General features: G+C 52.8%; 42 protein-coding genes and 1 tRNA gene. 19 read left to right on the top strand and 24 right to left on the bottom strand.

Translation table 11 applies throughout. The annotated features are described in order from the left end of the window. Positions 1-140: 140 nt before the first annotated feature. Entirely contained in the window at positions 141-959 is an 819-nt protein-coding gene (locus ACFE8Q_RS21635; RefSeq protein ID WP_375447520.1) for an Fpg/Nei family DNA glycosylase, read from the bottom strand. A gap of 354 nt (positions 960-1,313) precedes the next feature. On the opposite strand from ACFE8Q_RS21635, the gene ACFE8Q_RS21630 reads away from it, so the two are divergent. The 9 genes from ACFE8Q_RS21630 to ACFE8Q_RS21590 all read left to right on the top strand — a co-directional run bounded on the left by ACFE8Q_RS21630 (position 1,314) and on the right by ACFE8Q_RS21590 (position 10,726). Then, entirely contained in the window at positions 1,314-2,696 is a 1,383-nt protein-coding gene (locus ACFE8Q_RS21630) for an anthranilate synthase component I family protein (RefSeq protein WP_375447530.1), read from the top strand. A 104-nt stretch (positions 2,697-2,800) separates the two neighbouring features. Continuing rightward, complete coding sequence (locus ACFE8Q_RS21625) at positions 2,801-3,367, top strand: anthranilate synthase component II (RefSeq protein WP_375447519.1); 567 nt, start codon at positions 2,801-2,803, stop codon at positions 3,365-3,367. 118 nt (positions 3,368-3,485) lie between these two features. Next, on the top strand, positions 3,486-4,472 hold the full coding sequence (gene trpD / locus ACFE8Q_RS21620; RefSeq protein WP_375447518.1) for an anthranilate phosphoribosyltransferase: 987 nt from the start codon (positions 3,486-3,488) through the stop codon (positions 4,470-4,472). Between the two features lie 4 nt (positions 4,473-4,476). Continuing rightward, on the top strand, positions 4,477-5,304 hold the full coding sequence (trpC, locus tag ACFE8Q_RS21615; RefSeq protein ID WP_375447517.1) for an indole-3-glycerol phosphate synthase TrpC: 828 nt from the start codon (positions 4,477-4,479) through the stop codon (positions 5,302-5,304). Next, positions 5,301-5,945, top strand: a complete 645-nt coding sequence (locus ACFE8Q_RS21610; RefSeq protein ID WP_375447516.1) for a phosphoribosylanthranilate isomerase — start codon at positions 5,301-5,303, stop codon at positions 5,943-5,945. Before trpC ends, ACFE8Q_RS21610 begins: the two co-directional genes overlap by 4 nt. Positions 5,946-6,008: 63 nt before the next feature. Further along, a complete protein-coding gene (gene trpB, locus ACFE8Q_RS21605; RefSeq protein WP_375447515.1) occupies positions 6,009-7,208 on the top strand; it encodes a tryptophan synthase subunit beta in 1,200 nt (399 codons plus the stop codon). A gap of 95 nt (positions 7,209-7,303) precedes the next feature. After that, positions 7,304-8,095 (top strand): tryptophan synthase subunit alpha, encoded by a 792-nt coding sequence (trpA, locus tag ACFE8Q_RS21600; RefSeq protein WP_375447514.1) that lies wholly within the window; start codon positions 7,304-7,306, stop codon positions 8,093-8,095. 105 nt (positions 8,096-8,200) lie between these two features. After that, positions 8,201-9,112 (top strand): glycerophosphodiester phosphodiesterase family protein, encoded by a 912-nt coding sequence (locus tag ACFE8Q_RS21595; protein ID WP_375447513.1) that lies wholly within the window; start codon positions 8,201-8,203, stop codon positions 9,110-9,112. 81 nt (positions 9,113-9,193) lie between these two features. Continuing rightward, positions 9,194-10,726: a GH3 auxin-responsive promoter family protein gene (locus ACFE8Q_RS21590; protein WP_375447512.1), complete on the top strand. Its 1,533-nt coding sequence runs from the start codon at positions 9,194-9,196 to the stop codon at positions 10,724-10,726. An 83-nt stretch (positions 10,727-10,809) separates the two neighbouring features. On the opposite strand, the gene ACFE8Q_RS21585 is transcribed toward ACFE8Q_RS21590, so the two are convergent. From ACFE8Q_RS21585 to ACFE8Q_RS21565, 5 genes are all read right to left on the bottom strand, one after another. Further along, positions 10,810-11,298, bottom strand: coding sequence for a flavin reductase family protein (locus ACFE8Q_RS21585; protein WP_375447511.1), 489 nt, complete (start codon positions 11,296-11,298; stop codon positions 10,810-10,812). Continuing rightward, entirely contained in the window at positions 11,273-12,661 is a 1,389-nt protein-coding gene (locus ACFE8Q_RS21580; protein ID WP_375447510.1) for a hypothetical protein, read from the bottom strand. The genes ACFE8Q_RS21585 and ACFE8Q_RS21580 overlap by 26 nt, the downstream gene beginning before the upstream one ends. Continuing rightward, positions 12,658-14,199: a cellulose synthase family protein gene (locus tag ACFE8Q_RS21575; RefSeq protein ID WP_375447509.1), complete on the bottom strand. Its 1,542-nt coding sequence runs from the start codon at positions 14,197-14,199 to the stop codon at positions 12,658-12,660. Before ACFE8Q_RS21575 ends, ACFE8Q_RS21580 begins: the two co-directional genes overlap by 4 nt. A gap of 67 nt (positions 14,200-14,266) precedes the next feature. Beyond that, positions 14,267-14,986 (bottom strand): glycosyltransferase family 2 protein, encoded by a 720-nt coding sequence (locus tag ACFE8Q_RS21570; protein WP_375447508.1) that lies wholly within the window; start codon positions 14,984-14,986, stop codon positions 14,267-14,269. A gap of 70 nt (positions 14,987-15,056) precedes the next feature. Continuing rightward, on the bottom strand, positions 15,057-16,130 hold the full coding sequence (locus ACFE8Q_RS21565; RefSeq protein WP_375447507.1) for a 2Fe-2S iron-sulfur cluster-binding protein: 1,074 nt from the start codon (positions 16,128-16,130) through the stop codon (positions 15,057-15,059). Positions 16,131-16,489: 359 nt separating this feature from the next. Between ACFE8Q_RS21565 and ACFE8Q_RS21560 the strand changes: the two genes are divergently transcribed. Further along, complete coding sequence (locus ACFE8Q_RS21560) at positions 16,490-21,148, top strand: putative Ig domain-containing protein (RefSeq protein WP_375447506.1); 4,659 nt, start codon at positions 16,490-16,492, stop codon at positions 21,146-21,148. 65 nt (positions 21,149-21,213) lie between these two features. On the opposite strand, the gene ACFE8Q_RS21555 is transcribed toward ACFE8Q_RS21560, so the two are convergent. Both ACFE8Q_RS21555 and ACFE8Q_RS21550 read right to left on the bottom strand, forming a co-directional pair. Next, positions 21,214-22,062 carry an N-acetylglucosamine kinase gene (locus tag ACFE8Q_RS21555; RefSeq protein WP_375447505.1) on the bottom strand — a complete coding sequence of 283 codons (849 nt, stop codon included), beginning with the start codon at positions 22,060-22,062 and terminating at the stop codon, positions 21,214-21,216. A 3-nt stretch (positions 22,063-22,065) separates the two neighbouring features. Next, on the bottom strand, positions 22,066-22,314 hold the full coding sequence (locus ACFE8Q_RS21550) for a cytochrome b5 domain-containing protein (protein ID WP_375447529.1): 249 nt from the start codon (positions 22,312-22,314) through the stop codon (positions 22,066-22,068). Positions 22,315-22,421: 107 nt separating this feature from the next. On the opposite strand from ACFE8Q_RS21550, the gene ACFE8Q_RS21545 reads away from it, so the two are divergent. Genes ACFE8Q_RS21545 through ACFE8Q_RS21535 form a run of 3 tightly spaced genes read left to right on the top strand, consistent with a single transcriptional unit; the run spans position 22,422 to position 25,022 of the window. Continuing rightward, entirely contained in the window at positions 22,422-22,874 is a 453-nt protein-coding gene (locus tag ACFE8Q_RS21545; protein ID WP_375447504.1) for a hypothetical protein, read from the top strand. A 60-nt stretch (positions 22,875-22,934) separates the two neighbouring features. Beyond that, positions 22,935-23,957, top strand: a complete 1,023-nt coding sequence (thiL, locus tag ACFE8Q_RS21540) for a thiamine-phosphate kinase (protein WP_375447503.1) — start codon at positions 22,935-22,937, stop codon at positions 23,955-23,957. A gap of 42 nt (positions 23,958-23,999) precedes the next feature. Next, a complete protein-coding gene (locus ACFE8Q_RS21535; RefSeq protein ID WP_375447502.1) occupies positions 24,000-25,022 on the top strand; it encodes a hypothetical protein in 1,023 nt (340 codons plus the stop codon). Positions 25,023-25,052: 30 nt separating this feature from the next. Here ACFE8Q_RS21535 and ACFE8Q_RS21530 read toward each other — a convergent pair whose 3' ends face one another. From ACFE8Q_RS21530 to ACFE8Q_RS21515, 4 genes are all read right to left on the bottom strand, one after another. Next, entirely contained in the window at positions 25,053-25,562 is a 510-nt protein-coding gene (locus ACFE8Q_RS21530) for a gamma carbonic anhydrase family protein (protein ID WP_375447501.1), read from the bottom strand. A gap of 125 nt (positions 25,563-25,687) precedes the next feature. Next, positions 25,688-27,217 (bottom strand): hypothetical protein, encoded by a 1,530-nt coding sequence (locus tag ACFE8Q_RS21525; protein ID WP_375447500.1) that lies wholly within the window; start codon positions 27,215-27,217, stop codon positions 25,688-25,690. 322 nt (positions 27,218-27,539) lie between these two features. Further along, a complete protein-coding gene (locus ACFE8Q_RS21520) occupies positions 27,540-27,872 on the bottom strand; it encodes a YegP family protein (RefSeq protein ID WP_375447499.1) in 333 nt (110 codons plus the stop codon). A 161-nt stretch (positions 27,873-28,033) separates the two neighbouring features. Beyond that, the gene (locus ACFE8Q_RS21515) at positions 28,034-28,339 is read right to left on the bottom strand and encodes a DUF1330 domain-containing protein (protein WP_375447498.1); all 306 of its coding nucleotides are present in this window, start codon (positions 28,337-28,339) and stop codon (positions 28,034-28,036) included. 405 nt (positions 28,340-28,744) lie between these two features. On the opposite strand from ACFE8Q_RS21515, the gene ACFE8Q_RS21510 reads away from it, so the two are divergent. Further along, on the top strand, positions 28,745-31,174 hold the full coding sequence (locus ACFE8Q_RS21510) for an RICIN domain-containing protein (RefSeq protein WP_375447497.1): 2,430 nt from the start codon (positions 28,745-28,747) through the stop codon (positions 31,172-31,174). A gap of 140 nt (positions 31,175-31,314) precedes the next feature. Here the strand turns inward: ACFE8Q_RS21510 and ACFE8Q_RS21505 are convergent, their stop codons facing one another. The 5 genes from ACFE8Q_RS21505 to ACFE8Q_RS21485 all read right to left on the bottom strand — a co-directional run bounded on the left by ACFE8Q_RS21505 (position 31,315) and on the right by ACFE8Q_RS21485 (position 34,504). Further along, positions 31,315-31,695, bottom strand: coding sequence for a DJ-1/PfpI family protein (locus ACFE8Q_RS21505; RefSeq protein WP_375447528.1), 381 nt, complete (start codon positions 31,693-31,695; stop codon positions 31,315-31,317). A 57-nt stretch (positions 31,696-31,752) separates the two neighbouring features. Continuing rightward, entirely contained in the window at positions 31,753-32,022 is a 270-nt protein-coding gene (locus ACFE8Q_RS21500) for a hypothetical protein (protein ID WP_375447496.1), read from the bottom strand. Between the two features lie 21 nt (positions 32,023-32,043). Next, positions 32,044-33,408 (bottom strand): ADP-ribose polymerase, encoded by a 1,365-nt coding sequence (locus tag ACFE8Q_RS21495; protein ID WP_375447495.1) that lies wholly within the window; start codon positions 33,406-33,408, stop codon positions 32,044-32,046. A gap of 161 nt (positions 33,409-33,569) precedes the next feature. Next, positions 33,570-34,034: a hypothetical protein gene (locus ACFE8Q_RS21490; RefSeq protein WP_375447494.1), complete on the bottom strand. Its 465-nt coding sequence runs from the start codon at positions 34,032-34,034 to the stop codon at positions 33,570-33,572. Positions 34,035-34,069: 35 nt separating this feature from the next. Continuing rightward, positions 34,070-34,504, bottom strand: coding sequence for a hypothetical protein (locus ACFE8Q_RS21485; protein WP_375447493.1), 435 nt, complete (start codon positions 34,502-34,504; stop codon positions 34,070-34,072). Between the two features lie 212 nt (positions 34,505-34,716). Here ACFE8Q_RS21485 and ACFE8Q_RS21480 point away from each other — a divergent pair, with 212 nt between their 5' ends. The 4 genes from ACFE8Q_RS21480 (at position 34,717) to ACFE8Q_RS21465 (ending at position 40,717) form a co-directional block, all read left to right on the top strand. Beyond that, the gene (locus ACFE8Q_RS21480; RefSeq protein WP_375447492.1) at positions 34,717-35,736 is read left to right on the top strand and encodes a helix-turn-helix transcriptional regulator; all 1,020 of its coding nucleotides are present in this window, start codon (positions 34,717-34,719) and stop codon (positions 35,734-35,736) included. Positions 35,737-35,917: 181 nt separating this feature from the next. After that, positions 35,918-37,327, top strand: coding sequence for an MBL fold metallo-hydrolase (locus ACFE8Q_RS21475; protein WP_375447491.1), 1,410 nt, complete (start codon positions 35,918-35,920; stop codon positions 37,325-37,327). A gap of 207 nt (positions 37,328-37,534) precedes the next feature. Further along, positions 37,535-37,618: transfer RNA gene (locus tag ACFE8Q_RS21470), tRNA-Leu, on the top strand. A gap of 240 nt (positions 37,619-37,858) precedes the next feature. Beyond that, positions 37,859-40,717, top strand: coding sequence for a M14 metallopeptidase family protein (locus ACFE8Q_RS21465; protein WP_375447490.1), 2,859 nt, complete (start codon positions 37,859-37,861; stop codon positions 40,715-40,717). 79 nt (positions 40,718-40,796) lie between these two features. Here the strand turns inward: ACFE8Q_RS21465 and ACFE8Q_RS21460 are convergent, their stop codons facing one another. Beyond that, positions 40,797-41,330, bottom strand: a complete 534-nt coding sequence (locus tag ACFE8Q_RS21460) for a DinB family protein (RefSeq protein ID WP_375447489.1) — start codon at positions 41,328-41,330, stop codon at positions 40,797-40,799. A gap of 333 nt (positions 41,331-41,663) precedes the next feature. Here ACFE8Q_RS21460 and ACFE8Q_RS21455 point away from each other — a divergent pair, with 333 nt between their 5' ends. Beyond that, positions 41,664-42,143 (top strand): DUF6252 family protein, encoded by a 480-nt coding sequence (locus tag ACFE8Q_RS21455; protein WP_375447488.1) that lies wholly within the window; start codon positions 41,664-41,666, stop codon positions 42,141-42,143. 110 nt (positions 42,144-42,253) lie between these two features. On the opposite strand, the gene ACFE8Q_RS21450 is transcribed toward ACFE8Q_RS21455, so the two are convergent. The 6 genes from ACFE8Q_RS21450 to ACFE8Q_RS21425 all read right to left on the bottom strand — a co-directional run bounded on the left by ACFE8Q_RS21450 (position 42,254) and on the right by ACFE8Q_RS21425 (position 50,850). Next, the gene (locus tag ACFE8Q_RS21450; protein WP_375447487.1) at positions 42,254-43,024 is read right to left on the bottom strand and encodes a peroxiredoxin family protein; all 771 of its coding nucleotides are present in this window, start codon (positions 43,022-43,024) and stop codon (positions 42,254-42,256) included. A gap of 127 nt (positions 43,025-43,151) precedes the next feature. Further along, a complete protein-coding gene (locus ACFE8Q_RS21445) occupies positions 43,152-43,754 on the bottom strand; it encodes a DedA family protein (RefSeq protein ID WP_375447486.1) in 603 nt (200 codons plus the stop codon). A gap of 117 nt (positions 43,755-43,871) precedes the next feature. Continuing rightward, complete coding sequence (locus tag ACFE8Q_RS21440) at positions 43,872-45,668, bottom strand: acyl-CoA dehydrogenase (protein WP_375447485.1); 1,797 nt, start codon at positions 45,666-45,668, stop codon at positions 43,872-43,874. Between the two features lie 99 nt (positions 45,669-45,767). Beyond that, entirely contained in the window at positions 45,768-46,196 is a 429-nt protein-coding gene (gene rpiB, locus ACFE8Q_RS21435) for a ribose 5-phosphate isomerase B (RefSeq protein ID WP_375447484.1), read from the bottom strand. 160 nt (positions 46,197-46,356) lie between these two features. Further along, complete coding sequence (locus ACFE8Q_RS21430; RefSeq protein ID WP_375447483.1) at positions 46,357-47,664, bottom strand: RagB/SusD family nutrient uptake outer membrane protein; 1,308 nt, start codon at positions 47,662-47,664, stop codon at positions 46,357-46,359. Positions 47,665-47,667: 3 nt separating this feature from the next. Next, positions 47,668-50,850 (bottom strand): SusC/RagA family TonB-linked outer membrane protein, encoded by a 3,183-nt coding sequence (locus tag ACFE8Q_RS21425; protein ID WP_375447482.1) that lies wholly within the window; start codon positions 50,848-50,850, stop codon positions 47,668-47,670. Positions 50,851-51,093: the final 243 nt, after the last annotated feature.

Raw genomic sequence — 51,093 nt, 5'->3', positions numbered from 1 at the left:
ACTGGTGTCACGACCGGGAGAGTAGGCGGTCGCCACCCCTAGACAACAGAGTCCCGCTTCGAAAGAGGCGGGACTTTTTGTATGATAGATACTCTAGCTGAATGCACTCTAAACCATCATTTATATACAGGTCAACATCTTCAAATGAGTACTTGCTCTTTAGGACAGAAATAAGTTGTTCGGCCGCCTACTTCGATTATTTGAATGGCCGTTCCGCAGCGAGGGCAGTACTTATGCGCTTCTAGATCTTCGTAAGGTGATGTATCCCATTGACGGGCGTGGATTAAGAACGAGTTTGGGAAATCTCGATAATTCGCTTCCTTACTAATCGCAGTTTTGAGCACGAGGTGGATTGCATCATGGATGGCTTCGATCTGCGTAACGCTTAAGTCAGCGCTACTACTGGATGGATGCACATTAGCCTGAAAAAGCACTTCATCCACAATCCAGTTACCTAGACCTGCCGTGGTAGCCTGATCAAGTAGAACAGGTTTGATTGGCGATCGCCGCTTCTTCAGCTTTTCAGACAACGTACCTATATCAATAGATAAAGCGTCAGGCGCAATCTTTTTCAGCTTTAGATACGCATCTACGTCCGCTACTAGACCAACTCGTTCAAATTTTCGTGGGCAAACGAAGCCCAGGCAGAAGCCATTCTTGAAGTAAAAAACAATTCGTGCATGCTTTGGTCGGTCAATCGAGCTGTGGTAGTAAACAAGATCGCCTGTCATACCAAAATGCATCCGAACAATTACAGCAGGATCATCAGTATAGATGAATAAGTTCTTTCCAACTCGCTTTGTCCCCAGAAAACGGCGGTTATAAAGGCTTTCCTGTAAGGTGCTGAAATCAGTGGTGAGGAGCTTACTATCTTCTACGGTAATTGAATCGATTGGTTGATCAAATGAAGTAGCTTCTAAATAGAGCCGCCGCATCTCGACTTCTGGTAATTCGGGCATAGTTGGGTGATAAATGTCAGCTATATAACTAATCTGTTACCATTTGTTCGTAAAAATTTACGCTTACCGTTTCAAAACCAGCACGAATTACTATTTTTGTCGTCAAGAGCGGCCTGCAACGCAATCCGCATACTGATAAAGAACATGAATCTGATTACGAACAAAGCATGGTGGTGGCACTTTTCCTGCGAAGGATGAGGGTTGCCCTGTTGTGTTCTGTATAACACTATATCAAAAGGCTCACCGTCATCCCGGTGAGCCTTTTTTATTATCTAACCTCCCTGTTAATGCCTTGATATTATGATCACTGCCACTCAATCTGTGCACTACTCAATTCATACTACGCATCGGCGCATGCTGGCGGACATTATTACGCCGGTGAGTAGCTATCTCCGTATTCGGGATAAATACCCCAATAGTATTCTGCTCGAAAGTGCTGATTACCACGGAAATGATAATAGCTTTTCGTATATCGCCTTCGACCCCGTTGCCCGTTTCACCTATGAAGACGGTATTATCAGCACGGTTTTACCTGGTCAGGACGAGGCCCGTAGAGAAGCAAATGCAGATGAGTTGATGCCAGCGCTACGAGCGTTTAAAGACCAGTTTGCGTCGTCTCCATCGGGATTTCCGTTCATCTCGAATGGTTTGTTTGGCTTCTTCGGTTTTCCGGCCGTTGAAGGATTTGAGGATATTCACCTGACAGCCCCTATTCCGGCTGAAAACCGTATTCCGTCAGCGGTTTTTCAGGTTTACAGGTATGTTGTAGCGATCAATCATTTTAAGGATGAACTGCACCTCTTTGAGCATCAGTACCTTCAGGATGAGGAGGAGCCAGCCGATAGTAGCATCGATGAGGTGGCTTCATTTCTGACAAGCCGTAATTACGCGCTGTATTCATTTACGACGACGGGAGGTGAAACGTCAAACTTTAGTGACGATGAATTTCGTGGGGTTATTCAGCATGGAATCGATCATTGTCGGCGGGGCGATGTGTTCCAGATCGTATTATCGCGGCGTTTCCAGACACCATTCAGAGGCGACGAATTCAATGTGTACCGAGCACTGCGGTCGTTGAATCCGTCGCCTTACCTGTTTTATTTCGACTACGGCAATTTCAAACTGTTTGGCTCATCACCCGAGTCGCAGATTGTGGTGAAGAAGGGAGAAGCTACCATTTATCCCATCGCAGGTACGTTCCGACGGACGGGTGATGACGCGAAAGATGCTGAGTTGGCTCAGAAACTGTACGACGACCCGAAAGAATCGGCCGAGCATGTGATGCTGGTCGATCTGGCCCGCAATGATCTTAGCCGGAACTGCGACGTGGTGAAGGTGGAAACCTTCAAAGAAGTGCAGTACTACTCGCACGTGATTCACCTGGTGTCGAAAGTGGTGGGCCAGTTGAATGAGGGGGCCGATCCGTTGCAGATTGTGGCTGAAACTTTTCCCGCAGGTACGTTGTCGGGTGCGCCAAAACACATGGCCATGAAGCTGATTGACCGTTACGAAAACCAGAGTCGTGGCTTCTATTCGGGGAGCATCGGCTACATGGGTTTCGACGGTGAATTCAACCATGCCATCATGATCCGTACGTTTATGAGCCAGAATAACTCACTGTATTATCAGGCGGGGGCTGGTATAGTAGCCAAATCGGTCGTTGACAGCGAACTACAGGAGGTACATAACAAACTGGGCGCGCTGCGGGCCGCTATTCAACAGGCAGAAGCAATTTAAACTAGTGGAAAAAGTCTACTGTTTACCGTTTTCTGTTGCTTCGCTAATCGGCCTATGTTGGCTAAACAGCGCAACTGAAAACGGTAAACAGAAAACTCATTTTTATGAAAATTCTCGTTTTAGATAATTACGACTCGTTTACCTATAACCTCGTCTACATTCTGCGCGAGTTGGGCCATCGTCCTGATGTGATTCGGAATGATAAGATCACGGTTGAAGAAACTGGTAAATACGACAAAATCCTGCTGTCGCCAGGGCCGGGTATTCCCGACGAAGCGGGTATTTTGAAGCCCCTTATTGCTGAATACAGCGCAACCAAATCCATTATGGGCGTGTGTCTGGGGCATCAGGCAATTGGTGAAGTGTTCGGTGCAACGCTCGAAAATCTGGGCGATGTGCTCCACGGTGTAGCTCATTCAGCGTACGTACTGGATCGGGACGAGGCACTTTTTAAGCAATTACCAGACGACATGACAGTTGGCCGGTATCATTCATGGTCGGTGGTTCGGGATTCATTACCCGAAGAGTTGCTGGTTACCGCCGAAGACGAAGATGGCCGGGTAATGGGCCTGCGTCACGCTCGCTACGATGTTCGCGGTGTGCAGTTTCATCCCGAATCGGTACTGACTGTCGGCGGCGTTCAAATGATGAAAAACTGGCTGGGTAATTAAAGAGTGAAAGAGGCAACGAGTAAGGCTACGCAGTGGAACGTACCTGGCCCTGCAGTACACTCGTCGTCTGGTCGCTTCCAATACTGTCACTCGTTCACTCATTATCTCTTTCACTACTATGAAAGCAATCCTGAATCACCTTTTCGAATATAAAACCCTGACTACGACGCAGGCTAAAGAAGTGCTGTTGGGCATTACCCAGGGTCAGTACAATCAGTCGCAGGTGGCGGCGTTTCTGACGGTTTACATGATGCGGAGTATTCGCGTTGAGGAACTGGAAGGCTTCCGCGATGCAATGCTCGAGCTTTGCTTACCCGTTGATCTGTCAGGCTTTGATGCGATGGATGTTTGTGGCACGGGCGGCGATGGAAAAGACACGTTCAACATCTCAACCTTGTCGGCCTTTGTTGTGGCGGGGGCGGGGCAACGGGTGGCCAAGCACGGCAACCACGGCGTGTCATCGCTGACGGGGTCAAGCACAGTGATGGAACGCCTAGGCTATAAATTCACCAACGACATTGGCGAGTTGCAGCGTAAAATCGAAACGGCGGGCATCTGTTTTCTACATGCGCCCCTGTTTCACCCGGCGATGAAAAACGTTGGCCCGATTCGGAAAGAATTGGGTGTGAAAACGTTCTTCAATGTGTTGGGTCCGATGGTTAATCCATCGCGGCCAGACAAGCAGTTGGTGGGGGTATACAGCCTTGAATTGGCCCGGCTTTATGCGTACCTTTATCAACAGACAGACAAGCAGTTTATGGTGCTCCATTCGCTGGATGGTTACGATGAAGTGTCGCTTACTGGACCCTTTAAAGCCATTACAAATAAAACTGAGCTCATGATAAACCCTGTCGATATTGGGTTCGACCGCCTGTCGGCTGAAGCGTTATCAGGTGGCAAAACAGCGGAAGAATCGGCCCGGATTTTTATGAATGTGCTGAACAACGAAGCAACCTCAGCCCAGACTCAGGCCGTACTGGCAAACGCTGCTATGGCGTTGTTGGCCGCCGGGAAAGCCACGACCAACGAAGAAGCCGTAGCGCTAGCCCGCGAGTCGTTGGTAAGCGGTCGGGCCAGGCAGTCGTTTGATATATTGATGAATTAGAGAAATGACTATTTTAGATACTATAGTTGCCCGTAAGTGGGAGGAAGTGTCCACGCGAAAAGCTGCTGTTTCAGACGAAGATCTACGGAATATGCCGCTCTTCGACCGCTCGGTGAATTCGGCACGGGCCGCCATTCTGGCCGCTGGGTCTACAGGCGTAATCTCGGAGTTCAAGCGCAAATCACCGTCGAAAGGTATTATCAACGACCGGGTTGATGTGGCCGCTACTACCCGTGGGTACGTTGCTGCTGGTGCCGCAGTGTTATCGGTACTGACAGACGAGCCATTTTTCGGTGGCACACCTGCCGATCTGCAGGCGGCCCGAGCGGCTAATCCGCACACACCTATTCTACGTAAAGATTTCGTAGTTGATGCGTATCAATTGCTGGAAGCAAAAGCGTGGGGGGCTGATCTGGTTTTGCTGATCGCTTCCTGCCTTACGCCCGATCAGGTACGTTCGTTGAGCGAGTTTGCACACGAACTCGGAATGGAGGTATTGCTGGAAGTACATGATGCTGAAGAACTGCAACGTTCATTATGCGACACCGTGGATCTGATAGGCGTGAATAATCGCAACCTGAAAACCTTTGTCACCGATATTGACACGTCGGTTCGTCTGGCCACGCTCATTCCTGATCGGTTCGTGAAGGTGACCGAGAGCGGATTGTACGATGCTGAAACGATGGTTCAGTTGCACGAAGTTGGCTATCAGGCCTTTCTGATTGGCGAGGCATTTATGAAAACTGACGATCCGGCTACGGCTTTGCGTCAATTAATGACCGATTACAGCGAACAACTTGTTACGTCTAAAAATACTCATCAAATCGTATGAAGATTAAAGTATGCGGCCTGCGCGACGCGGCCAATCTGGAGCAGGTGGCGGCTCTCAATCCGGATTTTGTCGGCTTTATCTTCTACGACCAATCGCCCCGGTTTGTGGGCGATGAACTGGATGCAGACGTGGTTAAAGCGTTGCCCCGGTCTATTCGGAAAGTGGGCGTGTTTGTGAACGCCAACCCGGAGTTTATTCTGCGATCGGTTAAGAAGTACGATTTACAGTATGTGCAACTGCACGGCAACGAAGCACCCGACTACTGCCGGAGCCTTCAGAACCGGGGTGTTAATATCATCAAGGCCTTCAGGGTCGATGGAACGTTCAACTTCTCGATGGTGAATAACTACAAAGCCTACGCCGATCTATTTCTGTTCGATGCCAAAGGCGATCAGCCCGGTGGTAATGGACATACCTTCGATTGGGCTGTGCTGAAAAATTACGACAACGAAAAACCATTCTTCATCAGTGGCGGAATTGGGCTCGATAACCTCGATCAGCTCGACCAACTGAAAGGCATGAAGCTATACGGCGTTGATGTAAACAGTCAGGTTGAAATATCACCGGGGGTGAAGGATGTTGCGAAAGTAAAGGAACTCATCGACCGGCTTCGACCGATTGAAGAGGAGGAGGAAGCGTAGATAGTAATATAATTGATAATCGACTGGCCACTTTATGGCTGATTTTGATAAAGTACTACGTTCATGCAAACGATAGTTGAGAACCAAGCCTCTTTTGAGGTAACAGAAAAAGGCTTTTACGGCCATTTTGGCGGTGCATTCATTCCCGAAATGCTGTATCCCAACGTAGAAGAACTACGCCAGAATTACTTACAGATCATAGCCGATCCGGCATTCCAGGCCGAATTCTGGCAGTTGCTGACCGATTATGTGGGCCGTCCTACGCCGCTGTTTCTGGCTAAGCGATTGTCTGAGCAGGTCGGCGCTACGATCTACCTGAAGCGGGAAGACCTGTGCCATACTGGCGCGCACAAGATTAACAACACTATCGGGCAGATTCTGGTAGCACAGCGGCTTGGTAAGAAGCGTATTGTAGCCGAAACCGGTGCCGGGCAACATGGTGTAGCTACAGCTACTGTTTGCGCTCTGATGGGCCTGGAATGCATCATTTATATGGGCTCTATCGACATCGAACGGCAGAAGCCAAATGTTGACCGGATGCGGATGCTTGGTGCTGAGGTACGTCCTGCCAAATCGGGTAGCCAGACGTTGAAAGATGCCACCAATGAAGCCATGCGGCACTGGATTAATAACCCGGTCGATACGCACTACATCATTGGCTCGGTAGTGGGTCCACACCCTTACCCGGATATGGTGGCGCGTTTTCAGTCGGTGATTTCGGAAGAGATTCGGAAACAGTTGCTGGAAAAAGAAGGCCGCGAAACACCCGATTACGTGGTAGCCTGCGTAGGTGGGGGGAGCAACGCGGCCGGCGCGTTCTTCCATTTCCTGGATGAACCTCAGGTACGTCTGATTGCCGCCGAAGCGGCTGGTCAGGGGGTAAATACAGGGCATTCGGCAGCCACAACTGCATTGGGTAAGCCCGGTGTGTTGCATGGCTCACGCACGATTCTGATGCAGACGGAAGATGGCCAGGTTACGGAACCATATTCTATCTCGGCTGGCCTCGACTATCCGGGTATTGGTCCGCTCCACGCCCACCTGTTCGATTCGGGCCGGGGTGATTTCTACAACGTTACCGACGATGATGCCGTGAAAGCCGGGTTCAATCTCAGCAAACTGGAAGGCATTATTCCAGCCCTCGAAACAGCCCACGCACTAGCTGTATTGAACGAACTGCCCCTTAAAAAAGACGATGTAGTTGTTGTTTGCCTGTCGGGCCGGGGTGATAAAGATTTGAGCACGTATACGAAGTACTTATAAAGGAGCTTCAGGGTTGAAATCTCAGGTGCTTCGCTTATCTACAGTGTGGTAAGTAAGCGAAGTACCTGAGCCTTCAACCCTGAAGCTAACTCTCCATGACTACAACCCTACAAAACCGCATCGCCGATCTGTTTTCGACCAAAAACGACCGGTTGCTCAATGTCTATTTCACGGCCGGTTTCCCCCAACTAAACGACACACGAACGGTACTACGTGGCTTACAACAGGCGGGCGTCGATCTTGTCGAGATTGGGATGCCGTACTCAGATCCGGTGGCCGACGGCGAGGTGATTCAGCAAAGCAACATGCAGGCACTCGACAATGGCATGACGTTGCGCATCCTGTTCGACCAGTTGGCCGGTTGCCGCGATGAACTGACGGTGCCCATTCTGCTGATGGGCTACATCAATCCGGTGTTGCAGTTCGGCGTCGAAGCGTTCTGCCAGAAATGCCAGGAAGTGGGCGTCGACGGCGTTATTCTGCCCGACCTGCCGTTTGATCTGTACGTCGCCGAATACAAAGACACGTTTGATCGATACGGCATCCTGAACATCTTCCTGATTACACCACAAACGACAGACGAACGCATTCGTTTCATCGACGAGGCATCGGAAGGGTTCATCTATATGGTGTCATCGGCGAGCATTACCGGGTCTGTATCGGGCATTAGCGATATCATGAAGGCCTACTTTGAACGGATTGCTGGCATGAATTTGCGAAATCCCCGCCTCATCGGCTTTGGCATCAATAATCGGGAAACATTCGATACGGCAAGCGAACACGCAAATGGTGCCATCATTGGCAGTGCGTTCGTGAAGCATCTGCAGAAGAACGGACCGGGCGCAGATGGTATCGAGGCGTTTGTGAAAGCGGTAAGACCTTTATAAGTTGCTTTAGGGCGGGGGCTACGCTCACCTAAGCCGGTAACTGTTTGTTAATACGAGCAGCTACCGGCTTTTTTTTACATTTGATTTCATTAACTCAATCAACGTATGCGTGCGGTATTGCTGCTACTGAGTATGCTTATAACCAGTTCACTCGCTGCCCAGCCGGAACGTACCCACAGCGGCGGCCATTACGATTTGCAGGGGCACCGTGGCTGCCGGGGGCTCATGCCCGAAAACACAATTCCTGCTTTTCTGAAAGCACTCGATCTGGGTGTAAATACCCTTGAGCTGGACGTCGTGATCAGCCAGGATAGGCAAGTGGTAATATCCCACGAGCCCTATTTCAACGCAGAATTTAGCATTAAACCAGATGGTGTGCCGGTGACGAAGGATGAGCAGAAAGACCTGATCCTGTACAAGATGCCGTACTCGGAAATTAAACGATACGATGTTGGTTCGAACGGGAATCCGCGCTTTCCGGAGCAACAGAAACAGAAGGTATATAAACCTCTGCTGAGCGAAATGATTACCGCCGTTGAGGCCTACCGAACAGAGAAGAATCTGCCCGTTTTTGCTTACAACATTGAACTGAAAAGTGAGGAAAAGGAGTACGATAAAAGCCAGCCACGCCCCGCAGAATTTTGTGCGCTGGTGAACGCTGTACTCACGAAGGCTAACGTACCTGCCGATCGGATCATTATTCAAAGCTTCGATTTTGCGATGTTGCAGGAATGGAATAAGCAGATACAGACCAAGAAAGCACTGCCCGTTCGGCTGGCTGCGCTGGTCGAAAATATCCGTGGCGTAGACCATAACCTAAAAAAACTGGGCTTTAAACCCGCTATTTATAGTCCCGCTTACCAGCTTATCGGCCGCGACAGTGTTGAAAAATTACACCAGCAGGGAATCAACGTTGTGCCCTGGACGGTGAATAATGTGGCTGATATGCGCAAACTGCTCGACCTCGGCGTTGATGGACTGATTACCGATTATCCCAACCGGGCGAAAGAACGCTAAACAAGGCGGCGGGCCCCGTGTTTGTACTTAGACCGACAAACGGTTAAGTTTATAGCCTAATCGTCTGATCGTACTGATTGTATGACCTTTCTGAATACGACGCTCAGTTGGCTGCTCAGTCGACGCCTGCCCCGCATCGAGGGGTTGAAGGCCCGGCCCGGAGACGCGCAACAAACCGTATTCCGATCATTGATCGGACGGGGGCGGCGTACCGAATGGGGCCGGAAACATAGGTATAGCGACATTCGTTCGGTTCAGGAGTTTCAGCAACAGGTGCCCGTTTCCAGCTACGAAGACCTGTTTCCGTACATCGAACGCATCATGAAAGGCGAACAGAATGTACTTTGGTCGTCGCCCATTCGCTGGTTTTCAAAGTCGTCCGGCACAACCAACGCCCGTAGCAAATTCATTCCCGTTTCGTCTGAAGCCCTTGATGATTGTCACATAAAAGGGGGTAAAGACATGATGGCGCTCTACATCGCCAACCGGCCCGACACCCGCGTCTTCGCAGGTAAAGGCTTGTCGATTGGGGGTAGCCTGCATGCCAATCCGTATGGTCGCGATAGCGCAACGGGCGATATTTCGGCGGTGGTGATGAAAAATCTGCCGGCCTGGGGTCAGGTGATCCGAACACCTTCGCTCGATGTAGCCCTGATGGACGAGTGGGAAGCCAAAATTGAGCGTATGGCACAAATTACCGCGCAGGAAAACGTAACCAGCATCCTGGGCGTACCTACCTGGACAATGGTGCTGATCCAGAAAGTGCTTGCTCAAACAGGAAAAGAGCATATTTTGGACGTATGGCCCAATTTCGAGGTATTCGTCCACGGAGCGGTTGCCTTCCAACCCTACCGCACTTTGTTCAGCGAACAGATTTTCGGGGGTAGTGGCGTTGGTTTTCAGGAAGTGTACAACGCGTCAGAAGGCTATTTTGCCATTCAGGATGACATGAGCCGTGCCAATGAGATGATGCTTATGCCTGACTATGGCATCTTCTATGAATTTGTGCCGATTGAAGAAGCCGATAAGCCATTTCCGAAAGCGTACACCATTGAAGAGGTAGAATTAAACCGGAACTACGCCCTGGTAATCTCGACCAACGCCGGTCTGTGGCGGTATCGGATTGGCGATACCGTTCGCTTCACGTCACTGTATCCGCACCGTATCCGGGTTAGCGGGCGCACCAAGCATTTCATCAATGCATTCGGCGAAGAAGTGATCGTAGAAAATGCCGAGATGGCCATTACGCAGGCCTGCCGGGCAACGGGTGCTATTATTGCCGATTATACGGCGGGTCCCGTATATATGCAACAGGGGCAGCAGGGTGGACACGAATGGGTGATCGAATTTGCCCGCGAGCCGAGTAGTCTTAGTGAATTTACCCAGGTTCTCGATGATACGCTTCGGCAAGTGAATTCAGACTACGACGCCAAACGCTATCATGATCTGGCCCTGGTTCGGCCCGTGATTCATGCAGTGCCCGCAGGTACGTTCTACGCCTGGATGCGGCAACGCGGCAAAGTAGGCGGGCAGCACAAAGTCCCTCGCTTAAGTAACTCCCGCGAATACGTCGATGATCTGTTGGGCGGCCGTTATGGAAGTGTGTATCAGTAGTTTTCAGTTTTAGGTTTCAAGTGGCTTTGCTCATCGAATAGAAGGTTAACTAGCGAAGCCATTTGAAACTTGAAACTGAAAACTCATCCCCTCACCAACTTCTTTGCTTTCAAATACTCATTCGTCAGCACGGTTTTGCCGGGGTTAAGCACTACCTGTTTGAGTACTTCGCAGATAAAAACGTCGTGATCGCCGCCGTCGATGCTGCCTGCTACACGGCACTGAACGTACCCGACAGCCTCGGTCAGATACGGGCAACCGCGGTCGTCATAGGCATGAGGTAACCGAACGAACTTATCTACATCGCGCCCCGATTGCCGACCCAGTTTGCGAATCAGACCGGTTTGGTCCTGAGCCAGTAGGTTTACATTTAGCAGACCACTCTCGCGCACCAGTTCGATGGTGTAATCTACTTTGTAGAGCGCCACCGCCAACCTGCTACCACCCAGGGCCGTTTGCATTACCCAGGTGGCAATATTGGCATTTTGTCGTTGCGTCGACGTACCTGGATTGGCAACCGAGGTGATCGAATGCACATCGTAATTTTTATACTTCAGCAGGCGTTTCGGCATGGGTGTGAGGATCAATCAGGTAACGGCGGGTATCGAGCAGAAAAGCGGTGAAAACGATTCCATATTCCACTGTCAATAACAACGAATCTTCGTGGACGGGTGCGGTGCGATAAGCAGCGTAGGAAAGCCAGACCAGACCAGACCACAACAGCACATACCGGACCGAGTAATCTGGCGAAAAAGCAAAAACGGCTAGCGCCAGCAATGACGTGATGTACCAGGGGTGAACGGTTGTGGCCATCGCCAGGTAGAGAGTCAACATCCAGAGCAATCGGACCGGCATAGGAAACGATCGAATAAAAGCCAGCACAACCAGCCCAGCCGTGGTGAGCAGGGAGAGCCAAAGGCCAACCCGACCCAGTACATTATAGCCCTCGACCCAGTAGCCCACCTCACGAATCACGTAATACAGACTGGCGTTGAACTCGAATTTGCGGAAGTAAAGATCAATGCTTTCCAGCATGTTCATCAACAACGACAGGTTGAAAAACGGAACGAACAGCAGGAACACGAAGCCGAAGACGATCAGTGCATAACGCAGCCCACGTTGCCAGCCAGCATAGGCAAGCACGAGTGGTAGTGCAATCAATGGCAGCAACTTGGTGGCAATAGCCAGCGACAGGGCACCGGCAGATAGAACCTGTTTTTGCTTTGTCCAGAGGTAAAGAGCCAGTATGGTGAAGAAGATCATGACCGCCTCAAAATGAACATTGCCGGTCAGTTCCAGAATAATCAGCGGGTTCAGGGCGTAGAGTAACGCCAGATTCGGATTACGGCCAAACTGCTTCAAGAGCTTGCTCATCAGCCACAACGTACCCAGATCGGCCAGGATAATCGGTAGGCGAAGCACCACAACGCTCCCCGTTGGATTGTCGGGTGAAAGCCAGGCCGCCAGCGCAAAAATGAGCTGGTTGACGGGTGGGTAAACGGTGTAGTAATTCGGCGAATTCAATAACTGGTAAAGCGCAGGATCGGCAATTCCGTCGGGGGCCAGGCCACCCGCCATTAGCTCGACGGGCAGGTAACGAAACGGGTTGATGCCGTGAAGCAGCAACCGGCCATCCCAGATAAACCGGGCATAATCGTCGGAAAGGGCAGGCATGGCCAGCAGCAGTAACAGCCGGAAAACGATGGCCGACCCAAACAGAAACCGGTCGGGCGCGGCCGTCGGCTCGTCGATAGCCCGCAGTATCGGCTGAATACGCAGACTGTAGCCCCACATCAACAGGGTGTACAGCCCGATGAGCATCGGAAATTGCCCGCGTTGTGTGCTATATCCGAGTAGGCCATAGAGGCAAGCCGACAAAAGAAGCCATCCCCAGCGGGTGGGTGAGGTGGCGAACAGAGGAGGAGACAGGGTCATGCAACCGCACCAGCGGGACGTCGCTCGGCACTGGATGAATCAGAATCGACTGATTGTAGCCAGGTTGATGGACGAACTGTGTGCAGCAGCGAATATACGAATACCATACCGAAGCCCGCTGCCAACATGCAATGGAAGAACAACATTCGGTAGTCGTGCAGGTACACGCCCAGCGCAATGCCACCCACGAAGTAGAGTAACATGCCCCCTTCCAGCAAGGTAAGCCAGGGAAACCCGGAAGCCATGTACACGTTGGAGCGCCAACTGTCGGACCCTTTCTGCACGTTGAATTTAGGCGTTCTGACAAACGGCGTTTTTCGGCCAATGTACCCTTCAATAACGGCAATGGCGTTATGCAGCGATAGCCCCATCATGAGCGATGAATACGCCAGAAAGTACCACGGAAAAAAGACCCGGTTTTGGGTATGTGATCGCCAGAACGGAATGCCGTAGAAGAGTAGCAGAATGAGCAGGTTCACCTGAAAGAAGTTGATCAGGTAATAGATCGTGGCCCATTCCGGGTGGAGGTGGTGAATATAGAGTACAGGTACACTCAGGAAGGCGAGAATGAAAACGAGCAGAAAAGTAGAGCTGCTGAATAAATGGAAAAACGCATGAAGTTTGTTGACCGCAGGTACGTTGGGCGATCGTAATACGTTCATCATCAGGCGGCGGGCACATTCGGCGGCACCTTTCATCCAGCGGTATTGCTGCGATTTGAGCGCCGCCATGGCCACAGGTAACTCAGCGGGGGAGCCAATATCTTCGCGATATACGAATTTCCAGCCTTTGAGCTGAGCCCGGTAGCTGAGGTCAAGGTCTTCGGTGAGGGTATCGCTACTCCAGCCCCCGGCGTCATAGATAGCCGCTTTTCGCCAGACACCAGCGGTACCATTGAAGTTCATGAAGAAATCGGCCGCGTTACGTCCGCCCTGCTCGATAAAAAAGTGTGCATTCAGCCCAAATGCCTGCAACCTCGTCAACAGCGAATATTCTTCGTTGAGGTGGGTCCACCGGGTTTGAACGATACCGATCGACGGATTGGCAAAATGTGGAATTGTCTTGAGCAGAAAGTCAGGATCGGGAACAAAATCGGCGTCGAAAATGGCGATGAATTCACCCGCTGCTCTGTCTAACCCATAAGCTAACGCCCCAGCTTTGAACCCCACGCGCTCGGGCCGCCGAATGAGCTGAATGTTTACACCAAGTCGTTGGTAGTAGGCTACCTTTTTCGCGCTCAGTTCAATAGAGTCGTCGGTTGAATCATCGAGCACCTGAATCTCCAGTTTGTCGGCTGGGTACGTTAGTTTCGCCACCGAGTCGATGAGGCGTTCAACAACGTAGCGTTCGTTGTAAAGTGGCAATTGTATCGTCACTTTCGGTAGGTTTGCCCAGGCAACAGAGTCGGGTACAACTGGGTTGGCCTGCTGCTGTCTACCCGATCTAAGGTAAATAACAATCAGGCTTAGCTGCCCCAGGTTATAGCCGAAGAGCAGCAGCAGCGAAAGTGCATAAAGGGCAAGAATAAACTGTTCCATACATTCAGACAAAGTGATCGTCTGTACCTGTTCATAACGCTGATGGTAAGTCTGGATTCGTGCTGAGTTATAACTTTCCGGACTTAGAACTATACTTTGCAATCGTACTCAAAATTTTGTAGCCGGCCAGAACGGTGCCCCGTAACGTACCTGAAATTTTGGAATGACCAATCCGGCGACGATACCGAACCGGCACTTCCACACTCCGCAAGCCAAGTTTGGCGGCTTTTACCTGCATTTCCACTGTCCAGCCGTAGGTGGTATCCTGCATATCGATAGCCAGCAGGCTATCGTACCGGATTGCTCGAAACGGCCCTAAATCGGTGAACCGAACCCCGTAAAGCCAACGTATAAGGCGGGTAGCCAGCCAATTGCCAAACACTTGCTGCGGCGTCATAGATCCCTGTTGCCGTTCTCCTAACGCCCGCGACCCAATCACCATATCGGCTTCGTTGGCCAGAATAGGCGCAACAACATCGGGTAATTCGGCGGGGTAATCAGAATAGTCGGCGTCAAGAAAAACGATGATGTCGGGCTTTTGTTGGCGATTGTGAGCGTAGGTCATTCCCCGCAGGCAGGCGCGTCCGTATCCTTGTATCGGCTCGTCGAGCACGGTAGCACCGGCGGCGGCCGCCTGAACAGCGGTTTGGTCGTTAGAGTTGTTATTTACTACAATCACCTCTGCGACAATATCCGATGGAATTTCGCGGATGACATTGCCCACCGAGTTTTCCTCGTTGAAGGCAGGAATGATGACCAGAATAATTGGATTGGCTGGAGTTTGCACAATGGTATATACGTGAAAAAGCCGGTTAAGTTTAATTCTCAACCGGCTTCACAGCATACTGTATAATGATTTAGTCAATTTCGATAACAACATTTCTGGATGCAGGGTGAGCAACGCAGGTCAATACATAACCGGCTTTAATTTCGGATTCAGACAGCCCGTCCTCTTCATCGAGTTTCACTTCCCCAGAAACGCACTTCCCTAAACAGGCCGTACACATACCTGCCTGACAGGAGTAGGGCAGGTCGATGTCCTGTTCGAGGGCGGCCTCAAGAATGGTTTGATGAGGTTCAACCGAAAATTTATACTCATTGCCCTCATACAACACGGTAACGTCCTGCGTGCTGCTGTCGTCCGTGTCAAGCTCGCCCTCAATAACCGCGCCGACTGCCTGAGTAGTATTGGCAGTTTGAAAACTCTCACGGTGAATTTTTTCGGTTGGAACGGCGAGCAAATTCAGTGCCGAACGTACCTCGTCCATCAATCCATCGGGCCCACACAGATAATATTCTGCCTGACGTAATGAATCTGACTTATGAGATTCTAATAATTTCAATAGATTAGACTGATTGATCCGACCCGAAAAGCCACTCCAGCCCGCACTCGGCTGACTGAGCACGTGCGTAACCGTCAGCCGATCGGTATACACGCTCGATATAGCGTCCAGGTGGGCTTTATAGATGATCTCCTGTTCATTCCGATTGCCATAGATCAGCCATATTTCACTGTTAGGTTCGGTATGCAGCATCGATTTCATCATCGAGAACAGAGGCGTTATACCACTACCCGCTCCGATTAGAATATGTAACCGTTTTGCGGTAGGAATGAGCGTTGGTGTAAACGTACCCATTGGCTCAAGCGTTTCGAGTACATCTCCTTCTTTCAGTCTGTCGCACAGATAGTTAGATACCAGGCCACCTGGTAACCGTTTTACCGTAACGGCCAAAGAAGCATCTACGTGCGGCGAACTGGACATTGAATAAGAACGGCGAACTTTTTGGTTACCAATGGTCAATAAAAACGTCAAAAACTGACCTGTCTGGTAACGAACTACTTCATTAATGGGATGCCAGAACTGTATGGTGATGGCGTCGGGAGTTTCCCGCACCACTTCTTTCACTTTAAGGTAATACCGATTAGCCATGAATGAGTAACGTCTGCCAGACGAACTTTGTTGATGGATTTTTGACTGCAAAGGTCGTTATAAAACCGATAGCAATAGTATCGGAAGTAAGCCGCTAGGTTAAACTGCATGGGAGTATATTTGTCATAAATAGCTTACACCTCTACTCTATGAATTATCTAGTGTGTAATTTTCTATCTAGTTGGTTTCCTCGCACGATAATTGCAACAGCGCATCACAGGTCTACTTCAGATGAAAATACATTCCTGAAGGTTGACCCTAAACTAACCCAAACTATAAGAGTACCTCTGTTCAACCCGGTGACAGCCTCCCGTTGGTTGGTCAGGATTATTGTGCTTACAAAATCCAACTAAGATAATATGCAACAATCTTTTACGATTGGGAGGCTGCTGATTTACTGGGTTGTTCTGCTGACATGTATTGTGCAGGCGATTCCTGGTTTTGCTCAAGGTTACGTTGAAGACGGGAAGCGATACGCCATGTTTTCGCTGTACCATTACGGAGATGTTGACGGTACAATGCAGAAGCGCCAGATCAAAAGCATGGAAGATGCTTTTGCCAATGGGTGCAATGCTGTAGTTATTGGGATCGACTGGGGTACGTTACAACCCAGCCTGAACAGTGCCCCAGACTGGGCATACGTTGACCGGTTCTTTCAGGTTGCTCAACAGCATAACGCCAAAGTGGCTATCCGCCTGCGTACCTGTCGCGTTGACCGGACGGGCTATTGGCCCGAGGAACAATCTATGCGCGACAACCGGGGTAATATGCTCCAGATAGAGAGCAATACCCACGTTCGCCTTGGGTACACGCCAGCAATAGATAAAATCCAGGATTTTGTTCGCTCGGTTGCGCAGCGTTACAAATACATAAACGACCGCGGGGATTTACTATTTATGTCGGTCACGTTCAATCCACAATGGGAAAATGAGTACTGGCAGACAAACCACCCTGGTAATTATCTGGCATCTTATGACTTTAACGACCTGACTATTGCGGATTTTCAGCGTTGGGCACTGGCCAAGTATAACAACAGTCTGGCCACGCTCAATTCAACCTGGGGAACAAACTACAAAGCCGTAACAGACATACGGCCGACGTACCCAGACAATAATTTACTCTCTGGTTTTCCGGGGAAAAGGGGGGCTGACTGGTATATATTCCGGCATTTGCAGCTAAAATCGTTCAATGATCGATTTGCTACCACGGTCAAGTCTGTCGACCCAACCATCCGCATCGTCACTGAACAGGGCAGCATCTACGACTTGATTAGCGGTAACCGGGGTACGTTGGGTTTTAAAAACATGGCCCAGTTGTACGACGGCATTAAGGTCAATGATGGGATAGACTACACGCACCAGCTTTCCATGGACCTGATACGCAGTAATATGAAGCCAGGTGCATTGATGATCAACGAGATAGACGGGGCCAACTACCTGTCTGATCGTATCGATCGGTCGGATGATCAGGCCAGGATGGCGGAAAACAATTTTAAGTACGGGGCAAAAATCATTACGTTCGCCAATTTTTATTCGGATGCGAATGGCGAGTATCTGAAAGCGATTCTAGCCAAGATAAAAGCAAAAGGATTACTCGATCAGCCAGTGACAACGGTGACGCCGGTTGGGACAATGACCTACAAACTGTCGGCTGTAGTTCAAAGCAATGTGTATGAAAGTGGTGTTATCGGGCAATGGAATACCCTCCGGGGCGGCAACGAAGGCAAGCCCGTACGGATACTGCTGGACGAAGACTTACTGGCCAGTGCAGGCAACCAGTTGCCAACAGTAGTAAACCGGGTGCCTAATCAGACAACGGTGGTCAACCGGGCATTTTCGTTCAAAATTCCAGACAATACGTTTGCCGATGCAGATGGGCAGATCACCAATGTGGCCGTTTCGGGCCTTCCCGCTGGGTTAACGTACGATGCCTCCTCGCGCATCATTAGTGGCACGCCATCCTTAACCGGGTCGACCGAGATAACTGTAACCGCCAGCGACAACAACAACGCGACCGTTACTGATTACTTCGTACTGGCGGTGAGGCGAGCCACATTACCTCTTCAATTACTGGACCCAGTGCTGGATTGTAGCACTGGCCGGTTTGAGTTGCGGTCGACAGAAGGAGACGGATCGGCCGTTGAGTATGCCGTAGACAATGTATACGCCTGGAATACGCAGACAGTGTACACCCTGGCCGGCCAACTACGGTCTGGTAATGCCCTCACTATTCGGGCGCGGCAAAGTGGCACCGAACTGTCATTGACCTATACAACTACCTGCCCAGTGTCGACGACAGCCAACAAGCCCCCGGTCGTAAATAGCCCTCTGTCCGATCAGACGCTAACAGCGGGACAGGCCTTCTCTGTGGTGCTGCCGGGAAATACCTTCACAGATCCTGACGGCACCATCGCTTCAGTCAGTCTGTCTAATTTACCAACGGGCATCACGTATACCCCTGCAACGCGTGTTCTCGCCGGAACAGTAGCCAACCCAGGTACGTGGACCGTTACCGCTACGGCTACCGATGATAAAGGAGCTACCGTGTCGACTACATTTAAAATCACGATAGGCACTACCGCTGGACCAAAGCCACTACGGTTGCTTCCCCCCCTGCTGGACTGCGTTACTGGCCGGTTTGAGTTCCAGTCGGCCGACGGTGACGGTACGCCAATAGAATACGCTGCCGATAATTTGTTTTCTTATAATACCAGATCAGTTTATACACTAGTCGATCTGTTCCGATTTCTCAATGTACCAATTACAGTTCGGGCCAGACAGAGTGGCGTAGAGTTGTTGCTGTATTTTTCAGTGAAATGCCCCCCGGCAACCAATAGAGGGCCCGTTGTTAACGTACCCCTTGTTGACCAGACCAATAGCGCCAATAATGCCGTCTCTATCTCTATCCCCGCCAGCACATTTACTGACCCTGATGGGCAGGTTGTATCGATAGCCGTGAACGGACTACCCACCGGTTTAAGCTATGATGCAGCCACACGCCTGATTACCGGTATCGTAACAACAACCGGCGTATGGAATGTGACTGTTGTGGCAACCGACGATAAGGGAGCGACAGGGTCGACGACATTCAATCTTACGATCGCCTCTCAGGCAAAGCCCCTGCGATTACTGGACCCAGTACTCAACTGCGATACCGGCCTGTTTGAATTCCGCTCGGCTGATGGCGACGGTTCGCCCGTTGAGTATAGTATCGACCGGCTGATCACCTGGACCACGCAATCCTCCTTTACGCTGGCCCTTGGCATGCGCAGCAACACGCAACTGGATCTGAAAGCCCGCCAGGGTAACCAGCTTGTTGCGGGGGTGTACCGGCCCAACTGCCCGCCGCCTAACCAGTTGCCGACGGTGAAAACAGCGCTGGCTGATGTGGCCCTGACCCAGTTCCGCAACATGTCGCTGGTGATTGCGGCCAACACCTTCGAAGACGCCGATGGCACCATCGAAGCCGTAGGACTGGCGGGGTTGCCGCCTGGTTTGAGCTACGCGGCCACGACCCGCACCGTCAGTGGTGCTCCCACCACGCCAGGTACGTGGACCGTGACGGCCACGGCCACCGATAACCGGGGGGGCACCGTCGCCACTACGTTTGTAATTACTGTGGCGCTTGATCCAAGTCCCCTGCGATTACTGGACCCGGTACTCAACTGCGACACCGGCCTGTTTGAATTCCGCTCGGCTGATGGCGACGGTTCGCCCGTTGAGTATAGTATCGACCGGCTGATCACCTGGACCACGCAATCCTCCTTTACGCTGGCCCTTGGCATGCGCAGCAACACGCAACTGGATCTGAAAGCCCGCCAGGGTAACCAGCTTGTTGCGGGGGTGTACCGGCCCAACTGCCCGCCGCCTAACCAGTTGCCGACGGTGAAAACAGCGCTGGCTGATGTGGCCCTGACCCAGTTCCGCAACATGTCGCTGGTGATTGCGGCCAACACCTTCGAAGACGCCGATGGCACCATCGAAGCCGTAGGACTGGCGGGGTTGCCGCCTGGTTTGAGCTACGCGGCCACGACCCGCACCGTCAGTGGTGCTCCCACCACGCCAGGTACGTGGACCGTGACGGCCACGGCCACCGATAACCGGGGGGGCACCGTCGCCACTACGTTTGTAATTACTGTGGCTCCCCAGGCAAAACCATTGCGCCTCCTGGATCCGCTGGTTGATTGCGCTACTGGTAAGCTGGAATTTCAAACGGCCGACGGCGATGGTACCGCCATTAGCTTTAGTATAGATCAGGTACTTAACTGGACGAGCCAGTCTGTTTATACGTTGGCAGATGGCCCCCGCTATGGTACTGCGTTGGTGCTTAGGGTGAGGCAGAGCGGCGTTGAAAAGACGCTGACCTACACTACGCCCTGCGTCCGGGCAAACAAACCACCGGTTGTAGCCATTGCACTTCCCGACCAGGTGCTGACGGTCAATCAGCCGGCTTCATTCACGGTGCCTGCCAGTATGTTTACCGACCCCGATGGCACAATTACATCAGTAACGTTGACCGGTCTGCCTGTTGGACTGAGCTATGACCCTATCAAACGGGTAGTTCAGGGAACGCCAACCCTGATTGGTAGCAGCCCGGCCATTGCCAGAGCAACGGATAACGCAGGTGCTTCGGTCAGCGATACATTCCTGATTACTGTACGGGCAGCTCCCCGTTTTGCTGTAACGACTACACTGCTCGATGCGCAGGGTAGAGTGTTGAAAGACCTGACAGACGGTGACCTGCTCGACAGCAAAAAGATGCCTCTGCTGGCTAATCTGAGTTGCCAGCCTAAAGTAGCGGCAGGTAGTGTACTGATGGAACTAACCGGAAAAGCCAAACGAACGGTATACGCCAATGCGGCCCCTTACCTGCTCTATCCGGCTGGCCAGGGATTCAAACCAGAGGTAGGCTCTTATCAACTGAAAGTATCCGTCTACTCCGGTGCCAATGGAACAGGTACGTTACTCGGAACGGCCACTGTTAGATTTGATATTATCGTTCCTAACGAAGGAGGTTGATCTGCCACTGAACAGGCTGACCAAACCCGAACGTTGACAAGCAGTAACGTTTTGGTTTGGTCAGTTTACGAATGATAGGCTACCAGCCCATCGATAGGCGCCTTCACGAAGCGACCTGTCTGAAGGTGATTATGAATCAGTAATTCCTGCAACCAATCAGAGAAATAATAGGCAACAGAGCCAACAAAATGAATGGGGTGCCGGTCATACTCTGGTAGCCGACGAATGTATAGTTGCAGAAAGTCGGAGAATGCGGACAGTACTAACTCCCTGACAAACGCTGACTGGCGATGCGCAGAGAGAAACGGCGTAAAACTGGCGAAGTACCGGTTCGGATAAGGCTGGTTATAGGCGTGATCCAGGACGGTCAGCCGGTCCAGGTTGAACTGAGCAGCGAAAGCAGCGTGAAGATCAGCGGGCAGTTTACCGTGTAAAAAAGCGGTGACCAGCCGTTTGCCCAAGTTACCACCGCTTCCTTCGTCGCCCAGCCAGAAACCCAGCGAGTAGCTGGGAGTAGTAAGTTGCTGGCCATCGAAGAAGCAGGCGTTTGACCCGGTTCCCAGAATGCAGACAATGCCTGGCTCATGCCCGGCCGCTCCTTTTGCGGCACCCAGCATATCGCTGGCTACATCGATGGTTGTTGCCGTTGGTAGTATTGTTTGCAAGGCGCTGGCCATTCGGTCGTTACTGGCTGGCCCCGTACAGCCTGTACCGTAAAAATGCACCGAAACGGGCTCAGTCAAAGCAGGAAGTTGAGGGGCTAACTGAGCCAGAAGGGTTTGCTGAAGCTGCTCTTGATTCTGAAAGTAAGGATTCAGTCCGTCGGTATGAATAGCTATGCTGGGTTGACCCGGGCGAATGAGCCGCCACTCGGTTTTGGTAGAGCCGCTGTCAGCAATTAAGATTGACATCATACGTTATATAGAAAGAATGCCAACGGCTTTAAACCGTTGAAAAACAAGGTCGGTATGAGGTGCATCGGCTAGTTCGTCAGTAAGATCCTGGCCTGCCCAATGTTCGTAATGTTTACCACCACGCCAGAGCCTCGACGTACCTACGTCGTAGATCAGCCCCTGGTAAGCACACCAGATTTCGTCGCGGTCGTTGCCGTTTCGTAAGGCCAGTTGTGCGCGGGAATAGTGGGGGAGATCGGGGGGCGTGGGCATGCGGTAGGCCGTTAAGTCAACTTGCACAAAAATAACAGGAACCGGCGTTGTCTATTTAACAATTATACATGTACCTTTAACATTCGAGTCAAATTCAAAAAAGGCTTATGAAAAAGACCCAATACACACTCCTACTTGCTCTTAGCACTATATTCTACGTTCTGACGGGTTGCAAACCCGCAGAGCCTGCTGTTCCGGTAGCTGACCGGGTCAAAAATAGTTACGTAGCCCAGTCGGTCGCTGAAGGTCCTACTACGGTTTACACCGCTGGTGGCACCTCGAACACTAAACCAGGCTACTCGCAATTCCGGTTGAATCTGTCGAACCCCCCCGCAGTGACCTACACGGCGGTTGATGGGTCTGTGTTTACAGGTACGTATACGGTAGTGGGTGACACTCAAATTGTACTGAGTGGTCTTACGCCTCAGCCAACCGGCACCAATGGTACGATTTCATTTAACATTACCAATCTGGCTGATGGCACAGTAACGCTCACGCGCACGACACCCGACCAGAAGACGGGCAATACAACGAACGTTTATAACCTGAAGAAGGGGTAAGCCGTTCGCAACTTATTCACTGCTGAAGCCGTTCCGATAAACTGGAACGGCTTTTTTGTTATGACTACACTTGATACCCTCGGCGAACTCGGTTTAATTGATCGCATCCGTAAAGAAACCCCCGCTGCCGTACAACCCGGTACTATTCGTGGTATCGGCGATGATGCCGCCGTTTTTACTCTTTCCGACACCGAGTTTGGCCTGCTGTCGACCGATATGCTGCTCGAAGGCATCCATTTCGACCTGACCTACATGCCGCTTCGCCATCTTGGCTTCAAAGCGGTAGCCGTAAATGTGTCAGATATCGCGGCCATGAACGGCTTGCCCACGCAAATCACTGTGAGCCTGGGCCTGAGCAGCCGGTTTACGGTAGAAGCCGTTGACGAACTATATGCCGGTATACGCGCCGCCTGCGAAGCCTACGGCATCGACCTGGTTGGCGGCGATACTACGTCGTCCCGGTCTGGGCTGGTCATCTCGGTTTCGGTGCTTGGGCAAGTGGCCAAAGAGCGAATCACCTATCGCAACACGGCCCAGCCAAACGACGTAATCTGCGTAACGGGCGATCTGGGAGCAGCTTATCTGGGCTTGCAACTGCTGGAACGCGAAAAGCAGGAGTATCTGGCTAATCCCGACATGCAACCATCGCTGTCGGAAGAGCGGGCGTACCTGATTCAGCGACAGCTACGCCCGGATGGTCGTACCGATATTGTTCACGAACTGCGTGACCTCGACATCATTCCAACCGCCATGATTGATGTATCAGACGGCCTGGCATCGGATCTGCTGCACCTGTGTACTCAGTCGGGAACGGGAGCGGTCATCTTCGATGATAATATTCCGGTGGATGACCAGACGTACCTGGCCGCCGAAGAGTTTAAAATCAGCCCGATTACGGCCGCGCTGAACGGCGGAGAAGATTACGAACTGTTGTTTACGGTGAAACCGCAGGAATTCGACACGCTGAAAAACCACAGCCGTATCACCGCCGTGGGCTACATGACGAACACACCCGACCACGTGGTGCTGGCCACCAAAGCCGGTCAGCAAACGCCCATCCGCGCGCAGGGTTGGAACAGATAAGGTCTATGTGCCTATATTTGCGATTCACCCTGTGCTTGAATCATGACAAAACGCGTTGACGTAGCGGTTATCATATACGGAAAACCTTATAACGCCATTGTATCTATAAAGAGCCTTCTGGAACACAGCAGGCAGCATATCGGCAAAATTTACCTTACTTATGAAGGCCGACAACCGCACGATGACTGGGGCGGGGTACATAAAGTAGTCGATTACTTCAAAAGCGATCCCATCCAGTTTGTTGTTCACCGCCCCTGGCATTTTCTGACGTCCAACCCAAACGATGTAGAACGTGCACGTACAGACGCGCGGTATCGCCAAAGTATGATGTTTCAGTATGCGCTGGAAAAATCAGATAAGCCGTATGTCTGCGTTATGCACAATGATCTGCGCTATCACGGGGATATGATCGGCGACATGCTGGCCCAGTTCGAGCAACGGCCCGAACTGGCCGGGGTTGGCTCCATTGGTCAGTGCTGGAGTTGCCCGGCCTCGCATGCCTATGCCAAACGTTGCACATCGACAACCATGCATCAGTATGTTCCAGACAAGCAGGAAGCGCTTGACCTGCATCGGGAATACAAAACGCTTCGGTATGAGATCGATCTGAAGGTAATTGAATCCGGGCGCGTACACCCGTTACCCGAATGCCGGCTGAACGAATATTGTGCGCTGATCAACATCGATACGTACCGGAAAAGCACCCTGCCTGTTGGTCCTGTGCGCTGTTACGGTAGTGGTTGGGACGGTGCAGATGTGGCTACTCCGTGGTTCTACGAAATGTTTAACCGGGGTTATAAATTTCAGCACATGGTACTGGAGGACTACCTGACCCATGCTCCATTTGAAGAAAGTGGAAGTGGCACCATAACCTACAATAACGCCGAGCGATACTGGCGATCAGAGAAGCGAGCCAAAGAGTACATCGACGCTACGTACCCGAAAAAAGCCGATTTTGGCTTTTATGTGTGGTTCAATATCAACCTGGATGCCGCCCGCCGTAGGGCGTGGTTGTTAACCATTCACAGCGTAGGAGTGGCCAAACGCCTGGTTGGTCGCGAGTAATGTCTAGCCAGGTACGTTCATGTTCAGCAATTACCTGTACCAGCCTGCGTACATGACGTAGTTGTTGGCGGTGCGCATAAACACCTCCGCCTGCTCGGGCGATACCGCTTTGAGCAGGCGGGCCGGGTTACCCGCATAAATACTGCCCGGTGGCACCACCGTATGCTGCGTAACGATGGCCCCCGCCGCAATGATCGAGCCTGTGCCGATCACGGCACCATCCATGATGATAGCACCCATGCCAATCAGCACGTTGTCTTGAATAGTACAGCCGTGAACAATGGCATTGTGTGCAATCGAAACGTAGTTGCCGATAGTGGTGGCGTACTTCTGGTAGGTGCAGTGAATTACGGCACCATCCTGCACATTGCAGCGCTCACCCAGCGTAATACGGTTCACATCGCCCCGAACTACGGCATTGAACCAGACCGTGCAGTCGGGGCCCATGATCACCTCACCCACAATGGTGGCATTCTCGGCAAACCAGCAGGAGTCATCAAATTGGGGGGCGATACCCCGTACAGGTCGGATCAAGGCCATGGCAGCGTCTGAAAAGAGAGTTATGGCGCAAAGGTCGTAAGTGCCGCCTGGATACCGTGTCGGCAGGCCATAAAAAAGCGGTGCTGACACTATGGCCAGCACCGCTTACTCCCCGATCTCCCTCACTATTTCTTGTCAGTCGCCTTTTTCATCAGCTTCTCAAGCGAATCGGACACATCATCAACTAAGCGGTTTGTCTCGCGACGTACCTGCTTGAAATCACCTTCCGATGTGCGTTGCACCTTGTAGGCCTGATCAGTTAGCTGACGGCGTTTGTCCTGCAAGTCCTTCTGCGCATCTTCACGTGCTTTGCGGGCCGACCGGTTCTCGTTGGGTACGTCCCCTTTCAGGCCATCCAGTTGCTTGTCGATCGATGTGATCTGTTCGTCGATCTGATCCATCAAATCCTGCCGGTCGGTCGAGAACCGATCGTTGGTGTTGGTACGGCCGCCCGAATTCATGTCGTTACGCTGGCTGTTCGTCATATCCTGACTCCGGTTCGGGTCATTCTGATTAGACGACCGGTTCGACTGCGTGTAGGACTGGTTCATATTGTCGCGGTTCTGACCGTCCATCATCGACGAATCATTGGCTGATCCGTTCGAGTTACGACTGTCGGAATTTTGGCCCATGCCCTGCTGATTCCGTGAATAGTTACCATAGCTGTCGCTGCCATTACCAGACCGATTGTTTGACGAATCATACCCATTCTGTTGGTTCGATCCCATCCGGCTGTCGTTATTCATCCGGTCGTTGTTGTACCGTTCATTGCCTTGAGAGCTTGGATTCGCATTCTGACGCGACGTGTTCCGGTCATCATATGAATTCCGGTCGTTACTCCGATCCATGAAGGCGTTCCGGTTATCATTACCACCGTTGTATGAATCGCGATTGTTCGATCGATCGCCATTGTATGAGTCACGACTGTCATACCGATCATCGTTCCGATATGAACGGCTGTTCATGTCCGAGTTGTTTCGGTTCGACCGGTCATCGTATGCATTCCGGCTATCGTTGCGGTCTGAGTTATTCGATGAACGACCATCACGGTCGGAGTCGGAACGACTGTAGCGGTCATCCGACGTATACCGATCGCTTGAACTGTACCGATCAGTATCACGGCTATACCGGTCATTAATTGAGCTTGACCCGTACCGGTCGTCGTCGCGGCTGTAGCGATCGTCGGAACGGTCTGAGTACGAATCGGATTTGTATCGGTTGTTATACGAATCGGAATTGCGGCGGCTGTTGCTGTTCGAATCAGACCGGTATCGGTTGTTATACGTACCTGACTGCTCACGGCTCGACAGACGGTCATCATCGCGGTCCCGATCATTGTTGCGGCTGGAGAAAAGACCCTTCCGGTCGTCGTCACGATCGCTGTTGCGGTCCGACAATAATCCTTTGCGATCATTGTCCCGATCCCGATCATTGCTACGGCTGTCCCGGTCATCGTTCCGATCGTTGCTCGAGAACAGGCCACCCCGGTCTGTGTCTCTTCTGCGATCGTCGTCCCGATCCGAGCGGCGCGCCGAAGCGGGTGCCCGATTCACCGAATTAGAATCTTTGTAAAGCCACCCTTCAATAGTGGCGCAGGATGATAAACTGGTGATAGCAGCCAACATGGCTCCCACAACCCACACCTTCTTTTTCATAACGTTGCTTTTTTTCAGGAAAAGCAAGCCCAAAATTGATGCCAACGGCCTTTACACTACGCTAAGGGCACTTTTAGGTTATTTGGTGTAGAATAATTCTACAAAAACTGTAGAATATATTGCCTAATACAAGGCTATTCACCCCAGGAGTTGAGCAATTTTTGGACGAAGCAATTAACCACGCCGCCCGAACGTACCTGACTATCGTCGAATCAAAACCGGGCGCAATCCACCACGTGTGCACATGCGAAAGGGCATCAATACCCGGACAAGGCCAGGTTCTGATGCCCTTTCGCATGTAACCGACTAGGAAATTCTGCGCTTAGGCCGTCTGATCGTCGACCGTTGCTTCGGGCGCGTTTTTCTTCACCGATTCAATGCCGTTTTCCATCGACGCAACGCTTTCGTACATCTCGCTTCCGCCGATAACTTGCCCATTTGTTGCTTTCAGGTTGAAGTAAGGTTTGCCGCTCGATGACTCTTTGCGCTCAAATCGGGCATCGTCCTGCGAATTGCGCTTCACCGACTCGATGCCGTTTTCGCAACCTGCTTTCGACGAATAGCCTTCGCTGCTGAGAATCGTTTGCCCATTGCCAGCTTTCAGGTTGAACTGAAATTCACCGTTTTTGCGGGTGGTAATTACGAATTTTCCCATTGTTTTTGTGGTAAGCGTGTAATGTTGGTTATAAACACCCAAAGAAATAACTTTTCCGCTGAATACAAACGGTAGGTTACTCGGTAATCACCAAAGGCGTCAACAAAGGATCATTCCTACCCGTTTCGCGGCGTATTTGAGTCTGCCGCAACCCCACTACACTACAACTTTACGCCCTGAATCAGAATCGCCGCCCGCACCGCCTGTTCTTTCAGGTGCAAAAACTGCTTACGGCTCTCGTCCTGCGAAAAGGCTCTGAAGTCTTGCTCCGTCTCGAAACTCACAAAGTGAATTTCGTAGGGCTTCTCCATCAACTGCTCATCAATATACGCTTCGTCGGAAGGACGTACCCGTAACAGGAGCTGCCCGTTGTACCTGGCGATGAGTGGAATAGCTATTTCCTCAAACTCATGAAACGCGGCCTCTTCACCTTCGTTGATGTAGATCAATTGCGTGAAGTAAATCATAGTCGTAGCCGACAACAGGCAAATTAGTCCAGGTTGTCTATCTGTCACTTGGCGATGAAAGGTCTGTGCTGAGTTATATTATCTTATCAACAAGATAACATAAGTAGCAGTGACCACATAAATAGCCTTCTGTCTTAATTATACTGATAGTAAGTTTATTGCGCTACATATAAAGCTGCTTCGATTACTTATTCGACCACGCTGGTACCCCACAAAGTTGAAGGAAGGTACTTCTGGTCTGGTATCCATTTTTACACTCAACCCCAATTTATCGATTCACACATGTTTACGCACACTTTGAAGCGAAACAACGCTTATCACAGTCTTTTTGGTGGCCTTCTGCTTTGGTTAGGTAGCCTAACTTGTCTAATCAGCCACGCGGCTACTCTGTCGGTTCCGGGCTCTGTGTCCACTATCGAGCCCAACAAATGCTATCGGCTGGTATCCCGGCTCAGCGGGAAAGTGCTGAGCGTAGAAAGCAGCTCTCCTAACGACGGTGCCCAACTCCGCCAGACTACCGATGGCAATCAACTCGCTCAGGGTTGGCAGTTCACCGCCGACGGGGCCTATTACCGCATCTCGGTGCTGACCAACCAGAAAGGTATTCAGGTGCGTAACGGCTCCACGGCCGACGATGCCCTGCTGGAACAGTGGACCTACTGGGGCGGCAATTACCAGCAATGGACGGCCCAGCGCAACGCCGAAGGGTATTACAGTTTCATTAGCCGCAATTCGGGCAAGGCCATCACGGTGCGCAACGCCAGCCTGACCGAGGGAGCCGAGATTAGCCAGCAAACGCCGGGAACGGGCCAACTGCAGCAGTGGAGCGTCGAAGAACGCGGCTGCACCGCCGCCCCGGCAAACCGGGTGCCCGTGGTGGTGGCCACGTCGACTTCGCTGACGGGTACGTCACCCCTGAGCGTGACCTTCACGGGCAACCGATCATCGGACCCCGACGGTGACCCCATCACCTACCAGTGGGATTTTGGCGATGGCACCTTCTCCACTGAAGCCAACCCGGTAAAAGTCTTCACCATCAGGCCAGGTGCGCAGGGCGTTCCTCAGTACAGCTACAGCGTCAGGCTGACGGTCTCTGACAACCGGGGCGGCATTGCCATCAGTCAGTTGTTACTGGTGTCGTTGCGGAGTACTGCCCCGACGGTTCGGATCACCAACCCCGTCAACAACGCCAAATACGCGCTGGATAAAGCCACCAGCTACACCTTAGCCGCCGCCGTTACTAACGCGTCGACCGGCAACCTGACCTACCTCTGGCAGGTGAAACTGCGCCATAACAACAGCGAGCAACTGGTGTCGACCACGTCGGGCGCTAATCCCGTTGTGTCTATTTCACCGGCAGGCTGCGACGGCGATGACTATTACTACCTGATCGGCCTGAAAGTGACCGATGTTGCCGGGTCAACAGGCCAGGATTCCGTCAAAATTTACCCCGATTGCACTTCTCCCAAACTAACGGTCACCGGCCTGACAGCCACCACAACCACCAGCGGCAACAGTAGCCGGGTGCTACTCCGGTGGACAAACCCCGCTCTCAGCTTCGACGATGTGCTGGTGGTTGGAAAAGCCGGGTCGGGTTTTACAGAAATTCCCCTCGACCTCGCCTACGCGGCAAATGCCAGCTTTACGGGCAACGGAGCAGACCTGTATGGCGGTAAAGTGCTTTACCAGGGCACGGGCAATTCGTTGCTAGTGACCGAATTAACGGCGGGTCAACGCTACTATTTCCGGGTTTATGCCCGCAAAGGCGCAGGCTGGAGTGGCGGCGTTGAGGTGAGCATCATCCCGACCGGTGCCAACCGGGTGCCCGTGGTGGTGGCTACGTCGACTTCGCTGACGGGTACGTCACCCCTGAGCGTGACCTTCACGGGCAACCGATCATCGGACCCCGACGGTGACCCCATCACCTACCAGTGGGATTTTGGCGATGGCACCTTCTCCACTGAAGCCAACCCGGTGAAAGTCTTCACCATCAGGCCGGGTGCGCAGGGCGTTCCTCAGTACAGCTACAGCGTTAAACTGACGGTTTCCGACGATAAAGGCGGCATTGCTATCGGTCCGCTTTTGCTGGTGTCGCTGAGCAGTTCATTTGCCACCATCACACCCGGCAAATGTTACCGCGTTCAGCCGCGCAGCAGTGGGCTGGTGCTGAACGTACCCGCCGGAGCAGGCAATGATGGAGTCAAACTGCAACTGAACACCGACGCCGGGCAGCCCTGGCAGAAATGGCAGTTTACCGCCGACGGAAGTTATTACCGCATCTCGGTGCTGCACAACCAGAAAGGTATTCAGGTACGTAATTCTGCCACCACCGACGATGCCCTGCTGGAACAGTGGACCTACTGGGGTGGCAGTCACCAGCAATGGACGGCCCAGCGCAATGCCGAAGGCTACTACAGTTTTGTGAACCGCAATTCGGGCAAGGCCATCACGGTGCGCAACGCCAGCCTGACCGATGGGGCCGAGATCAGCCAGCAGACGCCGGGAACGAGCCAACTGCAGCAGTGGAGCCTCTCCGAAACCACTTGCCCGGTTGGCGGAAGAATGGGCGTTGCCGAAGCAGGCACGACGTTCAGCCTGTGGCCCAACCCCGCCAACGACCACGTGATGGTTGACCTCAGCCCCGCTCGTGGACAGTTTATAGGCCTGCAACTAACCGATCTGCTGGGCCGCCCGCTTCACCAGACGCAACTGAATGCTGCCCCCGCAGAGCCGTATCGCGTCAACACGGGCCAGTTACCCAACGGCCTGTACCTGCTTCAACTCACCCCCGCCGGTCAATTGCCAACTACGCTGCGGGTACTCATACAGCGTTAACGCATAAGCCCCGCCTTCAGCAGTAGCATGGAGGCGGGGCTTTCATATCGTAGAGAACTAGCTTCAGGATCAACAATTATAGTCGCTCGACGACTGATTATAGATTACTTGTTGGGTCTTACTAAATGCTTAATTCGCCTTTACTTCTCCACCTGTTGCGCTTGGTTGAGGCAGACAAATACCTCCCGATAAAATTCGGGATGCGATTGCCAGGCCTGTCCCGTGACTATGTTTCGGTCACGCACAGCTTGTTGGGTCGAATACGTGCCACCCCCCATCTCAATTTCAGTGCGTATATGCTCATAAGCCGTGAGTGTTCGGTTGGTGGCTAAACCAGCCGTGACCAAAATCTGAATCCCATGGCAGATCGCAAAGACCCATTTACGCTGCCGGTCAAATTTGCGGACGACTTCCAGTAGAGCGGCATGGTTACGCAGGTACTCAGGGGCGCGGCCACCCGGCAATAAAATCGCGTCGTACTTCTCAATGACCACATCCTGTATGGCCAGGTCGGAAGCCAGCCAATAGCCGGGCCGCTCAATTTTTAATTGGCGGAAGATATATAGGCTTTTTTATCCTTATTTCGATACTCTTGGCGCGGTGCCTGACAGGGGTAAGCCCATGAAGTTAGGGAAATAATACAGGCGATAGGTGCCGTTGTCGTTGATTGTCCATCGTTCGCGGGTAGCAATACGGAACAGCCACGACGACACTTCCGACTGCCCGGCCTTGAAACCCCGGTCGCGCAGGTATAATTTGACGTTGAGTGTGGTCGTGCTACCTTCGGCGAGCATCAGCATGGTAGCGGCCATACGCACAGATTGACGATTTAATGGTTTTAGCTTCATGATTCTCAGCAGTTTAGGTTGTTACAGTTTCACGCGGACCAGATACCGGATTGTGTTCTGATCCTGATTGTAGATAATGAACTCGTTCTTTAGCAGGCTTCGGCCACGCTGGGCATATACTGAGTCGAGATTGGGGTCACGTTTTTTCAACACATCGCCCGTCAGGGAGCAGTGCCAACCCTCATGTTCACTCACTACAAACTGCTTGCCAACGTGTACTTCGTAGATGGCCAGATAGGCCTCGCGTTGTCGCCCGCCTGCCCAGACAGACCCGCTTAGTGAGGTGTAATTGAGTGATTTACTGAACTGATCGGCGAAGTAGATGCCGTAGCCAAACATTTTTCCGGTAATCACTGCATTCGTTGGGCGAAGCACCAGGCCGCTCTTTAAAATAGATAGCCAGTTCTCTGAGCGACTACCGTGCCAAAGTAGCTGTGTCTTCGGGGTTCTGGCAGTAGCCACATGGTTTGCAAAAGCCGCCTGAGTACGAGCCTGTTGCACGGCGAAAGCCGCATCGAATTTAGCCGCATCGTTGCCCATCATCCGCTTGATCAGGGTAAGCACGCGGGTATCAGTGACAGGTTCCATCGTCAGGCCCAGCGAGTCTAGTAGTGAAGGCGGAGCCTGCTCAGGAGTATTGGCTTCAGGGGTTGGCTGGTTCAGTTCTACCTGGCTCCGCATTACGTCGAGCGTTTCCTGTTCGGTAGCGAGGCGGTCGCGGAGCGGTTGCAGTCCATCCGCCGTTTGTGGACTTTGTGGGACAAGGTGTTGACTTACCTTCCCCATTTTTCGCGGAATTGTTTTGAACAGGCTAAGGAGTTTGTCGTTGTACTGGCTTATATCCAGACTGGTATCGATCATCGCCGCTAGTTCGTTGAGCAACTGTTGCGCTGCGTTGACCTGTTGCCTGGTCACCTGTTGCGCCGAAACCACGTAGTTTTGAAAAATAGACTGGTTGGCGTATTCCATCAATTTCGCCATCAAGGCACGTACCTGAGCGTTGTCGATCGTATCGGCGCTGGTCGTGGCGGGTTTGTCAGCGTACAGGTGCGTCTGGTCCACATAGCCTTTTGCCACTTTTTCGCGGAATTTCTTATCCCACTGATTTATTGGGTACGTTGCCGTACTGACCGAGCCACCCACCCGGCCGTAGCTGACCGTGAACGTACCTGTGGCGGTCTCGTGCATTTCGTAGTACTTATTGTTATTCGCCGCCGTCACCATGATCAGTTTAACCGTCCGTAGTGTCGATGCGGTTGAATCGATGGTCGACAGGTGGGCGGGTGGCGCAGTAGAGGTCGTCGTTAGAACCGGGGCATTAACGGTCTGTAGCGCCGTAGCCGGATTGGCCGCGCCAGTAATATGCTGGATGAATTGGGAGAGCATGAAGAAATGTCATTTACGGTCATTATGCCTTCGGCGTCATTACGCTTCGCTGTCATCAGAGGGTCATTAAGTAGTCATTATTTCAGAAAATAATTGGTGACAATCAATGACCCTCTACTGACAGCGAAGCGTAATGACGCCGAAGGCATAATGACGTTTTTTTAAATCATTGCCCGCCAGAAGAGGGTCAGGCGTTCGCGTTGGGTGTAGCTGCCCGCAGTAGCGTTATCGCCCTCCGTAATGCTACCGTACTGGCTCAGACTGTACATGCGAGCCTGGGCGGGTAACGACGCATACTTTACCAGCGCCTGAAACCAAGTTGCCCGGTCCTGATACGGAGCCAGCAATGTGCGGCCCCGACTCAGCAAACGATGCTGCTTTGGCGTCCAGACGGGCCGACGCAGGTAGATCAGGCCGTTGCCCGACAGCAGGTCGGGCAGGGCTTCGGGTGGTGCGTCGGGCAGCAGTTCAGTAAGCAGAAAAAGACCTAATTCAATATTTAGCAGGCGGTTAGCCGATTGGCCCGCCAGATTGTACTGATGCTTCAGGCGCGTAGCCAGAGGTTCCTGCCAGCTAAAACGCGAGCCCGGAATGGGCAGCGAGGGCAGAAGAGTGGAAGCAGTCATGTTCATCGTTGTTGTTGTGTTGTTCGAGCAGGGGCCTACGCCAGAAGCTGACGGAGGGTAAAGACGCGGTTGCGAAAAAAGCCAACCGACTTCTGGTTGAAGCGGCTGCGGTCGTTACTAATATCGAAGGCCTGCATCTGGTCAGTCAGGCGGCTGTATCGGTCGAGGAGGTCGCTCCAAAGGGTGCTTTGCTGAAAAGGCCTCAGCAGGTCGCGGCCCCGATTCAGGCATCGTCGCTGTTTGGCGGTCCAGTTGGCGCAGTAGGCCACCGTGTCGCCATTGAGCAGGGCGGGTAGGTGGTCGGGCGAAGCCGCTGGCATCAACTGGCTCAGAAGAACAAGCCCCAGTTCAACATCAAATAGTTGCCGGGCCGACAGGCTGGCCCGATGGCTGCGGGTGGCGGCGGCTGGCAGGTTGGCCAGTGCGGCGGGGTAATTTGCGTTCGGTCGCGGACGTTGCGTAAGGTTCATGATTATCGTTTCTGTATGTCCGCTACAAATATTTAACTATCAAAACGTAACCTTTTTACGTTGATCTTTTTTTCTGAAATTATTTTTCAGGAGATTTACCTCACCCCCGGCCCTCTCCTGGTTTTCAGGAGAGGGGAGTACTCGTCCCAGTAACTGGCGTAGCTTCGCCGATGCGGGCGAGGGCAATCCGACATCCCCAATCCCCAATCCTCATGCCCATTACCCGATCTGCTTTTCAACGCTACCGCCTGATCGACGAGGTCATTAGCCGATATCCACGTCAGTATTCCAAGGAACGCCTGTTCGAATTGTGCCAGGAAACCTGCGGCATCCGGTCGATTTCGTCGCTGGAGAAAGACATTCAGCGCCTGCGCGAAGACCATGACGCGCCTATCGCCTACGATAAGCGCGCCAATGGCTATTACTACACCAATCCGCAATTCAGGCTGTTGAAGCTGATGCTCACGCCCGACGATATGGAAGCGCTCGATTACGCCCGCGAGGTGTTGGCCGCTACCCAGGGGGCTTCCGTAGCCGATGAACTGACCAGCGCGTTGCAGAAAGTGCGGCAAAGCCTCGACATCATTCGCGAAGTGAAACCCGGCGACGGACCCGAAGGCATTGGTCGGCGCGTGGTGTATGTGGAAGAAAAAATTCTGGGCGGGAATCGCCAATACGTACCCATCCTGATTCGGGCGGTGAACCAGAATCGGCAGATCATGTTTCGCTACACCAAGCATGAACCCACCGAACCGGGCGTAGTGCCTGTACTGCGCACGCTGCACCCGATTCTGCTCCGCGAAGTCTGGGATAGCTGGTACGTGATCGGCTACGACGAACGTACCCAGAAAGAACGCACCTTTGCGCTCGACCGCATGAGCGACCTGTCTATTCTTGACGAGCCCTGCTACGTACCTGAAGCAATCCTGACCAACGTCAGCGAACTATTCGAGCATATCTACGGCATCACCGACAGTAGTGGCCCGGTCGAAGAAATCCGGCTGTCGTTCAGCCCGTTGTTTGGCCGGTACGTGAAGGCAAAACCCATTCATCAAACGCAGGAAGTTATTTCCGATACGGATACAGAGTGCATTATCCGGCTACGGCTGGCACCCAACCGTGACCTGCTCATGCACCTGCGTTCATATGGCGAACACCTGCGCGTGCTCTCCCCCGCCAGCCTCACCGAGGCCATGGTATCGTCACTGAAAGCTACGCTCGCGCAGTATTGACCTGCGCTTCTACCCTAAATCCCCTGAAGGGGACCTTGCTTCGCTACCCCACAATTCGTTGACAGGCAACGCGAAGTCCCCTTCAGGGGATTTAGGGGTAGAAGCCGATGCCAGCACGCAAAACATCAAACTCACCAGCCTGTTACTACCTTGCCTGTCTGACTTTCCAAACCCCGTCACCATGACCATTCAGTTTATGGGAGCCGCCCGCACCGTTACGGGCAGTAAGCACCTCATTACCACCATCGATGGCTTCCGTATCCTGCTCGACTGCGGCCTGTTTCAAGGCATCAACACCGACGAGCTAAACCAGGAGTTTCACTTTGACCCTGCCGAGGTCGACGTACTGATTCTCTCGCACGCGCATATTGATCATACGGGACTGGTGCCACGTTTGGTCCGGCAAGGCTTTAAAGGGCCGATTCTCTGCACTCCGGCCACGCTTGATCTGTGCCGCATTATGCTCATGGATAGCGCCCGGATTCAGGTGAAAGACCTGGAGCGGGTGAACAAGCGCCGCCGCAACCGAAACGAACCTGAACTGGAAGTGCTCTACGTTGAAGACGATGTACAGCAGGCACTCGACCAGATGCAGGCAGTGGAATACGGAAAACGAACGTACCTGAACCCGAACGTGAGTTTTCTGTATACCGATACGGGCCACCTGCTAGGCAGCGCGGCCATCAGCCTGAGCATCAAAGAGGCCAACGCTGACGGTAAACTGGTGGAAAAGAAACTGTTTTTTAGCGGCGATATTGGTCGGCCTGACGATAAAATTCTGCGCACGTTCGAGACCTTCCCGCAGGCAGATTATATTCTTTGTGAATCGACCTATGGCGACAAGGTGCACGAGACCGAGCCCGACATGAAGGCGCATTTACTGCGCATTGTGGAGGAAACCTGCGTTCAGAAAAAAGGCAAGTTGCTCATTCCGGCTTTCGCCGTCGACCGTACGCAGGAGTTGATCTACGCCCTCGATCAACTGGCCAGTGAAGGCAAACTGCCCAAACTGCCGGTTTACATCGACTCCCCAATGTCGGTGAGTGCAACCACCGTGATGCGCCAGCATGAGGAGGACTTCAACCCGGAGATTCTTGCTTACATCAAAAAAGATGGAGATGCCTTCGATTTCCCGAACCTGCATTATATCTCGGATGTGGAGCAGTCGAAAGCGATCAACGGCAAGCCGGGGCCGTGCATCATCATTGCACCTTCAGGCATGGCCGAAGCGGGACGGATCAAGCACCATATCAAAAATAACATCGAAGACCCCAGCACCACTATTCTGTTTGTTGGGTACGCTTCGCCCAATAGCCTCGGTGGCGTGCTGAAACGGGGAGATAAGCAGGTGAATATCTTCGGCGAACGTTATGACGTCAACGCTACAGTCGAGATCATGGATTCGCTTTCGGCCCACGGCGATTCGGTCGAGATGCTCCAGTTTTTAAGCTGCCAGAATCCCACCGCCGTCAAGACGCTCTTTCTGGTCCACGGCGATTACGACACGCAGCAAGTGTGGCGCGAGAAATTGCTCGCCGCCGGTTTCCCCAACGTTGCCATCCCGGATATGTACGAGAAGGTTGATTTATAATAAGGTTCAGACAAGCACATGATCTACCATCAGAATGGTTACCCTGTAGGGGCAGGCCATCGTGCCTGCCCGCTCTCGCACATGTAGTGGCCGCCCTGCTCGCCAATTCACTGACCTATACTCTACGTCTCTACTTTTTTTGCGAAAACGCTTGCAAAACGAACGGTTGGCCCCTTATCTTTGCAGTCCCAACCGGGAAAAGTACCTGCCGAAGTGGTGAAATTGGTAGACACGCACGTTTCAGGGGCGTGTGTCTTCACGGACATGCGAGTTCGAGTCTCGCCTTCGGCACTAGCCTGCAAATCATTGATTTGCAGGCTTTTTTGTTGCCTTTCAGAATAAGACAAAAGAGCGGTTTTGTGAGCCGTAAGTCAATACGGGTACGTTCAACTCAAGGTCAAGCGGCTGGTTGATCCGTGAGCGGGCTGCTGGTTTTGCCAAATTTTCTACTATGTATTATTATAGAAGCCGTATAAAATAACGTACTTGAACGTGGATTCATCAACGAGCCCGGAGGCTCTTCCTTTCTCTATGTTCCGTACAACTTTACTTGCCTTAAGTACAGCCTTGCTGCTGCGTATGTCGGTGCAGGCCCAAACCGTACCGACGCCGAAAGACCATTTCGGCTTCAATATTGGCGACGACTACCAACTTGCCACCTTTACCCAAACAGAGGCGTACTTTAAAAAATTAGCCGCTTCGCCCCGGACAAAACTGGTCAGCATCGGTAAAACGGAAGAAGGACGCGATCAGTTTATGATGATCGTTACCTCGCCCGAGAACCACAAAAAACTAGCTCGCTACCAGGAGATTTCGACCAAAATGGCGCGGGCCGAGGGAATAACCGAGCAGCAGGCGCGGGCCATGTCCGAGGAAGGCAAGGCCGTGGTCTGGATCGATGGGGGGCTGCATGCGACCGAAACCGTAGGTACGCACCAACTGATCGAAACGGCCTACCAACTCGTGAGCCGCACCGACCCCGAAACGATGCGGATTCTTGATAATGTGGTCATTCTGCTGACGCATGCCAATCCTGACGGGCAGGAGATCGTTTCGAACTGGTACATGCGAAATCCGGCCCCCGAAAAACGGTCGCTGGACAACCTGCCCCGGCTGTATGAGAAATATGCCGGTCACGATAATAACCGCGATTTCTACATCATGAACCTGAAGGAATCACAGAATATCGGCCGTCAACTCTTCGTCGACTGGATTCCGCAGATCATGTATAACCACCACCAGCGCGGCCCGGCCGGATCAGTACTGGCCGGACCACCCTACCGCGATCCGTTCAACTACGTGTTCGACCCACTCATGGTGACGGGTATCGATGCACTTGGAGCAGCCATGTACAATCGCCTGAATGCTGAGAATAAACCCGGCTTTACCCGCCTGGGCGGCTCGGTTTTCTCAACCTGGTATAACGGGGGACTGCGCACAACGACGCACTTCCACAACATGATTGGCCTATTGACGGAGATCATCGGCGGACCAACGCCAGAGAACGTACCCCTGATTCCGGCGCGGCTGATTCCGAACGGTAACACGCCTAACCCGGTAACGCCCCAGCGCTGGAAATTCCGGCAGTCGATCGATTATTCAGTGTCGCTCAATTATGCGGTGCTTGATTATGCGGCCCGGCAGCGCGACCAGTTGCTGTACAATATCTACAAGATGGGCAAAAACTCAATTGATCGAGGCAGCGACAGTTACTGGACGCTCTCGCCAAAGCGGGTTGAAACCATTAACGAATTGTACCAGAATGACTTGAAAAAAGCGCAGGCCGCCGCCACGGCACCCGCCAGTGCCACGCTCGCCAGCACGTCGGCAACCAGCGGTAGCGCAACAGCCAGCCTGGCAACGGCTGGCAGAAGTACCACCGCTGTGTCATCCGATCAGGCATCAGCCCCACGCGGCGAAGGTGTGCCTGTGAAGTACTTTACCGCTGTATTGAAAGATTCGACCCTGCGCGATCCACGGGGCTACATTATCCCGTCGAGCCAGACCGATTGGCCCACGGCGGTGAAATTTGTGAACGCCCTGATCAAAACGGGTATTCAGGTGCAGGAAGCTACGGCTGATTTCAGTGTGGCGGGCAGGACGTACCCAGCGGGCTCATACGTCGTAAAGCTCGACCAGGCGTTCCGACCGCACATTCTGGACATGTTCGAGCCGCAGGATCACCCCAATGATTTTCAATATCCCGGTGGCCCGCCCGTTCGCCCCTACGATGCCGCTGGCTGGACACTCGCCTACCAGATGAACGTGCAGTTCGACCGCCTGCTTACTGGATTCGACGGTCCGTTTAAAAAATTGCCTTACGGTGAACTACAATCGCCTACGGCTAAAGTGAGCGGATCGGGCGCTGGGTACGTGCTAAATAGTCAGGTGAACAACAGCTATATGGCTGTCAATGACCTGATCAAGGCAGGTGTCGAGGTGTTCCGGCTGCCTGCTGGTAGTGGTTCAGTAGCTCCCGGTTCATTCTACGTACCTGCGTCGGCCAAAGCGAAATCGATCCTCGATGCGTCGGGCATGACGGTGACCAGTATGGCCAAGCGGCCGACGAACGTGAAAAAAGTAACGCCCCTGCGCATTGGCCTGTGGGATACCTACGGCGGGTCGATGCCGTCGGGCTGGGTACGTTGGCTGATGGAGCAGTACCATTATCCCATGCAACTGGTTTATGCGCAGGACATCGACGCGGGTAATCTGAAGAGTAAATACGATGTAATTGTCTTTGTTACCCGTGCCATTCCGGCCGTAGGGAACGGGAACGCACCACCACGGGGCGAAGGCGATACGGGCGGCTTTCGTGAGCCCAAACCCGAAGATACTCCCGCCGAATACCGCTCATCAATGGGTCGCATTACAGCAGAAAAGTCGGTACCTCAATTGAAGGCATTTATGGAAGCTGGCGGGCAGGTTGTCACGATCGGCAGCAGCACCAATCTGGCTTATCACCTCGGTTTGCCCGTGCGCAACGCACTGGTCGAGATGGGACCAACGGGACAGGAGCGACCGCTTAGCAACGAGAAATACTTCATTCCCGGCAGCATTCTGCGCGTCGCCCTCGACTCAACGCAGCAGGCCACCTGGGGCATGCCTACGATGACGGACGTGTATTTCGATTCAAGTCCGGTCTTTAAAGTGGCTCCAGAGGCGATTGCTAAAGGGATTGTTAAACCGCTGATGTGGTTTCCGACCGACAAACCGCTTCGGAGTGGCTGGGCCTGGGGACAGGCTTACCTACGCGATGGCGTAACGGCCTTTATGGCACCCGTTGGAGCGGGTAAACTTTACGCATTTGGCCCCGAAATCACGTTCCGCGCTCAGGCGCAGGGTACCTTCAAGCTACTCTTCAATCAATTGTATGGATTGGGGGAGTAGTTAATTGGTTGACCAGGTGATTAGTTTGTGGGTAAACCCAATTAACCAATCACCTGGTCAACCAATTCCGAATCACAACCTAAAACAACTTCTCCTGCGGTGGTTTGGCGCCGGCCAGGCGGATGTAGACTGTGGTTTGGCCCCGGTGGTGCGTCTGGTGCTCGAATGCTTTGGCCAGTGCCATTCCCCGACTCATGTCAAAGCGCCCGAACAATTTCACCTGCTCGTTCATCTGGGCGGGCGTCATTTTTTTTATCCCGGCTATAACGAAATCATAGCTTGCCAGCACGAGTTTGGTGATGTTGGCTTTCGACTTGTCTGTTGTCGTTTTTTCCAGTTCGCCAACGCCAGCCGGAAGCTTCTCGCCTGTTGCTGCCGACCCAAACCCGTAATCGGCGTCGGTCAGGTGCAGCATTTGTTCAGCAAACGAGCGCATCTCCGGCGTGGGTTGCAGCGCATAGCCCGACTCGGGCATCGCCTCCAGGTATTCTTTGGTGTAGGCTTTTGCCCGCTCCCATTCTTTCACCGTCTCGTCGGTAGAGGCTTGCGCCCGTACAACCTGTGTGATGCCCAGCGCAAAACACAGCGTCAGTAGTAGATTACGTAGTTTCATAGTTCAGCTTGGTTAAATGCTGTTGCAAAGCTGGTAAGGAATAGTCATGGCCGCAAACCGGTCATCATTGCAGAAAACAAACCAAGTACCTTACACTTGACCCTAAAGAACTCATATCAGGCTGTCGGCCTACGCGTAAAAATACGTGTTATGTACGGCTGTTACAACCTGTTGGCAAATGCAAACCGACTGATTATCAATGACTTTTACGACAAGTAAGGCTCGGGTATTTACCCTTTCATACACTTATCCGATTTATCCGGGTTCCATGCCCAGCTACCTTTGTTTGGTCAGCAAAGGCTGCTGAAGTAACATAATTAATCAGTTACAGGAATGACTACGCTGAAAATTTTTGCATCGCTGCTCTTTATCACAGCAACACTCGCATGTAGCAAATCGGCCACCGACAATTCCGTCACGCCAGTTAGCGCAGGGGTAGTGACAGCCCAGGTCGACGGGCAGCCGTTTGCCTCAGAGCAGGCCACATCAACCTATAATAAGGTTAGTAAGGATCTCACCCTATTAGGGTATAATGGCATTCATATGATGGGCTTCACGCTCGAAAAGTTTAGTGGCCCTGCTGTGTTTCCACTCGTTGACATCAGCAAAACAGGCAGTACTGGTAGCTATGTCGATGTAAAAACGAACGCGAACTATACCATTCGCGATGGCCGAAGCGGCACTGTTACCGTGACAAAATTTGATGGAGCTACTATTGAAGGGACGTTTTCGATGACCACGTATAACACACAACAGAAGCGGGAAGTCGTTGTTTCCAACGGAACATTTAAGATGCAGGTGGAATCCATTTAGCCAGTACTCCTCATTGTTGGTTATGGATGACCAGATATACCCCAATACCAGCCAAAAGCCACCTATCGTGCTGAGTTGGTTCGTGAAGTAAGGGGCTGTGTCTGTGGTGTTTACCGGCTGGCTTGTTCCAGAACTTTTGTCAATTGCTCAAACATACCTTGCCCTTCCAGATAAGCGGCTACCTTGCCTGTTTTGTCGATAACAAAGACAGAGGGGAAGCGGGTAACATGAAATTTCCTGCTGAAATTATCGCTATTGGGAATCGCAATGAACGGAAACGTCTGTGCTGCCTCTGCATTGGCGACGTCATCTTTCGTTTCACGCACGGCGCCCAAGACGACTAGGCCGTTTGCGGTTTGGTAGGGCTGTAACGCGTCGGAAAAAAGTGTTGCCTGCCTGGTATTCCAGTAGGGTGGCTTAACGCCCATCCAGAAGCTAAGGACAACGACCTTACCTTTCAGAGCTGACAACCGGTACTCTTTATCATCGGTACTTTTCATTACGAACTCGGGCATAGTATCGCCTGCTTTTGGCCTTAATGCCGGGTCGCGATCCATGAAACGGCGCGTTTCGCGTTCTTCTGTCGTAGTGGGCCGCACAATGAAAGCATCGGTAGCGCCATATTCATTGATGACAGGAACCAGTTTATAGCCTGCCCGGTCTTCTTTCATCAACTGCTGGTACGTCTGATACGAAATCAGGTTGCCAGTCTGGTTATCCAGCAGCTTGGTGTTCTCGTTGATCACCACCCGTTCTGATACAACACGCTCCACTACAGTTTTGGTAGTGACCACCTGCCTGGTAGCTGTTTGAGCGGCTATTGGATGGGAGTTCGTGAAGACGAGTGCTCCAGCGAATGTGAGCAGGGAAAAATAGCGCATGCCTGTTATGACTTGATTTAGTGGAAGATCCAGTCACTAAACATACTGCTATTAGCGGAAAAAGGAGATCTTTTAATGCTCTTCTTGCCGAAAAGAGACACATTCACTGATTATCTATTTATCGAAATTAAGGCTGTGTAACCAGATCGGCTGTTGGCTGAACCTCGGTTTTGGTCAGCTTTGGTTTTTGATACAGGCGATAGAGTCCCCACAACGTACCCACGCCCAACAGCACCAGAATCACCAGTTTGTCGTGCTGCCGGATCTGAACGTACACCTGTTCAGCGGTATGAGCGATGCTATTGCCAGCCAACGCAACCACCACTGCCCAGATTACAGCGCTTATGGCATTGATGGCCAGAAAGCGTGACCGGGAGTAGCCCGCCAACCCCAGCGACGCTGGAATAAAGCCGCGCAGTCCATACATAGCCCGATAACCAAATACCAGACCTGCCCCATAGCGATTCAGCAATGTCTGTACCCGCGTAAACCGTTGTTGCCATTTCGGGCGCTTTGCAATGAAACCCGATCCGTATCGATGGCCGATATAAAAGCAAAACTGAGCGATAGTGAACGAAGAAAGGGCGGCTACGCCGATAACAATAGGTAGCGAAAAATAGCCCCGGTGAGCCAGGTAGGCCGCCATGATCAAAAAAGCTTCACTTTCGAGCATCACGCCTACGAACAGAATTGGATAGCCGTAGGTCAGCATTAATTCCTGGAATGACATAGCGAGATCAGTTTAGACATAACGTATATGTCAGAACAGGCTATGACAGTCAGTGTTCAGTTACCTACTAAGTGGGATTTCTCTGGTTGAGAGGCAATTGCTTGAAAACACATTAGCTCAAAACCAATCGCTGTGCATTTCCAATGTGACATGATCCGTTGACTGGAGGCGGTGGGCGAGGGCCAGCGTTTTCACTAATTCATATTCATAGAAATACCGGGCAGCCATAAGCTTACCGTGGTAAAACGCCGCGTCGTCGCCCTGAGCCGTTGCCAGGGCTGCCTGGGCCACCGTTGCCTGCCGTAGCCACTGCCAGGCTAGCGTGACAATGCCGAAAAATTCCAGATAGAGGGTAGCGTCGGCCAGGAAGAGGGTAGGGTTGGAAGCCAGGCCAAGCAGGTACGTTGTCACGTTCGTAAGGCGGCTGATTGCTTCCCTCAACCGGTCGGCCAGGTACGTTAGCTCTGGCATGTTCGTGGCCCGGTACGTTGTAGCGTCGGCGATGGTTTTTTGCATCTCGGCGATCAGCAACTGAACGCCTTTTCCCCCGTGTTGTGTCACTTTTCGGCCCAGCAGATCAATCCCGTGAATACCCGTGGTGCCTTCGTGGATAGGGTGAATGCGGGCTTCGCGGTAAAACTGTTCCACCGGGAAATCAGTGGTGTAGCCCGCGCCGCCGAGAATCTGTACGGCGGCACTGGTGGTAAGGCAACCCATTTCTGACGGATACGACTTGGCGATTGGTGTCAGCAGATCGAGTAGCAGGGCCGCGTTTTGGGCTGTTTCTCCTTCGCCCGCATGCGCCAGATCGGCATAGTAACTGCATTGCAATAACAGGCCCAGAGACCCTTCCAGCACCGATTTCTGGAAGAGCAACATTCGGCGCACGTCGGCATGGTGGATGATCGGCACTTGTGGACTACCGGCCGTTTTTTCCGCTATGGGCCGACCCTGCGGGCGTTCGCGGGCATAGTCCAGAGAGGCACAATAGGCGGCAGTACCAATAGACACCGCATTCATGCCAACTCCCACACGAGCCTCATTCATCATCTGGAACATGTAACGCAGGCCCTGATGCGGCTCACCCACCAGATAGCCAACCGCTCCTTCGGCTGAGCCGATCATCAGATGGGCAATGGGTGCACCTTTGTAGCCCATTTTGTGGTAAACCCCCGCTGTCTGCACGTCGTTGTCTACCAACGTACCCAACTCAGGCCGTTTTTGCGGAACGGCAAAGAGCGAGATGCCTTTTGCGCCAGCCGGACCACCTTTGATTCTGGCCAGCATGAGGTGTACTACATTTTCGCAGGCATCATGGTCGCCCGCCGAGATATAAATTTTCTGTCCGCGAATACGGTATTCGCCAGGTACGTCGGTTGGTTCGGCCGAGGTACTGATGTCGGAGAGCGATGACCCGGCGTCGGGTTCGGTAAGTGCCATTGTGCCTTGCCAGCGCCCGGCGTACATCATCGGCGTAAACCGATCGACGAGTTCTTTCGAGCCAAATGAACGAAGTAGGTTTGCCGCGCCGGTGGTCAGAAACGGGAATACGCTTGCTGAGTAATTGGCCGCGCCGAAGATGAACGTGGCTGCATTCATAATTGTGGTCGGCAACTGCTGCCCACCTTCTTTGTAATCAAAGGGCGCGTTGATCCAGCCATCATCGCCAAAGCGCCTGATAATAGCGGCCATCTGTGGATGCACCCGGATTTTGCCGTCGACAAGCTGCGGTTCTTCCCGATCCATCACCGTCAGCAGGGGCCGTAGCAGCGTTTCGCTGATTTGTCCGGCAGCTTCCAGCACCATATCAAACGACGTTCGGTCATGGTCGGCGAAGCGGGGCAGTTGGGTCAGCTTTTCGGCCTGAATGACTTCATACAAGTGAAAACGCAGGTCGCGGGGGGAATAGAACATGTTTACCGGTTGCTGTTTGCTGCCTTCTTTTACACTGCTTAACGACGATTGTGTTTGCTGGCAGCATCGCAGAAGACAGTAAACAGCAACCGGTAGACTTTATAAATCCAGCTTCGCAATGCGAGCCAGATGCCGACCGCCTTCGAAGGGGGTTTCCAGGAAAATATCGACGATGCGGAGGGCGAGATCTTCAGGAATCTGACGAGCACCCATCGAAAGCACGTTGGCATCGTTATGCTGACGGGTAAGGCGGGCGGTTTCTTCGCTCCAGCAGAGGCCGCAACGGATGCCTTTGAGGCGGTTGGCGGTCATGGCTTCACCGTTGCCCGAGCCACCAAAAACGATAGCCCGTTCGGCTTCGCCGTCGAGAACAGCCTGGGCAGCGGGGCGAATAAAGTCAGGATAATCGACGGGGTCGGGCGAGAAGGTGCCTTTGTCGATGACGGTGTGGCCCGCCTGTGTCAGGTGGACTTTTACCAGTTCTTTGTAGGTAAAACCGGCGTGGTCGGTGCCTAATGCAATGATCATAACAAACTGCTTTGTACAGCCCGCAAGGTACGGCGTAAAACAGTTAACTGTCCTCTGTCTTCCGTCTTCTGTTGCGTTGCTAAGCAACATCAGGTACGTTACTAGGCAGCGCAACGGAGGGCTGAAGACAGAGGACAGAAGACAGTTAACTCTCTTCCTATCAACCCGGATCGGCCGTTGGGGCGCTCGTGTTGTTGTCGGTCTCGGTGCGGGGGTAGGGCATGAAGTTCCGGTTACGCTCGCTGCCTGCTGCAGTGGGCCCCGGCCGGCCGAAACGGCGGCTATCCTCGAGGCGGAATCCCTGATAAGCCAGTTCGAGTTGCCGGTTCCGGTAAATTTCGGTCAATATATCGGCCTGTGTCGATGCACCTGCGTAGGCTGGTAAGGCCGCTCCCACGCCAAAGGCATCCTGTGCAGGCGTTTTGGTCAAGACCTTGTTTAGCTGCGCAACGGCGTTGGTCAGGTCGTTTTTACGGGCGGCGGCTTCGGCCTGAATCAGGAGCATCTCGCCGGGCAGATACACCGGAATCTGGGCATTATTGGCGGTGAAGAAACCGGTGCCCAGGTTCAGCGTCGATACTGGTACGGGCCGGATGTAGACCGCCAGCCGTTTGTCGGCGGGGTTGGGGGCCAGCGCAGCCGGTAAACCCAGCGTCGCGTTGGTCGGCGCAATAACATTGACATTGCTAAATGCGGTGAAGAATACCGGGTTACGGCTATTATCATCAAAGCTAAACACCGATTTTTTGGTCAGGTCTACTTTGGCCGCTGCCGCCAGTGCTTTATCATAATCACCGGCGAATAGCGAATAGCGGGCAATCAGGGCCTGAATGGTGTTGGCGATATCAATGCCCGGTACAATTTTACCGGTAAAATTAGCCGACACCGGGGCGGCGGCTACCTGTGTAGCGGCGGCTTCGAGGGTTGCTACCGCTTCCCGGAAGAGTTGTACCCGGTCAACGAAGGGCACATTCTCGCCCACAGCGATGGGGGCTGTCTGAAAAAACTGCCCTAACGTACCCAGAGCCAACGCCCGGAAAATGGCCGCGTAGCCCTGTATGCCGCTTTTGGTGCCTGCGTCCGTTACCGTATTCAGATTAGCCAGCACCAGATCGGCGTTGGCTTTCACCAGGTTGCTCTGCGTCCAGAGGTTACGTACTACGCCATTGCTGTTGGTCACGTTCGACTGCCCCTGGTTAAGCGCCAGTTCCTCGGAATTACCCGCATTCAGGACCGTCAATTCACCGGTCGTGAGTCCACCAGCGGCTAGTGAGGTATAAATAACGCTGGCTCCGCCGCCAGTCGTGTAGCGGTATTGCAGCGCGTTGCAAACGGTGATCAACCCATCGGGCGTACCCACAACCTGGGGTTGGCTGGCGGTGCTGGGGTTCAGGTAATCCTGTTGTTTGCAGGCATTTTGCAGCAGCAACAGACCTGTCAACGTGGAGAGAATCAGTATTTTTTTCATGACTTAAAACGAAGCGGTGAGTTTAACTTGGTAGGTACGTGGAATAGGTACGTTGCCGAAATCGACGCCGCGCAGCAGGTCGTTGGCACCACCCGCGTTGGTTTCGGGGTCAAAGCCGGTGTAGTTATCCCACGAGTACAGGTTGCGACCCACCACGCCAACAGTCAGGTTACGAATCTGTTTCACAAACGAGGGGAGCGTGTAGGTCAGAGCCACCTCGCGCAGTTTGGTATACGATCCGTCGTCGATGCGCCATTCCAGTGTGTTGTAGATGGCGTAGATATAACCGCGAGGAATCTCGCCGGTCAGCTCTTTGGCAGCGTAGTCGCCCAGACCAACGCCCTGCCGGGTACGTTTGTCGGCGTTGAAAACCTGTAGGCCCTGCACCGCATCGACCAGCACATGCAGCCCCAGCTTCTTGTAGGTCAGGTTGGTACTCAGCGACCCGGTCCATTTCGGGTTCGGATTACCGATAATTACGTTGGCCGTTGTTTTGCCCGCTACCAGCACCTGCCCGTCTGATGTTCGTGCAGGTACGTAGCCGAGTTCACCCGCTTTCTGGGCTATATCGGCCCGCTCCGACTGGGGGAAACCGCTCCGGGTCAACACATAGGAACCATCAGAGTTTCGGGCGAAGGCCGAGCCAAAAAACACCCCGGCAGGCTGGCCCTGCAACAGCGTAACAGGCGCACCAGCGGCATTGTCAATGGTGATAACCGGGCTACCCAACGAGAGCACCTTGTTGCGGTTCTGGTTGTAGATAGCCGTTACATCCCACGAGAAATCTTTGGTGCGAATGGGCGTAAAGCCCAGCATGACTTCAAAACCTTTGTTTTCCATCGTGCCCACGTTATTCACGATGCTGGCACCGCCCGATGAAGGAGCAAGCACCCGGTTTACCACCAGGTCTTTAATCTGCTGGTTATACGCCGTTACGCTCAGGTTGATGCGGTCGGCAAAGAAGGAGAGGTCAATACCGCCTTCCAGCTCGGTCATGCGCTCGGGACGAACTAGTGGATTGGCCAGTTGCGAACCGGGAAGCAATGTGCTTTTGCCCAAATAAGCCACCGGCGAAAATTGGTAGAAACGGCTGTATGACCCAACGCCCGACAGGTTGCCCGCTTCGCCGTAGCTGGTCCGTAGCTTTACGCTGTTGACGACTTTGCCCAGGCTTGAGCTTTTCCAGAAATCAAAATCAGACAGCACCACTGAGCCACTCAGTTTGGGGTACGACTGGTTGGTAACGTCCGGCGAGAATTTCGATGACTGATCGCGGCGAACAGCACCCGTCAGGAAGGCCAAGTTCTTGTAGCCAATGGTAGCCTGTGCAAAGTAACCACTCAGGTCGAACCGGTCGAGGCTGTAATCGGCCAGAACGGTAGTGCTGGCTGCACCGCGCACCGTTTCGATGAATGGTGACAGGTTCTGCCCTGAGGCTGTCTGGTAATCGGACCGGAAATACTGGTAATTGTAGCCAACGATAGCGTTCAGTTTCAGGTCGCGGGTTAGCATGCGTTCGTAGCCAACGTTCAGGTCGGAATTGATCTGGAAAACGGCGTTGTTGGCCGTGGCGGCAAACCCGCCGGGGTAGAGGTTCGCCCCCAGCGATGCCTGCGCTACGTAAGGGTAAGGCCGGATGTAGTTCTGGCCCACTTGCCCATAAGCATCAACGCCCAGGATATAATCGACGGTCAGGCCCTTCAGCGGAGTCAGGTTTAGCTGCACATCGCTGATGGTCCGGTTGACCGACTGAGTGAATTTCATGTCCTCGATCGTCGACAATGGGTTTACGCGGGGGCCTTCCACGGCTTTCAGGTTGCCGGAGGCGTCGCGCTGGGTGATGTCATAAATATTGTTGACAATGTTCACCGAGTTGATCGGGCTGTAAAACACGTTGCCGTTGGCTTTCTCGTTGGCAAAGCTGTTGATGTAGCTCAGGCCCGCCGAGAGCTTGGCCCAGTCGGTCAGCCGCTGGTCAACACGGGCGCGGAGGCTGTAGCGCGTGAAGTCGGTGCCTTTGATGATGCCCTGGTTGTTGAGCAGACCAAACGAAACGACGTACTGCGTTTTGTCGGAACCGCCCGAAATAGACAGGGAATTATCGGTGCCGTAGCCGGTGCGGAAAATCTGATCGAAGTAGTTGTAGCGCGTTACGCCATCGACCACGTTGGAAAGCAGCCGGTTATTGTCAATCAATCCATCGCGGTAGATCGGCAGAAACGTGGAAGCAGGATTGTCTTTCAGGGCCTGCGCTTCAGCAGCCGACCCCGGCGCAAAGGCCGTGATGGTATAGAGCCGTTGCTGGGTGTTGCCGAACGTTTTATTGACCAGGTTCACCGGCACCCCTTTGCGCAACTCATTGGTATTGAACGAGGTACTGAACGTAATGCGGGGTGCGCCCGCTTTGCCGCGTTTGGTCGTGATCAGTACTACACCGTTGGCAGCCCGCGATCCATACTGCGCGGCGGCGGCGGCTCCATTAATGACGTTCAGCGTTTCAATATCGTTGGGGTTAATGTCGGCGAGGCGGTTTTGGCCGGGGTTTGCTGCGCCAATGTCGGCACCGGGGGCCAGTTGCGACACGTTGGCACTCTGGTTGGACACAATTACCCCGTCGATCACGTAGAGCGGGTCCGACGAGCCGGAGAGCGATTTTATTCCCCGCAGCCGGATGGAGATTGACCCGGCCGGGTCGCCGGAGTTTTGCGTAATCTGTGCGCCCGGCACTTTTCCCTGCAATGAATTGAGCAACCCGCCCGATCCGCTCTGGGTCAGATCCTGCGCCTTGATCGTGGTGATGGCATTGCCCAGTTCGCGCCGTGAGGTCTGGATGGTTGACCCAACCACCACCAGGTCGTTCAGGTTATTGGTAGCCGTTTTTAGTTGGCTGCTCACCGTAAGCTGCTCTGCCGAGCCTAAAGAAATTGCCTGCCGGATGGTCTCATACCCAATCGCCGAAATCACCAGCGTAGCCGGTCCTGGTTTCACCGTAGCCACAAGCGTATAGTTGCCGTCGGCGTCGGAGTTGGTGCCGATGGTTGTACCGGCGATGAGCAGGGTTGCGCCGGGTAGCGGCTGACCGCTGTCTTCGGTGACCCGGCCTTTGATGGTGTAGCGGGTGGGCGATTGGGCTACCGCGCTAAGGCTGGCCATTGAGAGGCACAGCAACCAGAATAGGCTCTGCATAAACAAAGACCTGTGCATTCTGTATAGTTTGTCCATTGATTAATGAAAGATGAGGTAAGTACTGATACCAAAATACAAGTTAACGGGCAATTGTCGACAGATAATCGTTAAAAGTGGACGGATGGTTTTAGAATGCTATGTATATATACTCTATAGTAAATACATGTGACCTTTTATTAAATAAAGTATTAATACGCTAACAAAAATACCAATGGCATAGTAGTTGGAGGGCTTATGGTGCCC

The organism is uncultured Fibrella sp. (genome assembly GCF_964250085.1).
GTDB lineage: Bacteria > Bacteroidota > Bacteroidia > Cytophagales > Spirosomataceae > Fibrella.
This window is presented reverse-complemented; position numbering and strand designations above follow the sequence as displayed.

What these genes read in the sequence shown, in the direction of transcription:
- ACFE8Q_RS21425 (WP_375447482.1), bottom strand. Translation starts at nt 50,850, where the DNA reads ATGCAGAGCCTATTCTGGTTGCTGTGCCTCTCAATGGCCAGCCTTAGC.
- ACFE8Q_RS21475 (WP_375447491.1), top strand. Translation starts at nt 35,918, where the DNA reads ATGACCATTCAGTTTATGGGAGCCGCCCGCACCGTTACGGGCAGTAAG.
- ACFE8Q_RS21450 (WP_375447487.1), bottom strand. Translation starts at nt 43,024, where the DNA reads ATGCGCTATTTTTCCCTGCTCACATTCGCTGGAGCACTCGTCTTCACG.
- ACFE8Q_RS21590 (WP_375447512.1), top strand. Translation starts at nt 9,194, where the DNA reads ATGACCTTTCTGAATACGACGCTCAGTTGGCTGCTCAGTCGACGCCTG.
- trpC (WP_375447517.1), top strand. Translation starts at nt 4,477, where the DNA reads ATGACTATTTTAGATACTATAGTTGCCCGTAAGTGGGAGGAAGTGTCC.
- ACFE8Q_RS21610 (WP_375447516.1), top strand. Translation starts at nt 5,301, where the DNA reads ATGAAGATTAAAGTATGCGGCCTGCGCGACGCGGCCAATCTGGAGCAG.
- rpiB (WP_375447484.1), bottom strand. Translation starts at nt 46,196, where the DNA reads ATGATCATTGCATTAGGCACCGACCACGCCGGTTTTACCTACAAAGAA.
- ACFE8Q_RS21585 (WP_375447511.1), bottom strand. Translation starts at nt 11,298, where the DNA reads ATGCCGAAACGCCTGCTGAAGTATAAAAATTACGATGTGCATTCGATC.
- ACFE8Q_RS21545 (WP_375447504.1), top strand. Translation starts at nt 22,422, where the DNA reads ATGAAAAAGACCCAATACACACTCCTACTTGCTCTTAGCACTATATTC.
- ACFE8Q_RS21535 (WP_375447502.1), top strand. Translation starts at nt 24,000, where the DNA reads ATGACAAAACGCGTTGACGTAGCGGTTATCATATACGGAAAACCTTAT.
- ACFE8Q_RS21595 (WP_375447513.1), top strand. Translation starts at nt 8,201, where the DNA reads ATGCGTGCGGTATTGCTGCTACTGAGTATGCTTATAACCAGTTCACTC.
- ACFE8Q_RS21445 (WP_375447486.1), bottom strand. Translation starts at nt 43,754, where the DNA reads ATGTCATTCCAGGAATTAATGCTGACCTACGGCTATCCAATTCTGTTC.
- ACFE8Q_RS21465 (WP_375447490.1), top strand. Translation starts at nt 37,859, where the DNA reads ATGTTCCGTACAACTTTACTTGCCTTAAGTACAGCCTTGCTGCTGCGT.
- ACFE8Q_RS21485 (WP_375447493.1), bottom strand. Translation starts at nt 34,504, where the DNA reads ATGAACCTTACGCAACGTCCGCGACCGAACGCAAATTACCCCGCCGCA.
- trpD (WP_375447518.1), top strand. Translation starts at nt 3,486, where the DNA reads ATGAAAGCAATCCTGAATCACCTTTTCGAATATAAAACCCTGACTACG.
- ACFE8Q_RS21575 (WP_375447509.1), bottom strand. Translation starts at nt 14,199, where the DNA reads ATGGAACAGTTTATTCTTGCCCTTTATGCACTTTCGCTGCTGCTGCTC.
- ACFE8Q_RS21500 (WP_375447496.1), bottom strand. Translation starts at nt 32,022, where the DNA reads ATGAAGCTAAAACCATTAAATCGTCAATCTGTGCGTATGGCCGCTACC.
- ACFE8Q_RS21430 (WP_375447483.1), bottom strand. Translation starts at nt 47,664, where the DNA reads ATGAAAAAAATACTGATTCTCTCCACGTTGACAGGTCTGTTGCTGCTG.
- ACFE8Q_RS21455 (WP_375447488.1), top strand. Translation starts at nt 41,664, where the DNA reads ATGACTACGCTGAAAATTTTTGCATCGCTGCTCTTTATCACAGCAACA.
- ACFE8Q_RS21480 (WP_375447492.1), top strand. Translation starts at nt 34,717, where the DNA reads ATGCCCATTACCCGATCTGCTTTTCAACGCTACCGCCTGATCGACGAG.
- ACFE8Q_RS21565 (WP_375447507.1), bottom strand. Translation starts at nt 16,130, where the DNA reads ATGGCTAATCGGTATTACCTTAAAGTGAAAGAAGTGGTGCGGGAAACT.
- trpA (WP_375447514.1), top strand. Translation starts at nt 7,304, where the DNA reads ATGACTACAACCCTACAAAACCGCATCGCCGATCTGTTTTCGACCAAA.
- ACFE8Q_RS21520 (WP_375447499.1), bottom strand. Translation starts at nt 27,872, where the DNA reads ATGGGAAAATTCGTAATTACCACCCGCAAAAACGGTGAATTTCAGTTC.
- ACFE8Q_RS21580 (WP_375447510.1), bottom strand. Translation starts at nt 12,661, where the DNA reads ATGACCCTGTCTCCTCCTCTGTTCGCCACCTCACCCACCCGCTGGGGA.
- ACFE8Q_RS21550 (WP_375447529.1), bottom strand. Translation starts at nt 22,314, where the DNA reads ATGCCCACGCCCCCCGATCTCCCCCACTATTCCCGCGCACAACTGGCC.
- ACFE8Q_RS21625 (WP_375447519.1), top strand. Translation starts at nt 2,801, where the DNA reads ATGAAAATTCTCGTTTTAGATAATTACGACTCGTTTACCTATAACCTC.
- ACFE8Q_RS21440 (WP_375447485.1), bottom strand. Translation starts at nt 45,668, where the DNA reads ATGTTCTATTCCCCCCGCGACCTGCGTTTTCACTTGTATGAAGTCATT.
- ACFE8Q_RS21530 (WP_375447501.1), bottom strand. Translation starts at nt 25,562, where the DNA reads ATGGCCTTGATCCGACCTGTACGGGGTATCGCCCCCCAATTTGATGAC.
- ACFE8Q_RS21555 (WP_375447505.1), bottom strand. Translation starts at nt 22,062, where the DNA reads ATGATGTCAATCTTAATTGCTGACAGCGGCTCTACCAAAACCGAGTGG.
- ACFE8Q_RS21490 (WP_375447494.1), bottom strand. Translation starts at nt 34,034, where the DNA reads ATGACTGCTTCCACTCTTCTGCCCTCGCTGCCCATTCCGGGCTCGCGT.
- ACFE8Q_RS21525 (WP_375447500.1), bottom strand. Translation starts at nt 27,217, where the DNA reads ATGAAAAAGAAGGTGTGGGTTGTGGGAGCCATGTTGGCTGCTATCACC.
- ACFE8Q_RS21630 (WP_375447530.1), top strand. Translation starts at nt 1,314, where the DNA reads ATGCTGGCGGACATTATTACGCCGGTGAGTAGCTATCTCCGTATTCGG.
- ACFE8Q_RS21560 (WP_375447506.1), top strand. Translation starts at nt 16,490, where the DNA reads ATGCAACAATCTTTTACGATTGGGAGGCTGCTGATTTACTGGGTTGTT.
- ACFE8Q_RS21635 (WP_375447520.1), bottom strand. Translation starts at nt 959, where the DNA reads ATGCCCGAATTACCAGAAGTCGAGATGCGGCGGCTCTATTTAGAAGCT.
- thiL (WP_375447503.1), top strand. Translation starts at nt 22,935, where the DNA reads ATGACTACACTTGATACCCTCGGCGAACTCGGTTTAATTGATCGCATC.
- ACFE8Q_RS21460 (WP_375447489.1), bottom strand. Translation starts at nt 41,330, where the DNA reads ATGAAACTACGTAATCTACTACTGACGCTGTGTTTTGCGCTGGGCATC.
- ACFE8Q_RS21515 (WP_375447498.1), bottom strand. Translation starts at nt 28,339, where the DNA reads ATGATTTACTTCACGCAATTGATCTACATCAACGAAGGTGAAGAGGCC.
- ACFE8Q_RS21495 (WP_375447495.1), bottom strand. Translation starts at nt 33,408, where the DNA reads ATGCTCTCCCAATTCATCCAGCATATTACTGGCGCGGCCAATCCGGCT.
- trpB (WP_375447515.1), top strand. Translation starts at nt 6,009, where the DNA reads ATGCAAACGATAGTTGAGAACCAAGCCTCTTTTGAGGTAACAGAAAAA.